A 56,318-nucleotide genomic window follows, 5' to 3' on the forward strand; every position below is an offset into this window, starting at 1 on the left:
AAGCTGCAAGCTGCAAGCTGCAAGCGAATCAGCGTGCGGGCTGGCGCCGAAAGCCCGCCAAGCTTTTTCTTACGGCTTGAGGCTTGTCGCTTGAAGCTGCTTTCCCCGCTTTTTTCTTCCAGCTTCAGGCTTCCGGCTTCAAGCTGCCCTTAATGCAATATCTGGCTGAGGAACAGCTTGGTCCTGTCGTTGACCGGGTTGGTGAAGAACACCTCCGGCTCGGCCTGTTCGACGATCTCGCCCTTGTCCATGAAGATCACCCGGTCGGCCACCGTGCGCGCGAAGCCCATCTCGTGGGTCACGCAGAGCATGGTCATGCCGCTCTCGGCCAGGCCGATCATGGTGTCGAGCACTTCCTTGACCATTTCCGGGTCGAGCGCCGAGGTGGGCTCGTCGAACAGCATGATCTTCGGCTTCATGCACAGGGCGCGGGCAATCGCCACGCGCTGCTGCTGGCCACCGGAGAGCTGCCCGGGAAACTTGTCGGCCTGTTCCGGGATGCGCACCCGCTCGAGGTAGTGCATGGCGATTTCCTCGGCCTGGCGCCGCGGCAGCTTGCGCACCCACATCGGTGCCAGCATGCAGTTCTGCATCACCGTCAGGTGGGGGAACAGGTTGAAGTGCTGGAACACCATGCCGACCTCGCTGCGGATCGCCTCGATCTGCTTGAGATCGTTGGTCAGCTCCACGCCGTGGATGACGATGCGCCCCTGCTGATGCTCCTCCAGCCGATTGAGACAGCGGATGGTGGTGGACTTGCCGGAGCCGGACGGCCCGCAGAGCACGATCCGCTCGCCCTGGCGTACGCTCAGGTTGATGTCCTTGAGCACGTGGAACTGGCCGAACCACTTGTGCACGCCCTGCATCTGGATGACCGGCTCGCTCGACTGCTCGGGCTGCCTGCTTGATTCGTTCATATGAAGCTCCTAACGCTTGTGGCCGGTGTCCAGCCTGCGCTCCAGGCGCATCGAATAGCGGGACATGCTGAAACAGAACATCCAGTACACCAGCGCGGCGAACACGTAGCCCTCGGTGGACATGCCCAGCCAGGCCGGGTCCGCGGTGGCGCGCTTGATGCTGTTGAGGAAGTCGAACAGGCCGATGATGATCACCAGGCTGGTGTCCTTGAACAGGGCGATGAAGGTGTTGACGATGCCCGGAATCACCAGCTTGAGCGCCTGCGGCAGGATCACCAGCAGCGTGCTGCGCCAGTAGCCCAACCCCATCGCCGCGGCGGCCTCGTACTGCCCCTTGGGGATCGCCTGCAAGCCGCCGCGCACCACCTCGGCGATATAGGCGGCCTCGAAGAACACCACCATCAGCATCGCCCGCAGCAGCTTGTCCAGGTTCATGCCTTCGGGCAGGAACAGCGGCAGCATCACCGAAGACATGAACAGCACGGTGATCAGCGGCACGCCGCGCCAGAACTCGATGAAGGTCACGCAGAGCACGCGAATCGCCGGCATGTCCGAACGCCGCCCCAATGCCAGCAGGATGCCCAGCGGCAACGCACCGGCAATGCCCACCGCGGCGATCACCACCGTCAGCATCAACCCGCCCCACTGGCTGGTCGGCACCGTTTGCAACCCGAGGAACCCGCCATGCAGCAGCCAGTAGGCCAGCAGCGGGTAGACCGCCAGGTAGCCCAGGCCATAGCGCAGCTTGTGCGGCATCTGCCGCAGCAGCAGCGGAGCTGCGCCGATGATCGCCAACCACGCCGCGGCATCCACGCGCCAACGCAGCTCGGTGGGGTAGAAGCCGTACATGAACTGGCCGAAGCGGACCTGCACGAATACCCAGCAGGCACCCTCGCGACTGCAGTCGGAACGGCTGTCGCCTATCCAGTCGGCCTTGAAAATCGCCCATTCCAGGACTGGCGGCACGACCAGCCAGACCAGGTAGAGCCCCAGCAGCGTCAGCAGGGTGTTGAGCCAGCTGGAGAACAGATTGGCCCGCAGCCAGCCGAGCGCGCCGATGCTGATCGTCGGCGGCGGCAGGTCGGGCTTGAAGGTATGGGTGGTCATGCGCTCACCGTTCGATCAGCGCTATGCGCTTGTTGTACCAGTTCATCAGCAGCGAGATGCTGATGCTGATGGCCAGATAGACGCTCATGGTGATGGCCATGGTCTCGATGGCCTGCCCGGTCTGGTTGAGCACCGTGCCGGCGAACAGCGACACCATGTCCGGATAACCGATGGCGGCAGCGAGGGACGAGTTCTTCGCCAGGTTGAGGTACTGGCTGGTCAGTGGCGGCACGATCACCCGCAGGGCCTGCGGCACGATCACCAGCCGCAGTACCTGGCCGGGACGCAGCCCGAGGGAGGCTGCCGCTTCGGTCTGGCCATGGCTGACCGACTGGATGCCCGAGCGCACGGTTTCGCCGATGAACGCGGCGGTATACAGCGACAGCGCCACGACGATCGACACCAGTTCGGGAATCACCACCCAGCCGCCACGGATGTTGAAGCGCTGCAGCTCCGGCACTTCCCAGTGGAAGGGCGCGCCGGCGATCAGCGTGGCCAGCCAGGGAATCACGATGAACAGGCCGAGGCTGCTCCAGAACACCGGGAACATCTGCCCGCTGGCATGGCGGCGGGCACGCGCCCAGCGGCTGAGCGCAACCACCCCCAGCAACGCGACGAACAGGGCCAGCCAGAATGGCCAGAAGCCTTCGCCGGCATTGGGTGCCGGCATCTGCACGCCACGGTTGTTGATGAAGATCGCGTCCAGCAGGCTCAGGCTGTTGCGCGGCCCCGGCAGCGGGCTGAGCACTGCGAAATAGACGAAGAAGATCAGCAGCAGCGGCGGGATATTGCGAAATATCTCGATATAGAGCGTCGCCAGCTGGCGGATCAGCCAGTTGCTCGACAGCCGCCCGACACCGAGGATGAAGCCCATGACGGTGGCGAGGACGATGCCGATCACGCTGACCAGCAGGGTATTGAGCAGCCCGACCCAGAATACCCGGCCGTACGTATCGCTCTCGCTATAGTCGATCAGGTGCTGGGAAATGCCGAAACCGGCGGCATTGTTCAGGAAGCCGAACCCGGAGGTGATGCCGCGATGGGCAAGGTTGGTCTGGGTGTTGTGGAACAGGTACCAGCCGAATGCCACGACGGCGATGACGGCGATGATCTGGAACAGCCATGCCCGCACCTTTGGATCGTTCAGTAGCGATCCGCCGGCCGGCCTGGGATTGTCGATGGTTCGCATCGAAAGTCCTCATACGGCGCCGCCGGCGCGTTGTGCGCACCGGCGACGCTTCTCCCCTTGGAAACGGGGCCGGTGCAGCCGTTATGTTGTTCAAATAAGCGTCGGACATCGCAGCTCCCCTCTCCCTTGGCGGGAGAGGGATTCACATGCCCAACCGACAGTTAAGTGAACAGCACTACGGTGTAGCCGACCCCGTTCGATCAACGTACCGGCGGGGCGTATTGCACGCCGCCGTCGTTCCAGAGGGCATTGAGGCCGCGCTCGATCTTCAGCTCGCTGCCGGCACCGACGTTGCGATCGAAGATCTCGCCATAGTTGCCGACCTGCTTGACGATCTGCACCGCCCAGTCCTTCGGCAGCTTCAGGTCCTTGCCGTATTCCCCCTCGGCGCCCAGCAGGCGGGCCACGTCGGGATTCTTGGTGCTCTTGGCCATGTCCTCTACGTTGGCCGAGGTGACGCCCAGCTCTTCGGCATTGAGCATGGCGAACAGGGTCCAGCGGACGATGTCGAACCACTCCTCGTCGCCCTGGCGAACCGCCGGGCCGAGCGGCTCCTTGGAGATCACTTCCGGCAGCACCACGTAGTCATCGGGCTTGGCCAGCTTGATGCGCTGGGCATACAGCTGCGACTGGTCGGACGTCAACACGTCGCACCGGCCGGACTCCAGCGACTTGGCGCTCTCGTCGGAGGTGTCGTAAGTGATGGGGGTGTATTTCAGATTGTTGGCGCGGAAATAGTCGGAGAGATTCAGCTCGGTGGTGGTCCCGGCCTGAATACAGACGGTGGCACCATCCAGTTCCTTGGCGCTGCTGACGCCGAGCTCCTTGTTCACCAGAAAGCCCTGCCCGTCGTAATAGGTCACGCCGGTGAAGTTCAGCCCCATGGCCGCGTCCCGCGAGCTGGTCCAGGTGGTGTTGCGCGAGAGCATGTCGACCTCGCCGGACTGCAAGGCGGTGAAGCGCTCCTTGGCCGTCAGCGGGCTGTACTTGACCTTGCTGGCGTCGCCGAAGACCGCGGCCGCCACCGCACGGCAGACATCCACGTCGATCCCCAGATACTGCCCCTTCGCATCGGCGAAGGAAAAGCCCGGAAGGCCGTCGCTGATACCGCACTGCACGAATCCTTTCTTCTGCACCGCATCGAGAGTCGCCCCCGCCTGTGCCAGCCCGCTGAGCCCTAGCATCGTCGCGGCGCTCAGCACGGCCAGTGTGGATTTCACCCTAATCATCGAAACCTCCAGTTTGCTTTCTTATTCTCGGGTCTGGGTCGTGCCATTCTCCGGCGCCATCGCGATCCGATACGCACCCAAAAAGAGCAGAATCCAACCTGAGTCTAGTCGCCCGTGGATGATCGGCAATTTTCCGATGCACGATCCCTGCGGTTCTTCGAACCGGGCCGGGACCAGGGACCGACAGGTCAAAGCAAGCGGCGTACCAGCTCGCGGCGAAATGCGGCCCAGGGCTGCTGGCGCGGGTTCTATCACCGCCCGGGAACGGGTAATCTCGCGCAACTTCCTCGGTTGTGGTGAACGTCATGCCCCAAGACGAGGCAACCCGCCCCCTACTGGAGCCGAACCATGAGCGAACCGCTGATCATCGAGCCCACCGACGTAGCCGACGCCTGCGTCATCTGGCTGCACGGCCTGGGCGCCGATCGCTATGACTTCCTGCCGGTCGCCGAGGCGCTGCAGCAGCGCCTGCACAGCACCCGCTTCGTCCTGCCACAGGCGCCGACGCGCCCGGTGACCATCAATGGCGGCTGGAGCATGCCGAGCTGGTACGACATTCTCGCCATGAGCCCGGCCCGGGCGATCGACAGCGAACAGCTGGAAGCCTCGGCGCAACAGCTGATCGCGCTGGCCGAGGCGCAACGTGACGCCGGCATCGATCCGGCGCGCATCGTCCTCGCCGGCTTCTCCCAGGGCGGCGCCGTGGTGCTGCATACCGCCTTTTTCCGCTGGCAAGGGCCGCTGGGTGGCGTCATCGCCCTTTCCACCTACGCGCCGACTTTCGGCGAGCACCCCACCTTCTCTGCCGATGCCCTGCGCTATCCGGTGCTGTGCCTGCACGGCAGCCGCGACGACGTGGTGCCGCCGGCGATGGGCCGCGCGGCGTACCAGTGCCTGCAACAGGCAGGCGTGAAGGCCACCTGGCGCGAATACCCGATGAGCCACGAAGTGCTGCCGGAGGAAATCCGCGACATCGGCGACTGGCTGGTGGCGCTGCAAAAGTCCTGACGCGCAGCCGCTGACCCGGCCATTTGCGGCTACGCTTGTTTGCGAATGCCGCGCCGGGGCTGCGCTTGCACAGGCGATTCGGTGCCTGCTTTCGCGACGATGAGGATGGCTTGCGATGACGACGCCCGCTGCGCCTCATCGAAGCCAGCGACTGCGTGGGCGAAGTCAGCTTCTGCCGATTGTCACTCGCCATCCGCCTCTCTGGTCGCCCACCAGCCCAGCCAGTTGCACCCGCACAGCCGAGCGGACCAGGCGCTGCACCAGGTCCAGGAACAAGGCCGCAACTGCTTCTGCGGTTGGGCATCCGGACGGCGAACGGGCAAGGCTTCGCCCTGCATGCATCTTGCATTACACTGACGCGCGACTCTTTCCTATCTGACGACGAGAAGACCGTGCTCAAAGCACTCAAGAAAATCTTCGGCAAGGCCCCGGGCGAACAGCCCGCCGTGCCGGCCAGCAGCACCCGGAACCACGACGAGGCGCCACGGCGCACCAAGCCCGCCCCACAGAAGCCGGCGGAAAAAACCGACAGCGCGGCGCAGCAGGCGCCGACCGAGCGCACAGCCGACAAGCCACGACGTCAGCGCAGCAGCAAACCCGCCAAACCGGCCGCTCCGGCCTGGAAACCGGAAGACTTCGTGGTCGAGCCGGCCGAAGGCAAGACCCGCTTCCATGATTTCAAGCTCGCCCCCGAGCTGATGCACGCGATCCACGACCTGGGCTTCCCCTATTGCACGCCGATCCAGGCGCAGGTCCTCGGCTACACCCTCAAGGGCCAGGACGCCATCGGCCGCGCGCAGACCGGCACCGGCAAGACGGCGGCCTTCCTCATTTCCACCATCACCCAGTTGCTCGAAACGCCGCCGCCGAAGGATCGCTACATGGGCGAGCCGCGCGCGCTGATCATCGCGCCGACCCGCGAACTGGTGGTGCAGATCGCCAACGACGCCCTGGACCTGACCAAGTACACCAACCTCAACGTGATGAGCTTCGTCGGCGGCATGGACTTCGACAAGCAGCTCAAGGCGCTGGAATCGAAGTACTGCGACATCCTGGTCGCCACGCCCGGCCGTCTGCTGGATTTCAACCAGCGCGGCGAAGTGCACCTGGACATGGTCGAGGTGATGGTGCTGGACGAAGCCGACCGCATGCTCGACATGGGTTTCATCCCCCAGGTGCGCCAGATCATCCGCCAGACGCCGCCCAAGAGCGAACGCCAGACCCTGCTGTTCTCCGCCACCTTCACCGATGACGTGATGAACCTGGCCCGGCAATGGACCATCAACCCGGCCGTGGTCGAGATCGAGCCGGAGAACGTCGCCAGCGACACCGTCGAACAACACGTCTATGCCGTCGCCGGCAGCGACAAGTACAGGCTGCTGTACAACCTGATCACGCAGAACGACTGGACGCGAGTGATGGTCTTCGCCAACCGCAAGGATGAAGTGCGGCGAATCGAGGAGCGCCTGACCAAGGATGGCATCAGTGCCGCGCAGATGTCCGGCGACGTGCCGCAGCACAAGCGCATCAGGACCCTGGAAGGCTTCCGCGAAGGCAAGATCCGCGTCCTGGTGGCCACCGACGTCGCCGGCCGCGGCATCCACGTCGACGGCATCAGCCACGTGATCAACTTCACCCTGCCGGAAGATCCGGACGACTACGTGCACCGCATCGGCCGTACCGGCCGCGCGGGCACCAGTGGCACCTCGATCAGCTTCGCCGGCGAGGACGACGCCTTCGCCCTGCCTCCGATCGAAGCGCTGATCGGCCGCAAGATCCAGTGCGAGATGCCGCCCGCCGAACTGCTCGCGCCGGTCCCACGCACGCAGCGCTGATCGGCCAGGCTTGTCGTTCAGCCTCGCCCGCGGGGCTGATACAGGTCATTACGCCTGGTTCCGAAAGGACTAAATTGACAGCATTTCCCGCAGAGAACGGAGTTCGTCCATGCAGCATATCGACTGGCTGATCATCCTGATCGGAACGGGCTTCGTCCTGCTGGGCTTCGGCTACAACTTTCGCGACCGGGGCTGGGGCATCGGCATGATCGCGGCCGGCATGCTGACGATGTTCTCCACCATCGCCTTCAAGGTATACATCACCTTTAGCTAGTGTTTCTGTCCCAGCGACAGGCGAATAACATCGATGCAGTTTCTCGAGCATCCCATCTGCGCTGGCGATCCAGCGCAAGGGCTGACAGTTGCCGCAGCATGAAGCGACGAAGGTGCTCGATACCGGCAAACCAATGTGCGCACCTCCGTCTGGCGGGGGGCTAGCGCCACGACTGGGCGCGGGCCGGCCCCCATACCCCGCCGTCGATGCCCTCGCGATTGAGCGGGCTCACGCCTTCCAGCGGTCGGCGGCGGTCTGGTCGCTATCGCGGCCGTCCACCCAGCGTGGGCCCTCGGGCGTCGTTTCTTTCTTCCAGAACGGCGCCCGCGTCTTCAGATAGTCCATGACGAAACGGCACGCGTCGAACGCCGCATCGCGATGCGCACTGGCGGCGCCGACGAAGACGATCGGCTCGCCGGGCTCCAGCGTGCCGACGCGATGCAGCACGTCCAGGCGCAGCAGCGGCCAGCGCTGTTCGGCCTCCTCGACGATCTTCGCCAGGGCCTTCTCGGTCATGCCCGGCGCATGCTCGAGGAACATGCCGGCAACCTCCTGCCCGTCGTTGAAATCCCGCACGTAACCGACGAACCCGGCCACCGCGCCGATGCCCAGGTTGGCCGCATGCAGCGCATTGAGTTCGACGCCGGGGTCGAACGGTGCCTGTTGTACGCGAACGCTCATGCTCAGCCTCCGGTCACGGTCGGAAAGAAGGCCACCTCGTCGCCGTCGGCCACGGCCTCGTCGAGGCCGCAGAGTTCCTGGTTGCGCGCGCACATCAGGTTCTGCTCGCCAAGTACCCGCCACTCGCCACCGCGCGCCAGCAGACGCTGACGCACGTCGTCCACGCAGGCCAGCGAGGCATCCCATTCGAGACGCTCGCCATCGATGCCGAGGGCTTCCCGGTAACGGGCGAAATATTGAATCGAGATCATGCCTGCACCTGCCAGTGGCCGCTCTTGCCTCCCAGTTTTTCCAGCAGGCGCACGCCTTCGATGACCATGCCGCGGTCCACCGCCTTGCACATGTCGTAGATGGTCAGCGCAGCCACGCTGGCGGCAGTCAGCGCCTCCATCTCCACGCCGGTCTGCCCGGCCAGTTTGCAGGTGGCGCGAATCCGCACGCCGTCCTCGCCGTCCGCCTCCAGTTCGACCTTGATGCTGGTGAGCAGCAGCGGATGGCAGAGCGGGATCAGTTCATGGGTCTTCTTCGCCGCCTGGATACCGGCGATTCGCGCCACGGCGAAGACGTCGCCCTTGGGATGACCGCCCTGCTGGATCATCTGCAGCGTCTGCGGCAGCATCCGCACGCGCGCCTCGGCCACCGCCTCACGCGTGGTGACGGCCTTGTCGGTGACGTCGACCATGCTGGCACGGCCCTGGAAGTCGAGATGGGTGAGCATGGGGAATCCTGCTGAAACTATAAGGAACGGCAGTTTAGCTCAGCTGCAAGCTGCAAGCTGCAAGCTGCAAGCTGCAAGCTAGCGTAGGGTGGATGTCGCTTTTTACATCCACCGTGACTCCGCTCGTCGGGTCAGTGAAGCGTGACCCGACCTCAGCTGCAAGCAAATTCAGCGTGCGGGCTGGCACCAAACACCTGCCAAGACTTTTTGCTGGCGTTTGGTGGGCTGAAACGGATCGCCGCCCGACCCACCCTACCGAAGCGGAACGCTGCCCGACTCACACTGCGCACTGCCGCCGCTTTTGCGCTTTTTCTTGCAGCTTATGGCTTGCAGCTTGCCGCTGCTTTTTACATATGCGCTTCGGCATATTCCGCAAGCACCGAGCGCGGCACGCCCTGCAGGGTGATATGCACGCCGTGGGGGAAGTCCTTGAAGCGCTCGGTCAGGTAGGTCAGCCCGGAGCTGGTCGCCGAGAGATAAGGCGTGTCGATCTGCGCCAGGTTGCCCAGGCAGACCACCTTGGAGCCATTGCCGGCGCGGGTGATGATGGTTTTCATCTGGTGCGGCGTGAGGTTCTGGCACTCGTCGATCAGGATCAGGCTCTGCTGGAAGCTGCGGCCGCGGATGTAGTTCAGCGATTTGAACTGCAGGGGCACCTTCTGCAGGATGTAGTCGATGCTGCCGTGGGTGTTCTCGTCGTCCATGTGAAGGGCTTCGAGGTTATCGGTGATGGCACCCAGCCAGGGCTCCATCTTCTCCGCTTCGGTACCGGGCAGGAAGCCGATGTCCTCGTCCAGGCCCTGTACGCTGCGGGTGGCGATGATGCGTCGATAGCGCTTGCTCACCACCGTCTGCTCGATGGCGGCGGCCAGCGCCAGGATGGTCTTGCCCGATCCCGCCGCGCCGGAAAGATTGACCAGGTGGATATCCGGATCGAGCAGGGTGAACAGCGCCAGCGCCTGATGGATGTCGCGCGGCCGCAGCCCCCAGGCTTCCTGATGCAGCAGCGGCTCCTGATGCAGGTCGAGCAGCAGCAGTTCGCCGCCCTTGATGCCCTTGATCCAGCCGACGAAGCCCTGCTCGTCGATGATGAATTCGTTGATATGCACGGCCGGCAGGTTGTCGGTCAGCTGTACGCGATGCCAGGTGCGCCCATGGCCCTGATGGGTCTCCACCTTGCTCACGCGATCCCAGAACGAACCGCTGACGCTGTGATAGCCCGGGGACAACTGGCCCACGTCGTCGACCAGCTGGTCGGTGTGGTAATCCTCCGCCGCCACGCCGCAGGCACGCGCCTTCAGACGCATGTTGATGTCCTTGGTGACCAGCACCACCGGCACGCCGGGCCGTTCCTTGCTGAGCTCGACGACCTGATTGATGATCTTGTTGTCGTTCAGGTCTTCCGGTAACGCGTTGGTCTCGGCGCGCTTGCTCATGAGAATCGAAAGGCTGCCACGGGGTCCGCTCTTGCCGCGCTGGATCGGCACACCCACCTCGACCTCTTCCGGCGTGGCGTCGCCCAGCAGCTTGTCGATCAGGCGGATCGCCTGACGGCACTCGGCCGCCACGCTGTGCTTGCCGGTCTTGAGCTGATCGAGCTCCTCGAGCACGGTCATGGGAATCGCGACCTGGTGTTCCTGGAAATTCAATAACGCGTTGGGATCGTGGATCAGGACATTCGTGTCGAGGACGTAGAGCGTGGGCTGGGTAGCACGAGATCTGCCAAAGTCATCCATACCGATCACCTTCTTCTAGGGCCAGAAACGAAGTGCCAATGGCACTGCGCCGCAGGGAAACCGCCATGCAGAGAGGTGAGCGGACGAGGGAAGCCGGTGGATTCGGGGCTGCCCAGGAGCCGCCACCTGTGTCGCAGGGTTCGGCGGTCTGAACTCGGTAATACCGTAAAACTTATGACAGACAAAAGACTTTTCTGTTGGATGCGAATTATTTTCGCAAATCGACAGAACGGCCTTGGCATGCACCTTTCGCGCGAGCTACAGTCCGCGTTCGCGGTGTGCGCTTTCGTCGCAGCGGTTCACTTCGACGGTGACGTGCACCAGCTGTGGGAAGCTCTGCAGCGCAGTCTTGTAATGGTCTGCGGTATAAGCCTGATGCGTCACCACGCTCAGGATGCAGCCGTACTGCGCGCGGCCTACGCGCCACAGATGCAGATCCGCGATTTCGGTATCAGGCACGCCTTCCAGCTTCTCCCGTACCCTGCGCACCAGCGGATCGTCCATTTCCCGATCCAGCAGCGCCTTGGCCGTATCCCGTAGCAGGCCCTGGGCCCAGACGAGGATGACCACGGCGCCGACGATCCCCATCGCCGGGTCCAGCCAGCTCCAGCCGAAGAACTTGCCGCCCAGCAGAGCGACGATCGCCGCAACCGACGTCAGGGCGTCGGTCAGCACGTGGATGAATGCCGCGTGCCGGTTCAGGTCCCGTCCCCCGGCAGCATGCGGGTGCTCGTGCCCGTCATGACCGTGGTCGTGGTTGTGACCATGGCTATGGCCGTGATCATGCTGATCGCGCAACAGCCAGGCGGAGACCAGGTTCACCATCAGGCCGAGCACGGCGACCATCAGCGCCTCGTCGAATCCGATCACCGCCGGCGACCAGAAACGCAGCAGGGACTCGCCGATCATCGCCAGCGCCACGATGACCAGCAGCAGTGCGCTGGCGAACCCCGCCAGCACCTCGATCTTCCAGGTGCCGAAGGCGAAGCGCCGGTCCGCCGCATAGCGTCGCGCCAGTAGATAGGCCAGGGCGGCGAGGCCGATGGCGACCATGTGCGAGGCCATGTGCCAGCCGTCCGCCAGCAAGGCCATCGAGTTGAACCAGTAGCCGGCGACGATCTCCACCAGCATCGTCAGGCCCGTCAGGATCGCCACCACCCAGGTCTGGCGCTCCGCGCCATGCTCGAGGGGCCGATAATCGTGGGGCGGCTGCCACTGCGCATGGTTGCAGTCGGACATATGAACTCCTTCGTCGATGAAAACAGCTTGTGCCCCGTCCCGCGGGCAAGGTCAACACCCGCGATCAATCGCTCCCATAGCTGGAGCCGGGTCGTGGATGACGCCTACAATCGCGCCATCACAAAGGAGACCAGCACATGCTGATGGTGATTTCCCCCGCCAAGACCCTCGATTACGACACCCCGCCGATTACCCAGCGCTTCACCCAGCCGCAATACCTCGAACATTCGCAGCTGCTGATCGAACAGTTGCGCACCTTCTCGCCGGCGCAGATCAGCGAACTGATGCACCTGTCGGACAAGCTGGCGGCGCTCAACGTCGCCCGCTATGGCAGCTGGACGGCCGAGTTCACCCCGCAGAACGCCAAGCAGGCCCTGCTCGCCTTCAAGGGCGACGTCTATACCGGCCTCGCCGCCGAGGACTTCTCCGAGGACGATCTGGATTTCGCCCAGCGGCACCTGCGCATGCTTTCCGGACTCTACGGGGTGCTGCGCCCGCTCGACCTGATGCAACCCTACCGCCTGGAGATGGGCACCAAGCTGGCCAATCCGCGCGGCAAGGATCTCTATGCCTTCTGGGGAACACGCATCAGCGACTGGCTGAACCAGGCGCTCGCCGAACAGGGCGACCAGATGCTGCTCAACCTCGCGTCCAACGAATATTTCGGTGCCGTGCAGCGCAAAGCGCTGAACGCCCAGGTCATCGACGTCGACTTCAAGGATTGGAAGAACGGGCAGTACAAGATCATCAGCTTCTATGCGAAGAAAGCCCGGGGCCTGATGGCGCGCTGGGTCATCAAGGAACGCATTGAAAATCCCGATCGACTGCCGGCCTTCGACCATGAAGGTTATCGCTACAGCCCCGACGACTCCTCGGCGCAGCGCCTGGTCTTCCTGCGCGACAGCGCCGACAGCTGACCCGCGCGACGGTCGCGGAGCCCGCCGGGGGCTCCGCCGCCGATCCAGCCAATCGACTCTGCGCCACATCTGATCGCTCCCATCCAGACCTTTGTTCCCCCTACCCGACGCCCGGATCGACCCAACACTGCGCCTCGTCGGCCCCTGTTTGCCTTTCGAGAAAACTCGTCGATCAACGGCAGCCATCATGGGAACTATCGAGCAACCCTGGCAATCATAAGCGCGTACCGACAATTCCAGCTGGAAAGGGACGTCGCACATGAACGTGCATTCGAAGGACGTTGCAAACCACTCCGCTCCCTGCCGGGAAGCAGCCACAGGGCCATCGCAACCTCGGGCGACGACACTGCAGGGCCGGCGGCCAACAGCCGAGGCGTCAGCCACAACCCGCACGGCACGCGGTCCCACGACCGAGACCGCGCAAGGCACGAACGGAGGGTTCCGGCCATGCGAACGCACCGCCCCTACCCAGCGCGAGACGTACGCGAAGCACATCGCGCATGGGCCGCGAAGACGGAGCGAGGCGCCGCCAAGCAGCCGGTCGAGCGCAGCAGCCGTACGGCCGCAACCGGCGGCACGCATCGAGCATAGCGCCGAACGAGCCATGCACACGTAAGCAATGCCTGTACCTGACAGCAGTTTTCGCTCTCGAGGTTCCGCCTCGAGAGGGAGCGGATTTTCGTTGCGGCCATCCAGCGATGATTGCGCGCCGAACAAGGCAAATCGAGGCGCAGCCCGGCGCTGGCACCTACAGACAAGCAGAACGACCTTAGAAACGATTCAGGAGAACCAACATGATCCCGGTTATTCTTTCAGGTGGTAGCGGCTCCCGGCTATGGCCCCTGTCCCGCAAGTTGTTTCCCAAGCAATTCCTTGCACTCACGGGCGAGCAGACCCTGTTCCAACAGACCATCGAACGCCTGGCTTTCGAAGGTATGCAACAGCCGTTGCTGGTGTGCAACAAGGAACATCGCTTCATCGTCAAAGAGCAACTGGCTGCGCGCAAACTCGCCGTGCAGAGCCTTCTCCTCGAGCCCTTCGGTCGCAACACCGCACCGGCCATCGCCATCGCCGCCATGAAGCTCGTCGACGAAGGTCGCGACGAATTGTTGCTGGTCCTGCCGGCCGACCATGTGATCGAAGACCAAAAGGCATTCCAGCGTTCCTTGGCGCTGGCGACCAATGCTGCCGAAAACGGCGAAATGGTGCTTTTCGGCGTTCCCCCGACCCGCCCCGAAACCGGATATGGTTACATCAAATGCGACCTCGCCAGTGAAGGCGACCTGCCGGAAGGCATCAAGCGCGTGGCACAGTTCGTCGAGAAGCCGGATGAGGCGCGCGCGCAGAGCTACGTCGAATCGGGTGATTACTACTGGAACAGCGGCATGTTCCTGTTCCGTGCCAGCGTGTTCCTGGATGAATTGAAGAAGCACGATCCGGATATCTACGACACCTGCTGGCTCGCGCTCGAGCGCAGCGTGAAAAATGGCGAGGAAGTGCTCATCGATCCGGCTACCTTCGCCTGCTGCCCGGACAACTCCATCGACTACGCGGTCATGGAAAAGACCCAGTTGGCCTGCGTGGTGCCGATGTCGGCCGGCTGGAGCGATGTCGGCTCCTGGGCTTCGATCTGGGACGTGCACCAGAAAGACCAGAACGGCAACGTCCTCAAGGGCGATGTGATCGCCGAAGACTCGCGCAACTGCCTGGTGCATGGCAACGGCAAGCTGGTCACCGTGCTCGGCCTGGAAAATATCGTCGTGGTGGAAACCAAGGACGCCATGATGGTGGCGCACAGGGACAAGGTCCAGGACGTCAAGAAGCTGGTCAACCAGCTCGACGCACAAGACCGTAGCGAGACCAAGAACCATTGCGCCGTGTATCGCCCCTGGGGCTGGTACGACTCGGTGGACGTGGGCGGTCGCTTCCAGGTCAAGCGCATCTGCGTGAAGCCGGGCGCCAGCCTCTCGCTGCAGATGCATCACCATCGCGCGGAACACTGGATCGTGGTTTCCGGCACGGCACAGGTCACCTGCAACGACAAGACCTTCCTGCTCACCGAAAACCAGTCGACCTATATTCCGATCACATCGGTACACCGTCTGGCCAACCCCGGCAAGATCCCGCTGGAAATCATCGAAGTGCAGTCCGGCAGCTATCTGGGCGAAGATGATATCGAGCGGTTCGACGATGTTTACGGCCGCGCCGAGCATGGCAACGAGGCCAATATCGCCCGCTGAGCCAGCCAACGATAAAAGAACCCGCGCCTGTCGCGGGTTTCTTTTTCTCTGAGCCTTTGCCCTGCACAGCCAGAGGGCGCATACTTGCAAAACCTGTTGCAATGACGCTGTCATTGCTGCAATGCCCAAGTTCCGCTTGCCCGCACAAGCTGAAATACGCAGCGCTAACCCCCGCGTTTTTTGAACTACTGCACGTTTGCGCACGCTTTTGCAGCTTGCGCCGGCCATGCGTAAACCTTTTCAATTCAACAGCGTCGTATAGCTATAAAGCTTCTGCCGAGCCGGCAAACTTCGGTTACAGCTGCTTGTGCTCGCCCACATTTCAAGATGCATTGTCAACGCATCCATATAGGTCAATTACGTGACAAAAGACGAACTGCGCGCCGAACTTGAGCGTCAGGCGCAGCGCTTTACCGACGTTTATGGCGGAGAAGTAACGACTTACGCCGCCGAACGCGAGCCCGAACGCAAGCCATGGCGTAAAAAACCCTCCGTTCTGGATCAGGTGTTCCAGCAGGAACTGCAGAAGATGGAAAAGGAACGCTCCGATCTGGAAAACGTTTCCCACGGGCAAGCCTGAACACCGCCCTCTTCAGGAGCGGCCTGTAATCCCCCCGGCTAGTGGACTGTCTTGGAAGTTCGTTTATCCACGCGTTGCCGCGACTCGGGATAAGCGCAAGAGCCTTTCGAACGTCGGCCTCTAGTCCTTGCTGGCGATCCCGACCAGCATTGCCGATGATCGCCAGCAAGCTGGCTCCTGCAACATAATGCCCGGTGAATTAGCAAACTAACCGGACAGGGCACTTGCGCTCGTTGACGGCGCATTACAATGGCGCAAACCACGGCAGGCATGATGCCGCGTATTAACGGTAGTTGAGGTAGCGTCAGCCTTACCCTGCCGGACTGATCAGCGTTTGCTGCCGAGCAGTGAACCCAGCAAGCCCCTGGCCAACTGCCGCCCCAGTTGACTGGCCGCCTGGCTCAGCGCACTTTTCACCGCCCGCTCGGCCAGATCTCCCAGACCGCCATCGCTCCTGCCCCGACTGCTCCGGGCTTTTTCGGGCACCTCGGGGCTGCGCGTTGCGGCTTGCCGTGCCCTGGCACTGAGCATTTCGTAAGCCGACTCGCGATCGATGGGCTTGTCGTAGCGCCCGCGCAAAGCCGATCGGGCGATGAGACCTGCACGCTCGTCTTCGCTCAGCGGCCCCACGCGCGACTGCGGCGGCGCAATCGACACTCGCTGAACCATCGCCGGCGTACCTTTTTCGTCCAGCCCGCCGACCAGCGCCTCGCCGATCCCCAATTCGGTCAGCACCTCGAGGGTGGAAAATGCCGGATTGGCGCGCAAGCCATCGGCCACCGAGCGCAGCGCTTTCTGTTCCTTGACCGTATAAGCCCGCAGGCCATGCTGGATACGCAGCCCGAGCTGCGCCAGGACCTGATCCGGCAGATCGCTCGGCGACTGGGTCACGAAGTAGACGCCCACGCCCTTCGAGCGGATCAGCCGTACCACCTGTACCAGCCGCTCCTGCAGTGCCTTGGGCGTATCGCCAAACAGCAGGTGCGCCTCATCGAAGAACAGCGCCAGCAAGGGCCTGTCGGCATCGCCGCGCTCCGGAAGCTGCTCGAACAGTTCGGCCAGCAACCACAACAGGAACGTGGCATAGACCTTCGGCGCCTCGTGCACCAGTACGCGGGCGTCGAGCAGATGGATACGGCCTCTGCCGTCACGATCCGGATGCAACAGATCCTCGAGCTGCAGCGCCGGCTCGCCGAACAACGCCTCCGCTCCCTGCTGCTCCAGCGTCGCCAGGCGCCGCAACAATGCCTGGGCCGAGGCGCCGGTGAACAGCGCGCTCTCCTCGCCCAGCATCTGCGGATCGGCCTTGAGGTGGTTGAGCAGCGCCTTCAGATCCTTCAGGTCGAGCAGCAGCAGGCCTTCCCGGTCCGCCACCATGAACGCGGCATAGAGCGCCGCCTGCTGGCTATCGCTCAGGTCGAGCAGATTGCCCAGCAGCAACGGCCCCATCTCGCTCAGGGTGGTGCGCAAGGGATGACCGCTGCGACCATGCACGTCCCACAGGGTCACCGGGTAGGCCTGTGGCTGGTGGCCCAGCCAGGGCATGCCGGCGATGCGCTCGGCGATCTTGCCTTGCGGCGCACCCGCGGCACCCAGGCCGCACAGATCACCCTTGATGTCGGCGGCGAACACCGCGACCCCGGCATCGCTGAACTGCTCGACCAGGCGCTGCAGGGTCACCGTCTTGCCGGTCCCCGTGGCGCCGGCGATCAGCCCGTGCCGATTGGCCAGACGCAGAGACTGGCCGTTGGGTTCGCCACTGGCATCGGCGCCGAGCACCAGGCGGTCGATCAATGCCTTCATCGGCCCATCTCCCTATCATGCAGCGTCTGTGAGGATGTCCTGTCAGCGTTCCCGTCCATCCGCATCATCATCATGCCCGTCCGGCAGCGCAGGTTCGGCCTTTTCCTGTTCCTGCAGCCGGGCCCAGAGCGCCGCGGCCTCGGCGAACTCGGCGCCATGCTCGGGCGTCAGCGCCTCGGGATCGTAACGCCGGGTACAGCCGCTCCCGATGATCGGCAGCGCCTTCGAAGCGGCTCGCTCGAGGGGATCGCCCATGACGGCTCCTGACTCAGTTGAACACCAGCGTCTTGTTGCTGTGCACCAGCACGCGGTCCTGCAAGTGATAGCGCAGGCCACGGGAAAGCACCATCTTCTCCACGTCCTTGCCGAGACGGACCATGTCCTCGATGCTGTCGCGATGGCTGACACGGACCACGTCCTGCTCGATGATCGGCCCGGCGTCCAGCTCTTCGGTGACGTAGTGACAGGTCGCGCCGACCAGCTTCACGCCACGCAGCGAGGCCTGATGGTAGGGCTTGGCGCCGATGAAAGAAGGCAGGAAGCTGTGATGGATATTGATGACGCGCTGGGCGAACTCGGCGCACAGCTCCGAAGGCAGGATCTGCATGTAGCGCGCCAGTACGATCACGTCCGCCCGCTGCTCACGCACCAGGCGGGTCACCTCGGCGAAGGCCTCCTGCTTTTTCCCGGGCTCGACCGGGACGTGGAAATACGGAATGCCGTGCCACTCGACCATGCTGCGCAGGTCGTCATGGTTGGAAATCACGCAAGGAATATCGCAATCCAACTCGCCGCTGTGCCAGCGGTGCAACAGATCGGCCAGACAGTGCGACTCGCGGCTGGCCATCAGCACCACCCGCTTGCGTTGCTCGGAGTCGGTGATGCGCCACTCCATGGAAAACTCGCGGGCGATAGGCGCGAAGGCCTGGCGGAACCCCTCCAGATCGAAGGGCAGCGAATCCGCGCGAATCTCGTGGCGCATGAAGAACCAACCGCTCTGATGATCGGAATGGTGGTTGGCTTCAGTGATCCAGCCATTGTAGGTAGCAAGGAAATTACTGACCTTGGCGACAATGCCAACGCCATCGGGACAGGCAATGACCAGCCTGAAAGTGCGCATTTAAAGGGTTACTCCGGCTCAAAAAAAGTAGGACGCCGCATTCTAGCCCAGCAAGCAAAAGCACAGCCATCGAGTTAAGCACAGCCGCGGCAGCCTTCGTCAGCCAACTAAAAGGCGAAGACAGTCGCTGGACGAGCCCGCACCGACGGCGGCAGCGCTTAAAACCATCGTCTCATGTGGCGGTTAAGGCTCACGCTAAAACTTGTCCAATAAACCAGAATATTGCGCCGAGTATTAGTTGAGGCTCGCCAGCCGGCGTAACGCACCTCTCCAGACTCGAAATATTTCCTGCAAATACTTGCCATGGTTTTTTAGCACTCTATATTTACTTGCGCATTACGCAGGCCTATCATTGCTGTCACTTGCGTTCAAACCTATCCCAAGGAAGTCATATGTCACTGATCAATGAATATCGCGCCACTGAAGAGGCCATCAAGGAACTTCAGGAGCGGCTGAAGTCACTCTCGGAAGATGACAAGCTGAAAAAGGAACTCGAGTTCGAAGGCAAGCTGCGCGAACTCATGGGCGAATACCAGAAGTCGCTGCGTGACATCATTGCCCTGCTCGATCCGGATGCCGCGCGCACCAGCAAAGCCCCGCGTTCTGCCAAAGCCCCGGTCGCCAGCAAGCGCGCGCGCCGCGTCAAGCAGTACAAGAACCCGCACACCGGCGAAGTGATTGAAACCAAAGGTGGTAATCACAAGACACTGAAAGAATGGAAAGCCCAGTGGGGCTCCGAAACCGTTGAAAGCTGGGCCACCCTGCTCGGCTAAGCAAAGCGGTTCTTTATAACGAAACGCCGTTTCTCGACGCGTATGCGCGTGTCGAGAAACGGCGTTTTTTCGTATGGAACTCAGGCCCGCCGAAGAGTCCGTCGAGCGAAGGTCGGACAAGCCGATATTCAATGCAGCATGAGCGCGCGGAGTCCTTGCGTTAGAACGTGTGCTGTCAGGCGAGCATCGCGGCGAGCCATGACAACAGCACTGGGGCGAGAAGTGGCAACGCCGCCTGACGGCAAAGGGCGCCGCCAGAATCGAACAGGCAACTTCTGAGTCAGCACAGATAACGCTCCCGCAAGCGCTGCCCGTAGTGATGCCACAGTTGCAGGAGTTCCTGTTGCGCCGGCGTGGCGCTGGCCAGGAATGACTGCATGTCCTGCTCGAACTGCGCCAGGGTATTGGGCGCGCCCCATGCGGGTTCACTCAACCGACGCCGGCAGAACTGCTGCCATTGCAACTGCTCTTGCGTGGACAAGGCGTCCGGAAAATTGCGGGCGCGGTAGCGAAACAGCAATTCCGCAAGGCGGGAATCATCGAACGACCATGTCTGCCTGGCCAGCTCCGCCGGCGACAGGCTTCGGACTTGCTCGCATAAGTGCCGGTCCCGCTCACGGAGAAAGCCGTCATATAACTGTTGCTCGGGGTCCTCACTCGCGGCAAAGCCCTCCTCTCGGTAGATCTCGTCCAGCTTGCCGCTCCAGCCTTGGCGGTTTTCACGCAACGCGGCGGCGCGCGACTGGCAACCGTGCACGTCCAGCCCCAGGCGCTGGACGTCGGCCTCGCGCAGCACCTTGAGCGGTGCCAGGACCGGACAGCGATTGACGTACACCAGCTTCAGGGGCACCGGCAGCGCACCCTCGGCGAGCGCTTCGCGACGCGTATAAAGACGCTGGCGCAAGGTCTCGGCCGGCTCCTGCCACAGCGGACCGGGGTCGGCCTGCAGATCGCAGACGATCAGCGCGTTGCGATTGCGCGGATGCCACGCCAGCGGCAGGACAATGGAGAGGAAATGCCGGGCCGCCGAAAAGCGCCCGGACACATGGACCAGCGGCTTGAGCAGCTCGATCTGCTCGAGCACCGCATGCTTGCGTCGCAGGTTGTAGAGATAGTCGTACAGCCGTGGCTGGCGACTGCGAATGAGCTTCGCCAGGGCAATGGTGGCGCGCACATCGGACAACGCATCGTGCGCCTGCAGATGCTCCAGCCCGTTGGCGGCGCTCAGGCGTTCGAGCTTGAGCGTCACTCGCCCGTCCTCTTCCGGCCAGACCAGCCCTTCGGGACGCAGCGCATAGGCGGTGCGCACCAGATCGATCAGGTCCCAGCGACTGTTGCCACCCTGCCATTCCCTTGCGTAGGGATCGAAGAAGTTGCGGTACAGGCTGTAGCGGGTCACCTCGTCATCGAAACGCAGGCTGTTGTAACCGGCGCCGCAGGTCCCGGGCGCGGCCAGTTCCCGATGCAGGCGCTGGACGAACTCGGCTTCGCAAAGCCCCTTCTGCTGCAGTATTGCCGGGGTGATGCCGGTGACCAGGCAGGCGGCCGGGTGGGGCAGAATATCGTCCGCGGGGCGGCAATAGATATTCAGCGGCTCACCTATCTCCTCGAGCGCCTCGTTGGTGCGAATGCCGGCAACCTGCAAGGGGCGATCGCGGCTCGGGGAGATGCCGGTGGTCTCGAAGTCATACCAGAAAATGCTCGGAGTCACGTAAAGATCCTTCTCGATCAGCGGCAGCCAGTCTAGGGTCTGTTGAGATTTCGCCACAAGCCGCGTTGCAGCGCCGCACAGCACGGCGCCCCGAACGCCCTCTTTGCGGCCGACGTCCCGCAACGACACCGGCATTCGGCCATAATCACACGCCGACCCGCCATGCCGACGCTTGCCCCGGCGCATTGCTCCAGGCACCGTTGGCGCATAGCATCGGCCTTTGCTCGAACCCAGACGACATCACCCTTGCCCTCAGCTCTCGATCACCAGCCACCGCTGGACAACTGCCACAGGGTGGAAACCCCAGAAGGCATCGACCTGCTCCTGCGCCCGGCCGGGCTCGTGCCGCGCGCCCTCGCCTTTACCCTGGACCTGGTCATTCGCGCGGCGATCCTGCTCGCCCTGTTCATCGGCCTCGGACTGCTGGGCACGTTCGGCATGGGGCTCGCCGCCCTGCTGCTGTTTCTCGTGCAGTGGTGGTACATGGTGCTGTTCGAGGTGTTGAACCAGGGCCGTACACCGGGCAAGCAATGGCTGGGGCTGCGCGTGGTACATGACGATGGCACACCGGTCGGTTGGACCTCGTCGCTGACCCGCAACCTGCTGCGCTTCGTCGACATGCTGCCGTTCGGCTATTTCCTCGGCGCGCTCAGTTGCCTGGGCCACCCGGTCTTCAAACGCCTGGGCGACCTTGCCGCCGGCACCCTGGTGATCTACCAGGAGAAGCCGCAGGCGCGCCCGGAACTGCCACCAGCCGAAGCCCAGCAGCCACCGTTCAGCCTCACCCTGGACGATCAGCGCGCGCTGATCGGCTTTGCCGAGCGCCAGTCGAGCCTGTCCGCCGAACGTCGCCTCGAGCTGGCTGCAATCCTCGCCGAGCCGCTGCGAACCACCCGTGAGGAGGCCGAAACCAGAATCCATGGCATCGCCCGCGGGCTGCTGGGGCCGCAATGAAACAGGCCGCCTTCGAACGCCGGTATCAACCCGCATGGCTCGCCTTCGCCGCCCAGCTGGATGCGCTCGAGCGCGGCAAACCGCCCCCGATGCAGGCCGATGCCTTCCCGGCCGCCTATCGGCAGATCTGCCAGCAACTGGCCCTGTCCGAAGCGCGCGGCTACAGCAGCCACCTGATCGAACAGTTGCAGCAACTGGCGCTGCGCGGCCATCAGCAGTTCTATCGCCATCGCAGCCCGTTGCTCGGGCGGTTGCTGGGCTTCGTCCTGGGCGGTTTCGCCCGCTCGGTACGGGCCCAGTGGCGCTATGTGCTGGCCGCCAGCCTGCTGTTCTATGGCAGCCTGATCAGCATGGGAATGCTGGTCCATGCCTTTCCCGAGCTGGTCTACAGCCTGCTGCCAGCGGACCAGGTGGCGCAGATGGAGCGGATGTACGATCCGGACGCCAGCCGCCTCGGCCGCTTCGCCGAACGCGGTTCCGGCGACGATTGGCTGATGTTCGGCTATTACGTGATGAACAACATCGGCATCGCCTTCCAGACCTTCGCCAGCGGCCTGCTGTTCGGCCTCGGCAGCCTGTTCTTTCTCCTGTTCAATGGCCTGACGATCGGTGCCGTGGCCGGTCATCTCACTGAGATCGGCTATCACCAGCCGTTCTGGTCGTTCGTCATCGGCCACGGCGCCTTCGAACTGACGGCCATCACCCTGGCCGGCGCGGCCGGCCTGAGGCTCGGCAGCGCGCTGGTCGCGCCGGGGCGACTGACGCGTGGCGCGGCACTGCGCCAGGCCGCCGCGCTCGGCATCCGCCTGGTCTGCGGCGCCATCGGGCTCCTGCTGATCGCAGCTTTCGTCGAGGCGTACTGGTCGTCCATGACGGTGGTCTCGCCGACGACCAAGTATGTCGTCGGCGCGTTGCTCTGGCTGCTGGTAGCCAGCTATTTCGCTTTCGCCGGCCGGAGTCGCCATGCAGCTGACTGACGCCAGCGTCTCGATTCGCCCGCGCAGCGCCTGGGAGGCGCTGGATCTCGGCACCCTGCTCGCCCGACGCCACGCCGGCCTGCTGATGGCGAGCTGGGCGGCCGTCACCCTGCCGGTGTTCGGCGCCCTCAGCCTGCTGCTCTGGGAGCAGCCGAGCCTGGCGCTGCTGCTGTTCTGGTGGCTCAAGCCACTTTATGAACGATTGCCGCTGCATATCCTCTCGCGAGCGCTGTTCGGCGATATCCCCACCTTTAGCGAAAGTCTGAAGGCCCTGCCCGGCCTGTTGCGCCCGCAGTGGTTGGCCAGCCTCACCTGGCGCCGGCTGAGCACCACGCGCAGTTTCGACCTGCCGGTGCAACAGCTCGAAGGGCTCGGCGGCACGAAGCGCCGTGAGCGCCTGGTGACGCTCGGCCTGCGCAGCGGCCGCGCCGCCAGTTGGCTGACCGTGGTCGGCGTGCATCTGGAAGGCGCACTCTGGCTCGGCCTGCTCGGCTTGCTGTACTTCCTGCTGCCGGCGCAGCTGGTGCAGAGCTGGAGCTGGCAAGATCTGCTCGGGCTCGGCAGCGAATGGCTCTGGCTGGAACACCTGTCCAACCTGCTCTATGCGCTGGTGCTGATCGTCTGGGAACCGGTCTACGTCGCCTGCGGCTTCAGCCTCTATCTCAACCGGCGCACCCAGCTGGAGGCCTGGGATATCGAACTGGCTTTCCGCCGTCTGCGCCAGCGCCTGCTGGGCGCATTGCCCATTCTGCTGCTCGCCTGCAGCCTGCTGCTGTGGCCGGCGGACAAGGCGGCCTGGGCGGCTCCCGCGCCACCGCCAGACGCAACGCAGGCCGGACCGGAGGCCGAGCGCTTGCGCAATCAGCCGCTGACCGGCGAAGCGGCACGCCAACGCATCGGCGAGCTGCTGGACCAGCCGCCGTTTCAACAGCGCGAGACGGTCACCCGCTGGCGCTTCGGCGACACCACCGACGAACAGCAGCCCGGTGCGCTGGCGCGCCTGCTGGAAACCCTGCTGCAGGGCGGCAAACTCTGGCAAGGCCTGGAAAAGCTGGCGCAGCTGCTGGAAATACTGCTGTGGACGGCACTCGCACTGGTGATCGCCCTGCTGCTATGGCGCTACCGTGAATGGCTGCGAACCTTCGGCGTCCGTCTGCGCCGGCCGGCCAGTCAACTACCGCCACTACCGAAGCGGCTGTTCGGCCTGGACGTCACGCCCGAGCACCTGCCCGCCGATATCGCCGCCGAGGCCGAGCGGCTCTGGCAGGAGCATCCGCGCGAAGCGCTCGGCCTGCTCTACCGCGGGCTGCTCAGCCGGCTGCTGCATGATTTCCGACTGCCGCTGAAGGCGGCGCATACCGAGGGGGAAATCCTGCAGCTGGTGCGCCAGCTCGAACGTGCCGAGCTCAGCCGCTTCGCACAAACGCTGACCCGCCATTGGCAGGACCAGGCCTACGGCCACCGGAACGCGCCCGCGGCGACGCGCGACGAGCTATGCGCCGGCTGGCGCGCGCTGTTCGCACAGGAGGGTCGCGCGTGACTCGGCATCGTTCGCAGCTGCTCGCGGCCCTCGGCGTTCTGCTGCTCGCGGGCCTGGCCATCTGGCTGCTCGGCAAGCTCGAGCCCTACGAGGAGACCATCGAACAGGGCCCCGCGCCGGAGGCACGGGCCAACCCCTACCTGGCCGCGGAGTTGTTTCTGCGCGGGCTCGGCCTGCAGGTGACCCACCATGAAGGCGTCGCCGGGCTGCAAGCGCTGCCTGGCCATGGCCAGACCCTGCTGCTGCTCGGCGATCGCCGCCAGCTGACACCGCGCCAGAGCGATCGACTGCTGCAATGGGCCGCCGCGGGTGGCCATCTGGTGTTCGTCGCCGAGCGACTGTGGGACGAACAGGCCGGCAAGAGCGGCGACCTGTTGCTCGATCGCCTGAACCTGCAGCAGTACATGACCGATGAGCTGGATCGCGGGGCCGCCGGGGCGACAGCGGCGTCGGCCGAGCAGCATCCGCAACTGACCAGGCTCTACCTGGAGAATGAAAGCGCGCCGGCCTATCTGGCCTTCGATACCGCCTTTCACCTCTACGACGCCGGCAACCGCGCCCATGCCTGGGCGAACAGCGCCGGCGCCACCCACATGCTGCAACTGCGGCACGGCGACGGCCTGATCACCGCACTGACCGACGCCTGGATCTGGCAGAACCCGCACATCGGTGCCTACGACCATGCCTGGCTGCTCTGGTACCTGACCCAGGACAGCGTCGTGACCCTGGTGCACCGCAGCGAACAGCAAGGGTTGTTCGAACTGCTGCGGGCCTATTTCCCGGAAGCGCTGACCGCGCTGGGCCTGTTGATTCTGCTCGCGATCTGGCATGTCGGGCAGCGCCTCGGCCCCCTGCAGGAACCCGCCAGCCCGGCGCGACGCCAGTTGCAGGAACACCTGCGCGGCTCGGCGGAATTCCTCCTGCGCCATGGCGGCCAGCGCGGCCTGCTGCAGCGCCTGCAGCAGGACATCCGGCACCGCGCCAGCCATCGCCATCCCGGCTTCGAACAACTGCCGGCCGATGCGCAGCTGCGGATACTCGCCCAGCTCGCCCGCCTGCCGGCGGCGAGCATCGATCAGGCCATGAGAGCCTTGCCGCAACGGCGCATCTCCGCCACCGAATTCACCCGCCAGGTAGCCCACCTGCAAAGCCTCAGGAACGCCCTATGAGCGAACAGACCCCGGAACCGAACCCCGCGGCGACCGGCAATCCGGCGAGCCAGCGCCAGCGCGCCAGCCAACTGGCCCAGGCGTTGCGCGACGAACTGCACAAGGCCGTGATCGGCCAGGACGAAGTCATCGACGGCGTGCTGGTCGCGCTGATCGGCGGCGGCCACGTGCTGGTCGAAGGCGTGCCCGGACTCGGCAAGACACTGCTGGTACGTGCCCTGGCGCGCTGCTTTGCCGGGGAGTTCTCGCGCATCCAGTTCACCCCCGACCTGATGCCCAGCGACGTCACCGGCCACGCGGTATACGACCTGCAGAGCGAGCAGTTCAAGCTGCGCAAGGGGCCGGTGTTCACCAACCTGCTGCTGGCCGACGAGATCAACCGCGCGCCGGCCAAGACCCAGGCGGCGCTGCTGGAAGTCATGCAGGAGCGCCAGGTCACGCTCGAAGGGCGCGCCCTGCCGGTGCCGCAGCCGTTCCTGGTGATGGCCACGCAAAACCCCATCGAACAGGAAGGCACCTATCCGTTGCCGGAGGCCGAGCTCGACCGTTTCATGCTGATGCTGCGCATGGACTATCCACAGGCCGACGAGGAACTGGCGCTGGTGCGCCAGGTGACCCGCTCGGCCCGCGCCGACATGCTCGACGTCAGCGCCCTGCGCCAGTTGATCCAGGCCAAGGACGTGCTGGCCCTGCAGAAGATCGCCAGCGACCTGCCGCTGGACGAGCAGGTGCTGGACTACGCCGTGCGGCTGGCGCGCGCCACGCGCGACTGGCCGGGCCTGGCGCTGGGCGCCGGGCCGCGGGCGTCGATCGCCCTGGTCCGCGGCGGGCGCGCCCGGGCGCTGCTGCGCGGCGGCGAATTCGTCACGCCGGACGACATCAAGTCCTGTGCGCTCTCGGTGCTGCGACATCGGGTACGGCTGTCGCCGGAGCTGGATATCGAAGGGTTGTCGGTCGACCAGGTGCTGCGGCAACTGCTCGATCAGATCGCGGCGCCGCGCCTGTGACGAGTGCAGGCACGCCCACCGGAGCGGCGCGCGGATGACGCCGTCCTCCCGCCTGATCGTTGCGCTGGCCGCGCTCTTGCTACTGGCCTTGCCGCTCGGCGTGCTCGCCACGCTCGGCCAGACGGACCGCTGGCAACCCGTCTGGTGGGGGCTGCTGCTGGCCCTCGGCGTGCTGGCGCTGCTCGACGTGCTCTGGCTGCAGCGGCTGCCTTCGCCGAGCCTGCAGCGCAGTCTTTTCGGCAACCTGCCATTGGGCCGCTGGAGCCACGTGCAACTGCTCGCGCGCAACGGCGATACGCGTCCCATGGAGCTGGACATCTTCGACCACGTGCCGGCCGGCATGGCCTTCGAGCAATTGCCGCAGCGCATCCGTTTGCGACCGGGCGAACACTGCGAATTCGCGTACCGCCTGCGGCCGACCCGACGCGGCCATTTCACCTTCGCCCGCTGCGAGATCCGCCTGACCAGCCCCCTGGGCCTCTGGCGCAGCCGGCGACAGCAGGCGCTGTGCGACGAAACCCGGGTCTACCCCGATTTCACCCAGCTGCATGGCGCCGGCCTGCAGGCGGTCGACCACTGGCTCAGCCGCCTCGGCGTGCGCCAGCGGCCGCGCCGCGGGCTGGGGCTGGAATTCCATCAGCTGCGCGAATTCCGTGAAGGCGACACCCTGCGGCAGATCGACTGGAAGGCCACGTCCCGCGCGCACATGCCCATCGCCCGCGAATACCAGGACGAACGCGACCAGCAGATCCTGCTGATGCTCGACTGCGGCCGACGCATGCGCAGCCAGGACGGCGAGCTCGCGCATTTCGACCATGCGCTCGACGCCAGCCTGCTGCTCGCCTACGCCGCGCTGCGCCAGGGCGATGCGGTCGGACTCTGTACCTTCGCCGGCGACTCGCCGCGCTACCTGGCGCCGGCCAAGGGCCAGCGGCAGCTGAGCGTGCTGCTGAACACTCTGTACGACCTGCAGACCACCCGGCGCCCCGCCGACTACGCGGCGGCGATCGAACGGCTGCTCGGTCGCCAGCAGCGCCGGGCACTGGTCATCCTGCTGAGCAACCTGCGTGACGAGGACGATGCCGAACTGCAGGCAGCCCTTGCGCGCCTTTCCCGCCGGCATCGGGTACTGCTGGTGAGTCTGCGCGAAGAAGTGCTGGACCAGTTGCGCCAGCAGCCGGTGGAAAGCCTCGACGATGCCCTCGGCTATTGTGGCGCACTGGACTACCTGAGCGCCCGCGACGAGCTGCACCGACGCCTGGCCGCCAGCGGCGTGCCGATACTCGATGCACGACCGCGCGAATTGGGCCCCGAACTGGTGGGGCGCTACCTGGCCTGGAAGAAATCCGGGACGCTCTGAGCGCCGCTCACAGGCCGTGACAACAATCCTTGTCGGTGAACCTGTCCGGCGCCGCGCCGGGATAAGGCGCCGTTACCGCGGGGAGGTGCTGTATCGGCTGGAAACTGAAATAGTGATGCAGCGCCGCGATCATTTCCTTGATGTCGCCCGGTGGTTCGATCAGCGAGAAGCCGGTATCGAAACTGCCGGGCGTGACATCCTCGCGCGACCACAGACTGAGCGCGCTGAAGTCCACATGCCGCACCTGGCCGACCTGTCCGGGGATTTTCAGACGCATTTCGAAACGCACCCCGAGCATCATCGGATACGGGCTGATCAACATCAGTCCACCCGCGGACAGGTTGCCGATGAAACCCAGCGGTTTGTCGGTAAACCGATTGAAGACGTTGAGATAGTACGGCAGTTGGTGCCGCTGGATACGACGCTGGTTCGCCATGTTCATTTCGATGAGCCTTTAGGCTGCTTTGCGAGTCCGTTCAGCTCAGTTGCACGCCTGGTCAATATGTGTAGCCAGTTGCTGTCGAGCTGCCGCTATTTCGCTTTCACTGTAGTAGACACGTTCTGCGGCTGCATCGCTGCGAAAGAAACGCCCACCCTGCTTCAGCTGCGCGAGACGGCTGCGCAGGCTCCGGCACTCCTGCTCGCGCTTGGCATGCCGCTCGCTGGCCTGCCGGTCGGCGGCCTGCTGCTCCTGCCGGCGCGCCTCGAAAAAACGCTCGCTGCGAGCCTCGCGCTCGCGGGTCGACGCGTCGCGCTCCATCACCTGCGGGCGCACCTCGATCCGCTCGGCGCCAGCTGGCGGACGCTGAGCGAAATGCACGCGGCCCTGGGCGTCGGTCCAGCGATAGATCTGCGCCGATGCCAGCATCGGCAGCAGCGCGAAAACCACAAGCAGGGCACGCATGATTTCCCTCCTGGAGGTCATGCCGAACGAAACCGTGCTCAGAAAGCGCTCAGCGCTTGGCCGGCAGGCTCACCACGCCCGGCGCGTCCGGCTGATAGTGCCCCAACTGTCGCAAGGTCTCCAGCCGTGCGCGGGCGCGGTAGGCGTATTCGCTGGCCGGATGACGCTCGATGATGAAGCGATAGGTCTCGCTGGCATCGACGAACAGGCCCTGGCGCTCCAGGCACTGCCCGCGCAGCAGGGAGATCTCCGGCTGCAGCTGGCTGTGTGGCCTGCTGCGCCGCTCCGCCTGGGAAAGGGACAGCATGACCCGCTCGCAGTTGTCCGCCTCGTACTGCTGATAGGCGGCATCCAGGTGACGGTCGAGAGCGTGCCGGCTGCTGCAGCCGACGGTGAGAAACGTCAGAAATACTAGGGTCAGGGTGCGCATGGGATCCTCCGGATGCCCCCTGTATCGACCGCTGAGGGGAATTCTGCAGACAGTTTTGTCACACCACTGGAAAGGGTAGTGGCCTCCGGGCGATGACTACAGCGGACGAGCATAGTAGCCTCGGGCACAGCCAGAAAAAGGAGCAAGTAATGATTCCGCGTCGCACCAAGATCGTCGCAACCCTGGGCCCAGCCAGCAGCTCGCCCGACGTGCTGGAGAAAATGATCATCGCCGGGCTGGACGTCGCTCGGCTCAACTTCTCCCATGGCACCCCGGACGAACACCGTGCGCGGGCCGAGCTGGTGCGCGAAATCGCCGCCCGCCACGGCCGCTTCGTCGCGCTGCTCGGCGACCTGCAGGGGCCGAAGATCCGCATCGCCAAATTCGCCAGCAAGCGCATCGAACTGAAGGAAGGCGACAGCTTCCGTTTCTCCGTCACCCACCCGCGGGACGCCGGCACCCAGGACGTGGTCGGCATCGACTACCCGGACCTGGTCAAGGATTGCAGCGTCGGCGACGAACTGCTGCTGGATGACGGCCGCGTGGTCATGCGCGTCGATGCCGCCACGGCCGACGAACTGCACTGCACCGTGCTGATCGGCGGCCCGCTGTCGGACAACAAGGGCATCAACCGCCGTGGCGGCGGCCTGACCGCACCGGCGCTCACCGCCAAGGACAAGGCCGACATCAAGCTGGCCGCGGACCTGCAACTGGACTACCTGGCCGTCTCCTTCCCGCGCGATGCGGCGGACATGGAGCTGGCGCGTCGGCTGCGCGACGAAGCCGGCTCCAGCGCCTGGCTGATCGCCAAGATCGAACGCGCCGAAGCGGTCGCCGATGACGAGGCGCTCGATGGTCTGATCCGCGCCAGCGACGGCGTGATGGTGGCCCGTGGCGATCTCGGCGTGGAAATCGGCGATGCCGAGCTGGTCGGCATCCAGAAGAAGATCATTCTGCATTCGCGCCGCCACAACAAGGTGGTGATCACCGCGACCCAGATGATGGAGTCGATGATCCACAGCCCGATGCCGACCCGCGCGGAAGTCTCCGATGTAGCCAACGCCGTGCTCGACTACACCGATGCGGTGATGCTCTCGGCCGAAAGCGCCGCCGGCGAGTACCCGGTCGAAGCGATCAAGGCCATGGCGCGCGTCTGCGTCGGCGCCGAAAAGCACCCGACCAGCACCAAGTCCGGCCACCGCCTCGGCCAGCGCTTCGAGCGCTGCGACGAAAGCGCCGCGCTGGCGGCGATGTACACCGCCAACCACTTCCCGGGCGTCAAGGCGATCATCGCCCTGACCGAAAGCGGCTACACACCGCTGATCATGTCGCGTATCCGCTCCTCGGTACCGATCTTCGCCTTCTCGCCCCACCGCGAGACCCAGGCGCGCGTCGCCCTGTTCCGCGGCGTGCAGACGGTGCCGTTCGACCCGGCCGCGCTGCCGGCGGACAAGGTCAGCCAGATCGCCGTGGAAGAGCTGCTCAAGCGCAACATGGTGCAGCCCGGCGACTGGGTGATCCTGACCAAGGGCGACAGCTACCACGACAGTACCGGCGGCACCAACACGATGAAGATCCTGCGCGTCGGCGATCAGTAATCGAACGCGTCGGGAACGGTCCGGCGGTGCACGATACGCGCCGCCAGGCCCCGATGGACGACGCACCTTGTAGACGTGAGCCCTGCGCGCGAACAGGCATCGCGGGCATGCCCGCGCCTATGGCCCTCGCCTAAGGCGGCGTGCCCGCCCCCTCCCGCTCGACGAAGGCGTCGCTGAACACCTGCCCACGCGGCAGGCCCGCCATGAACAGGCGCTTGGCGCAGGCTTCGACGAATGCCGGACGCCCGCAGATCAAGGCGATCGCCTGGCGCGATGCCGGGTGTAACGCCTGCAGGCAGCCTGCCCGCTGATCCTCTCCCACCCATTCCAGTTGCAGGTTTTCGCAGCGGCTGGCCAGTTCCGTCAGCGGCCCGGCCAGATAGTGGTCGCCACGGGCGAAATGCAGCAGCCTGATCGGCCCTCGATGTCCCTGACGCAGGGCCTCGCGCAGCACGCTCCAGAGCGGCGCCATACCCGTGCCGGCGGCCAGCAGCAGCAACGGCCGCTCGGACCAGTCCGGGTCGTAATGCAGCGCCCCACCGTGCAGCTCGCCAAGCCGCAGGCCGTCGCCCGTGCGCAACCGCCGTGCCGCATCGCAGAATGCCCCTGGCCGGGAGCAATCCAGGTGGAACTCCAGCCATGGCTCCTCGCCCGGCAAACTGGCCAGCGAATACGGCCGGGCGTCGCCCTCGGCATTCCAGAGCAGCACGTGCTGCCCCGCGCGATAACGCAACGCGCGCTCCGGCAGCAGCCGCAGGCGCAGCACCCCGTCAGCCATCCAGGCCAGGTCCTGGACACGTGCCGCAAAGCCGTCACGTCGCGGGTCGAAGACGTCCACACGCAGGTCCTGTTCGACTCGACACTGGCAGGCCAGGCGCCAGCCTCGACCATGTTGTTCCCTGCTCAGCGCCTCGGGTTGCAGATCCACTGGCTCGCCGCTGACGCAACGCACCAGGCAGGCATGACAGCTACCGGCACGGCAGCTATACGGCACCCGCAGCCCGGCGCGATTCAGCGCATCGAGCAGATTCTCGCCGGCCTGCACCGTCCAGCTCGCCCCGGCGCAACTCAGTTCAGGCATTGCGAGCGTCCCGTGTTAGAGGTTCAAGAAATTTGGCGAGTGGATTCTGCCCTCGGACAAGGTGCCGTGACGAGTCATAGCGGAGCGATGGCGAGGAGAAAAACCGGACGATCAGTTCAAAGTCAGGCCACTAGTGGCCTGTGCGGTTGGTTGGTTGACTCAAGTTCGGATGCATGAGGCTCTGAGGCAAGGCGCCGCGACGACTCATAGTGGGGCTATGGGCAGGAGTGGCAACGCCGTATCGGGGCCTCAGGCGCCGAAATTGGCCAACTGAATTAACCAAACAGGCCACTAGGGTTCCAGGCCGGCTCGCAGCGATTGCGCCCGCCGCGCTTGGCGCGGTAGAGCGCCTCGTCGGCCCGTTGCAGCGATTCGTCCAGATCGTCGCCGGCATTGAGCAACGTCAAGCCGATCGACAGGCTCAGGTGCCCGGCCTCGATGCTGGCGTCCAGCGGCCGCGCATTGGCGAAGGCCTCGCGCAGGCGCTCGCAGCAGGCACTGAACTGCTCGGCATCGGTGTTCGGCAGCAACAGCACGAACTCCTCGCCACCGTAGCGGGCGAGCACGTCGTCGTCGCGCAGGCAGGAACGCGCCACGGCGGCGAAGGTCTGCAGGACGCGGTCGCCGGTGGCGTGGCCGTGAATGTCGTTGATCCGCTTGAAGTGATCCAGATCGATCAGCGCCAGCCCCGACTGATGGCCCTTGCGCAGGCGGCTCAGCTCGGCTTCGGCCATGCGCAGGAAGCGCCGCCGGTTGTACAGCCCGGTGAGCTCGTCGGTGGACGCCAGGTCCTCGAGCTGGCGCATCATGCCGCGCAGCGTTTCCTGGTGAGCCTGCAGGGCGAAACGTCGCTGGCGCATGCGCTGTCGCAAACGGTAGACATGGCCGACGAACAGACACATCCAGATGAGCGTCACCAGCAGTACGCTGGCCTCGAGCAGAAAGAAGGCCGGATCCACCGAACGTTGCAGGAAGTAATCCAGCGCGCTGACGACGACGAAGCTGAGGAACGCCAGGGCGGCGTAGCGGATGAATCGCTTGGGCGGCAGGAAAACGGCGAACATCAGCACCAGTACGTAGAGCACCAGCAACGAGCCGCGCGCGCTGCCCACGTTGAACAGGAAATAACTCAGCCATACCAGCGCCACCAGCACCTGGGGTTCGGTCAGGCTGGGGTCTTTGCAGCGCAGGTTGATGCCGCGGTAAAAGATCCAGAAGAACACCAGTTGGCTGAGCACGATCAGTGCGGAACCGATCACTGCGCTGGCGATCGAGGATTCGTAGAATCCACCGACGACGGCGACCCAGGTCAGCGGCAAAGCCAGGCCATAGGTGAGCGCCGCCATCGCGAACCGCTTCGTGACCAGTTGCTGCAAAGCCCGCTGGTCGGTCTCGTCACGCATCGCACTCATAGGGATCCATCCCACTGTGGCAATTTGCCGCACTCTACGCCTACCCAAATCAAAAACCTAGCCGGCATGCCCATCACTCCTGGTCCATCCGTGTACCCGGCAGCCCGACGCGTTATACTGCCGCGCATTTTTTTACCGCGGCACGCCGGCTGCCATGCTCGACGCGCCACTTCCCGCCCGCCATGAGGACGCGCTGCATGACCGTGATCAAGCAAGACGACCTGATTCAAAGCGTAGCCGACGCTTTGCAGTTCATTTCTTACTACCATCCCGTCGATTTCATTCAGGCGATGCACGAAGCCTACCTGCGTGAAGAATCTCCGGCCGCGCGTGATTCCATGGCGCAGATTCTGATCAACTCGCGCATGTGCGCCACTGGTCACCGCCCGATCTGCCAGGACACCGGCATCGTCACCGTATTCGTCCGGGTCGGTATGGACGTGCGCTGGGATGGCGCCACCATGAGCCTGGACGACATGATCAACGAGGGCGTGCGCCGCGCCTACAACCTGCCGGAAAACGTCCTGCGTGCTTCGATCCTGGCCGACCCGGCAGGTTCCCGCAAGAACACCAAGGACAATACGCCAGCCGTCATCCACTATTCCATCGTTCCCGGTGACAAGGTGGAAGTGGACGTCGCGGCCAAGGGCGGCGGTTCCGAGAACAAGTCGAAGATGGCCATGCTCAACCCGTCCGATTCCATCGTCGACTGGGTACTCAAGACCGTCCCGACCATGGGCGCCGGCTGGTGCCCGCCGGGCATGCTCGGTATCGGCATCGGCGGTACCGCCGAGAAGGCCGCGGTGATGGCCAAGGAAGTGTTGATGGACCCGATCGACATCCACGAGCTCAAGGCCCGCGGCCCGCAGAACCGCATCGAGGAACTGCGCCTGGAGCTGTTCGACAAGGTCAACCAGCTGGGCATCGGCGCCCAGGGCCTCGGCGGCCTGACCACCGTGCTCGACGTGAAGATCATGGACTACCCGACCCACGCCGCCTCGCTGCCGGTGTGCATGATCCCCAACTGCGCCGCCACCCGTCACGCCCACTTCGTGCTCGACGGCTCCGGCCCTGCCGAGCTCACACCGCCGCCGCTGGACGCCTACCCGGAGATCGTCTGGGAAGCCGGCCCGAGCGCGCGTCGCGTCGACCTCGACAGCATCACCCCGGAAGAGGTGCAGAGCTGGAAGCCGGGCGAAACCGTCCTGCTCAACGGCAAGATGCTCACCGGCCGCGACGCCGCGCACAAGCGCATGGTCGACATGCTGAACAAGGGCGAAGAGCTGCCGGTCGACCTCAAGGGCCGCTTCATCTACTACGTCGGCCCGGTCGATCCGGTCGGTGACGAAGTGGTGGGCCCGGCCGGCCCGACCACCGCGACGCGGATGGACAAGTTCACCCGGCAGATCCTCGAAAGCACAGGCCTCTTGGGCATGATCGGCAAGTCCGAGCGCGGCCCGATCGCCATCGACGCGATCAAGGACAACAAGGCGGTCTACCTGATGGCCGTCGGCGGCGCCGCCTACCTGGTCGCCCAGGCGATCAAGAAGTCCAAGGTACTGGCCTTTGCCGAACTGGGCATGGAAGCGATCTACGAGTTCGAAGTGAAGGACATGCCGGTCACCGTAGCCGTAGACACCAAGGGCGAGTCGGTGCACATCACGGGACCTGCGATCTGGCAGCAGAAGATCGCCGAGAGCCTGGCCGTGGAAGTGCAGTGATCGCCTCCTCGTGCTGAAAACGGAAAGCCCGGCCTTGCGCCGGGCTTTCCGCTTTCTGGCCCGGCGCTTCAGCCTCGACCGTCGCGCAGCCTGACGAACAGCGTCTCGACCTTTTCCCGCGCCCAGGGCGTGCGGCGCAGGAAGGTCAGGCTCGATTTGATGCTCGGCTCGCTCTTGAAGCAACGAATGTCGATTCGCTCAGCCAACCCTTCCCAGCCATAGTGAGCTTGTAATTCGGTCAGCATGGCAGCCAATGTGATGCCGTGCAGAGGATCTTTTGCCTGGGTCATGGTGCTCCGGCTGAAATGTGTAGATAAGTGCTTTCGTAGGAGTCGGCTTGCCGGCGATGGCCGTACGGGATNGCCGGCTCCTACATTGCCAGGCATCGAAGCTGACGAGCGCAGCGGCATCTTACAGGGTGATACGCGTACCTAGCACCTGCACAAAGGCAGCGAGCCAGGCCGGATGCGCCGGCCACGCCGGGGCGCTGACCAGATTGCCGTCGGTATGCGCCTGGTCCACCGCGATATCCACATAGTCGCCACCGGCCAGCTTCACCTCCGGGGCGCAGGCCGGATAGGCACTGCATGCGCGCCCTTTCAAGACGCCGGCGGCCGCGAGCAGTTGCGCACCATGGCAGACCGCGGCGATCGGCTTGTTCGCCTCGTCGAAGGCACGGACCAGCGCCAGCACCTGCTCGTTCAGGCGCAGATATTCCGGCGCGCGGCCGCCGGGGATCACCAGCGCGTCGTAGTCCTCGGCGCGCACCGCGGCGAAGTCGAAGTTCAGCGCGAAATTGTGCCCCGGCTTCTCGCTGTAGGTCTGGTCGCCCTCGAAATCGTGGATCGCCGTGCGCACGGTGTCGCCGGCCTTCTTCTCGGGGCACACCGCATGCACGCGATGGCCAACCATCTGCAGCGCCTGGAATGGCACCATGGTCTCGTAGTCTTCGGCGTAGTCGCCGACCAGCATCAGAATATTCTTCGCCGCCATGATCGCTCTCCTTCTCGACTGTGGAGCATCGCTCCGGGCGCGATGGCTTCAAGGCCGCGCCCGTTTCGCCGCACACCGCGAACGAACCGGAGACGACTTCTAGCCACCACGATTGAAAATGTTCACTAGCAGCCGGTCGAGCCAGCCCCACATGCGCTGATACAGCCGCAGATGGAGCGGCCGTGCATACCACCGCTGCAGATCGATCTCGACGCTCTGCTCGAAGTCCCGCTCGAAACTCTGCCGCACCTGCGCACTCAAGGAAGCATCGATCGCTTCGAGATTCGCTTCGAGATTCCAGCGTAGATTCCAGTGGTCGAAGTTGCACGAGCCGATGCTGACCCAATCGTCCACCAGCACCATTTTCAGGTGGGAGAAGTGTGGCTGATATTCGTGAATGCGCACGCCGGCGCGCAACAGCCGCGGGTAGAAACGCTGCCCGGCATAGCGTACCGGTGGATGGTCGGTATTGCGGCTGGTCAGCAGCAGGCGCACCTCCACGCCGCGCCGCGCCGCGCGGATCAGCGCCCGGCGTACCTTGCCGGTGGGTAGAAAGTAAGGCGTCGCCAGCCAGATGCGCTTTTGCGCGTAGCGCAGATTGCGCAGCAGGCTGTGCAGAATGTCGCGATGCTGGCGTGCCGCGGCGTAGGCGACACGACCCAGGCCGGTGCCCGCGGGCAGCAGCGGAATGCGCGGCGCCCGCTGTGGCAATGGCAACTGCCAGATGCGCCGCTTGAGGCAGTGCACCCACTGGCTGTCGAACAGGGCCTGCCAGTCCTGCAGCAGCGGACCGGACATCTCGACCATCGCTTCGTGCCAGTGCCCGTCGGCTTTACCGGGATTCCAGAATTCGTCGGTCGCGCCCGCCCCGCCGACATATCCCGTGCAGCCATCGACCAGCAGGATCTTGCGATGATCGCGGTGCAGGTTGCGCAACCTGAGCCGTAGCGACAGCGGGTTGTACAGGCGCAGTTCGATTCCCCCCTCGGCCATCCGCTCGCGGTTGGCCTGGCTCATCTTCAGGCAGCCGAATCCGTCGAACAGGCAGCGCACCCGCACGCCGCGCGCGGCGGCTTGCAGCAAGGACTCGAGCAAGCGATCGAGACACTGCCCGTCCTCTACCAGATAGAGTTCGAGATCGACACGCCGCTCGGCCCGCCCGATGGCCTCGAGCATGGACGGAAAGAACTGCGGGCCGTCGATGAGCAGCCGAAAGCGGTTTTCGCTGCGCCAGGGAAATACGGCCCCGGCCAGCATCATCGGGCGACACCCATGGCGTACGACGAACAGCGAAGCGAAGGTTCAGCTAGACAGCGCAATGAGAAATCCTTTTTCCGTTGGCATCCCGAGCCGCAGCGGGACCCTGGCATCGCCCGCCCGGCTCGCCAGCGAAGGCGACGTGGATGATCGGAGGTAGCTTACCCAGTCTCCTCGGCAAGACAAGGCGACCGGGCACTCGCGACCCACTTCGACCATCCAGGCTGCCCTACCCCGAACCGCAAAGTGGGACGCCAGCGCCTCGGACCAGACCTGGGAGCCGTCCGATATAGGTCAGCGCCGCCGGGCAGAGTTCCCCAGCCGCTGGCGTTTGCCGCAATGGCATCCAGGCCGGTCCGGCGGGCGCACCCAGTCCCTGCGCGTTCCTCCCCATCGACCCGCGGATCGGGCGGGACAGTCATTCAAGCATCATCGATTCGTCACAGCGGCGACATGCCTCGCCCCTAGCCTGAGCCGGCAACCAGATAACCGGGCGCAACCATAACAACCAGGTGCTCGCGTTGCATTTGCCAACCCGCCACTGCCACGGCGGAACAGGAGACAGAGCATGAATGCTATTGCCGATCCACGCAGCACGCGTCAACTGCAAGCCGAACGCCTGGATGGCGAACAGGCCCTGCGCGAAGCCCAGGCCCTGCGCTATCGGGTATTCAGCGGTGAATTCGATGCCCGCCTGCAGGGCGCGGAGCTGGGCCTGGATATGGACGATTTCGACATTCACTGCCGCCATATCGGCGTACGCGACCTCATGACCGGCGAACTGGTCGCCACCACCCGCCTGCTGGATCACCTCACCGCGCGCCGGCTGGGCCGCTTCTACAGCGAAGAGGAATTCGCCCTGCACGGGCTGGCCGAGCTCGACGCGCCGGTGCTGGAGATCGGCCGCACCTGCGTCGATCCGGCCTACCGCAATGGCGCCACCATCGCGGTGCTCTGGAGCGAGCTGGCGGAGGTGCTCAACCAGGGCGGCTATCGCTACCTGATGGGCTGCGCCAGCATCCCGATGCGCGACGGCGGCATCCAGGCCCGGGCGATCATGCATCGCCTGCGCGAGGCGCACCTGAGTACCGAGCTGCTGCACGCGGAGCCCAGGATGCCCCTGCCCGAGCTGGAACTCGCGGATAACGTCACCGCCCAGTTGCCGCCCCTGCTCAAGGCCTACATGCGCCTCGGCGCGAAGATTTGCGGCGAGCCCTGCTGGGACCCCGACTTCCAGGTGGCGGACGTCTTCATCCTGCTCAAGCGCGAGGAGCTTTGCCCGCGCTACGCCCGCCACTTCAAGGCCGCGGTATAGATGGCGCGGCTACGCCTTTACGGGCGCCTGCTGCGCGTCGCCGCAGTGGTCCTGCTGGGGTTGCTGCTGGCCGCCGGCCTTGGCCTCGGCGCATATTGCGGGGTGCGGGCTTCGCCGTTGCGCAAACAACGGCTGACCCGCTGGCTCCTGGCCCGCCTGGCCGATGCCCTGCCCTTTCGTGTACGCGTCATCGGCGAACGGCCGTCGCAACCGATGCTCTGGGTCGCCAACCATGTTTCCTGGTGCGACATCCCGTTGCTGGGGATGCTGCTGCCGATCTCGTTCCTCGCCAAATACGAGGTTCGCGCCTGGCCCGCGCTCGGCTGGCTCGCCCAACAGGCCGGTACGCTCTTTATCCGCCGCGGCGCGGGCGATGCGCCGCAGATCAACCGGGAACTGGCGATGCACCTCGAACAGGGTCGGCACCTGCTGATCTTCCCGGAAGGCACCTCGACCGACGGCACCCGGCTGCGCAGATTCCATGCGCGCTTGTTCGCCTGCGTGATAGAGGCCGGTTGTGCGGTCCAGCCCGTCGCCATTCGCTATCTGCGCAACGGCGAGATAGACCCCGTCGCACCCTTCGTTGGAGACGACGAATTGCCGTCGCATCTGCGAAAGCTACTGGCCAGCGAAGTGGCACAGGTGGAAATTCGCCTGTTGCCCCCCATCCACCTTACGGCGCCTGGCCGCAACGCCCTTGCCGAGCAGGCGCATCGTGCGATCGAGGGCGCGCTGTTCGCCGACCGGCACGAACCCGAAAAAGCCGCCGCCTGATTCCGCAGCAGAGGCGCCTGAACCCGGCTGCTGGGTTAAGCTCGACGCATGAACTATCTCGCACACCTCCACCTGGGCGGCCCACGCCCCGCCGACATGCTTGGCAGCCTCTACGGCGATTTCGTCAAAGGGCCGCTGCAAGGCCGCTGGCCTGCCGATATCGAGGCCGGCATTCGCTTGCACCGGCAAATCGACGCATTTACCGACAGCCATCCGCTGGTGCTGCAGGCCAAGGCGCGCTTTGCCGCGCAGCGGCGGCGCTATGCCGGCATCCTGCTGGATCTGTTCTTCGATCACTGCCTGGCGGCCAACTGGTCGGACTATTCCCCCGAGCCGCTGGATCGGTTCACCCAGCGAGCCTACCGGGTACTCGCGAACGAACCCGAACTGCCCGGCAAGCTCGCCGTGATCGCGCCGCGCATGGCCGCCCAGGACTGGCTGGGCAGCTACCGCGACTTCGCGGTGCTGGACAGGGTGCTGAGCAACATGAGCCGCCGCCTTTCCCGTCCGGAGGGCCTGGCGGGCGGCCTGGTGGAGCTGGAGCGGCTGTACGCGCCGCTCCTCGATGATTTCCGTCTTTTCTATCCGCAGCTGCAGCGGTTCGCCAGCGACGCGGCGTAACGCGGCCCCCGTGGGGCCTGTCGAAATCCACCGCTAAATGTCGGCGACCGTAGGAGGCGCCTGCGCGTCTTCGATGCAGCGCTGTCGGGCAGCAAACAGGTGCAGCCCCGAGAAAGCCGCATGTGCACACCGCGCCCGTAGGAGCCCGGGGGGACGCCGAGTCCTTGCCGGCGATCGGCGCTCACGAACAGCGTCGCCAGCAGGCTGGCTCCAACAAGCGTGCGTTCCCGCTCAGCCGCGCAGGGCCGTGGCGAAGGCGTCCAGCCAGGGCTCGGCGTCGCTTTCCGGGGTGACCGTTTCGCTGGCGTCCAGGCGCAGCATCTCCTGCACTTCACGCACGCCGAGTTCGGCGAACAGTTCACGAATCAGTTCGCCGCCCCCGCAGAAGGTGTCGCCGTAGCTGGCGTCGCCGAGGGCGATGACGCCGCCGGGCAGTCCGCTCCAGGCCGGGAACCGGTCACGGATGGCCGAGTACAGGGGTATGAAGTTGTCCGGCAGCTCGCCCATGCCAGTGGTCGAGGTCACGACCAGCAGCGCCTCGGGCGCGAACTCGAGGATCTGCGGCAACGCTGCGCGGGGATCATGCCAGGCATCGAAACCGGCGGCCTTGAGCTTGCTTTCGGCGTGACGGGCGACGTCTTCGGCGGTGCCGTAGACGGTGCCGGAAAGAATGGCGACTTTCATGGTGCGGCTCCGAGGCGGATCAAAGCCGCACATTATGCCGCAATCGCCGCCCCTCGGCGCCCGGACGAGCGGCCGGCCCGACGGTGACCGCCCCCCGCGTCGTTCGGCGGCGCCCCCGGCGCGGCGGAACTAAACGCTCGGCAGCCGGTCACAGCGCCGACAGCCCCCTGCAGCCAACCGGCCGCAGCGCTACCAATGAAGGGCACCGTCCTTCCGAGGGTATCCGCATGGCGGACCAGACGATCCTGAGCAAAGACGAGCTCACCTTCATCAACAAGCTGATGCAGCGCAATGGCAACGGCACTGCCGAACGCGCGACGGGTTTTCGCCTCGATGGCGGTCCGCAGTCCAACGAGCTGCTGATGCAACTGGCCGCCCACGCCGAGCTCTCGCTACAGGCCGAGTTCGATGATTTCCGCATGACCTTCCCCCTGCAGCTCAAGGAAGACGAACTGCACAGCCTGGACCTTCAGCTCGCGCCGCCGGCGATCTACGAGCGCGGGCCGGTGACCCGCGCCTGGCGCCTGCATCTGGAGCAGCCGCTGCCCCTGCTGGAAACCGACGGCGGCAAGAGCTCGCTCAGCGTGCATGAACTGTCCTCACACGGCGTGCTGGTGGATGCCGGCAAGCGCCGCAAGCCGCCCAAGCACTTCCACCTGCGCCTGGCCCTGCCGGACGACACGCCCTTGGAAATCGACGCCCATCGGGTCCGCGAGCTGGACGACGGCCTGGCCGCCTATGAAGTCGAATTCAGGCAGGAAAAGGACGCCGAACGCATCCGCTCGTTCCTCTATCGACAACACCAGCGGCTGCACCCGGAACTGCAGCCTGAGTTGCCCGTCGATCTGGTGTAAGCTGTCGGGTCCGCGGCGCGAAGCGTAGCAGGCCGTTGAAAACGTAGGCGAGGCAGCCAGCGCCAGCGAATCAAACAGGCGAAAAACGCAGTTTACGAGTTGTAAATGAGCATTCTGATCGGACTCGCGCCCGAGCCTGTTTTTAACGCCGCGATGGCAACGCAGGCAGTTTTCAACGGCCTGCTAGCGCTCGCCGCCCATTCACAAACGACAAAAGCCCATGACCCAGGCCCCGATCCTCATCACCGGAGCCGGCCAGCGGATCGGACTGCATTGCGCCGAACGCCTGCTGGACGACGGCCACACGGTAATCGTCAGCTACCGCCGCGAGCGTGACGGCGTCGCCCGCCTGCGCGAGCGCGGAGCCATCGTCCTGCAGGCCGACTTCGCCGACGAGGCCGGCATCATGGCCTTCATCGCGGCACTCAAGGAGCGGACCGGGCAACTGCGGGCGATCGTTCACAACGCCTCGGAATGGCGCTCCGACGCCCCGGGGCAGGAAGCCGAGGCCTTTCGCCAGCTGTTCCAGGTGCACATGCTGGCGCCCTACCTGATCAACCTGCATTGCGCCGACCTGCTGCGCCACGGCGGCCCGGCGGATATCGTCCATATCGGCGACGATGTCACCCGCAAGGGCAGCAGCAAGCACATCGCCTATGCCGCGAGCAAGGCCGGCCTGGACAACCTGACCCTGTCCTTCGCCGCCAGCCTGGCGCCGGCGATCAAGGTCAACGGCATCGCCCCGGCGCTGATCCAGTTCAACCCGGACGACGATGCCGCCTACCGCAGCAAGGCATTGGCCAAGTCGGCGCTGGGCATCGAACCCGGCGCCGAGGTGATCTACCAAAGCCTGCGCTACCTGTTCGACAATCCTTACGTCACCGGCACCACACTGACCGTGAACGGCGGCCGCCACCTGATCTGAACGACAACAAGGAGACGACATGCCCCGACTGGAACCCGCAATGGCACGCATCCGCGTCAAGGACCTGCGGCTGCGCACCTACATCGGCATCAAGGAAGAAGAGATCCTCAACAGGCAGGATGTGCTGATCAACCTGACCATGCTCTACCCCGCCGCCGCCGCGGTGCGCGGCAACGACATCGAGCAGGCGCTGAACTACCGCACCATCACCAAGGCGATCATCCAGCACGTCGAGGACAATCGCTTCGCCCTGCTCGAACGGCTGACCCAGGAGATCCTCGACCTGGTCATGCAGTACCCGCAGGTGCGCTATGCCGAAGTCGAGGTCGACAAGCCCCATGCCCTGCGTTTCGCCGAGTCCGTCTCCATCACCCTGGCAGCGCATCGGGATTGACGCTGCGCAGGCTGGCCCGTCCAACGGCGCGAGGTTATGATCCCGCCGACTCAGCCAAACGCCGAGACCCTACAGATGAACGACCAAGAACGCACCGAACTCGAAGCCGCCGCCTTCCGCCGCCTGGTCCAGCACCTGCGCACCCGTCCCGACGTGCAGAACATCGAACTGATGAACCTGGCCGGTTTCTGCCGCAACTGCCTGTCGAAATGGTACAAGGCCGCCGCGGACGACCTGGAAATCGAGCTCAGCGCCGACCAGGCCCGCGAAGAGGTGTACGGCATGCCCTACAGCGAGTGGAAGAAACGCTACCAGAAGGAAGCCACGGCCGAGCAACAGGCCGTGTTCGACAAGGCACAGAAAGAATGAAAGACCTGAAGGATTTTCGCGCGAGCCTGCGCAACCGCAACCAGCCGTTCAGCGAAACGCTGGCGTTCATCGAAAGCGCCTACGAATACCAGCCCAGCCGTTTCGTCAATGGCAGCCTGGAAAACGCCGCCGGCGAGAACGAAGGTTCCTGCAAGACGCTGGGCATGGCACTGCTGGAAGGTTTCACCACCGAAGAAGCCCTGCTCGCCTTCGGCGAACACTACCAGGCCGTGCTGGCCAACCCGAGCGGCAGTGATCACCGCAATATCCGCGCGCTGATGGAAACCGGCCTGCCGGGCGTACGCTTCGACACGCCCCCGCTCGAACGAAAATAAGCGGACCGGCTGGCCTGTGCCCGTACGGGGCGGGTAGGTTGGGTTGAGCCTGCGAAGCCCAACGGACGGACTATCGGGCCGGCGCTTGAGCGACAGGGCGCGTGTGAGCGTCGCCCGCCTCATCGACCAACGAACAGCCCCTGCCGGGGATTCGCTCGGCACCGAAGCTGCGAATAAAAAGGGATCACCCCAGACACTTTAGGGGAAGGCTGAAGGAGCGGATGACCCCGGAAACCATTGATGCGTACCTTACGCCGCCATGGTCCGCGGGGGAAATTCAGAGCCTGCATGCCCATCATAGGCATTGCCTATTCATCGGCCTCCTGCCCAGCAGAACATTTTCAATCTGGAGTCGCTCATGCCCGTATCCGCCCTTTCCGGCCCGCAGTACCTGCGCGAAGGCCTGCGGCTGGTGCTCAGCCCAGGGTTGCGGCTGTTCGTGATCCTGCCGCTGACGGTCAATGTACTGCTGTTCTTCGGCCTCGTCTGGCTCGCCATCCGCCAGTTCGGCATCTGGGTCGATGCGCTCATGCCCAGCCTGCCGGACTGGCTGGCCTTCCTCGAATACGTGCTCTGGCCGCTGTTCGTGGCACTGGTGCTACTGATGGTGTTCTTCACCTTCACCCTGCTCGCCAACATCATCGCCGCGCCGTTCAACGGCTTTCTGGCGGAAAAGGTCGAGGTCGTGGTACGTGGCGACGATGCCTCCCCGCCATTCAGCTGGGCCGAATTGCTGGCCATGCTGCCACGCACCATCGGCCGCGAACTGCGCAAGCTCGCCTACTTCGCGCCGCGCGCCCTGGCGCTGCTGGTGCTGTCTTTCATTCCGGTGCTGAACCTCGCCGCCGCACCCTTGTGGCTGCTGTTCGGCGTGTGGATGATGGCGGTGCAGTACATCGACTATCCGGCGGACAACAACAAGATGAGCTGGGCCGAGATGATGGCCTGGCTGCGCCAGCGTCGCTGGCAGAGCCTGAGCTTGGGCGCGGTGACCTATGCCGCGTTGCTGGTGCCGGTGCTGAACCTGCTGATCATGCCGGCGGCGGTGGCCGCGGCCACGCTGTTCTGGGTACGCGAGGGCGGGCCGAATCGGCAGCTCGATCGGCAACAAGGGTGAGCCTTGCCTGGCGGCATGCGTCGTTGCCGGACGTGAGCTTTGATGCCGGACTGGCAAGATTGGATGGTGGTGCCATTTGGTTTGGACTTGGACCTCGGCGATCAGGGCGCTTACCGAGTGTGCTGATAGTCTTGGTTTTCGGCCCCCCGGGCCGAGTCACTTTCTCTTTGCTCCGGATCGCCGGCCGGCGCGAAAGAGAAAGCGCGCCCGGCATCCGGGTCTGTCCGCTATGCGGCCAGACTTCCCTCGTTCCGGTGCCGCTCCGGGGGTCGTCACGATGGGACGTCCCTGTCCCATCGCTCCTCGCTCGGCGTCCTGCCTCGCGTTCCCCTGCGCGACACCTCCACTCGGCCTCCTGGCGGGAACGGGGTCCGAGTTGCCTGGAAGATCGTTGACGTTTGCTTTGGCTTGGCTTTTTCTTTCTGCACGAACCATCAGGCGACACCCAACGCCCCTTCAGGAGGGTGAACGGAATCGTTGCGTAGGGGGTTGAGCCGCAGGGATGCGGCGAAAGGACTCGGCGTCCCCGCTTATAGGGCCAGGGATGGCCCTTGTAAGCCGACCCCTGGAGCGGCGATGGAGCGAACGAACCCCGGCGCAGCCGGGGCCGTATGCAGGGGCAAGCGTTTTTGCTTACTTTTTTCGCGACTGAAAAAAGTGAGTCGCCCAGCAGGGCTAAACCAATCTCTCAAGCAGCTCGCTAAACGCCCCATGAAAGCAAAACTTTCATTCGATACACACTAACTTGCCAGTCTGGTATCAAGCCAACCTCGCGAAGGGGCAGGACGAGAAGCCAGGGTCTGGCGCAGAACAGCCTCTGCTGCCTCACACCCATCACGCCAGCGTCTTCAACGCCTCGCGACTGAACGGCAGGATATCCTCCATCCGCCCTTCCCGGACTTTCACTGCCCAGTCGGGATCGACCAGCAGCGCCCTTCCCACGGCCACCAGGTCGAACTCCGCCCGGTTCAATCGCGCCAGCAAGCCCTCGATATTGGCTGGCTGGGCCACCTTGTCGGTCTTGACCATGAACTGCAGGAACTCATCGTCCAGGCCGACGCTACCGACGGTGATGGTCGGCTTGCCGGTCAAGCGGCGGGTCCAGCCCGCCAGGTTGAGCTCGGAACCTTCGAACTCCGGCTCCCAGAAACGCCGTGTCGAGCAATGGAAGATATCCACCCCGGCCGCCGACAGCGGCCCGAGGAATTCACCCAGTTCCTCGGGCGTCCGCACCAGCCGCGCGCTGTAGTCCTGCTGCTTCCACTGCGAGAAGCGGAAGATGATCGGGAACCCCGGCCCTACCGCGGCACGCACCGCCTGGACCAACTCGATGGCCAAGCGCGAGCGATCGGCCAGGCTGCCGCCGTATTCATCAGTACGCTGGTTACTGCCTTCCCAGAAGAACTGGTCGATCAGATAGCCGTGGGCGCCATGGATCTCCACGCCGTCCATACCGATCGCCTTGGCATCGCGCGCGGCCTGGGCGAAGGCGCCGATCACATCCTGGATGTCCTGCCGGGTCATGCCATGGACGATGACCTGGCCATCCTTGCGCTTTTCCATCGGCCCGTAGCCCGGCACCTCGGGCTGCGGTTCGGTGCCCTTGCGCCGCACGTTGCCGACGTGCCAGAGCTGCGGGACGATCTTGCCGCCAGCCGTATGCACCGCCTCGACCACCGCCTTCCAGCCGGCCAGCGCATCACCGCCGTAGAAGCGCGGCACATGCGGATAACCGTTGGCCGCGGCATGGCCGACCGTGGTGCCCTCGGTGATGATCAGGCCGACACCGGAAGCGGCGCGGCGACGGTAATACTCGACCACCTCGGCGGTCGGCACGCCATTGGGCGAGAACGAGCGGGTCATCGGCGCCATGACCACGCGGGTCGGCAATCGCAGGGCGCCCAGTTCGAAGGGCTGGAACAGGGCTTGTACGCTGGCGGTCATCTATCGGCTCCTGGGCAATTGATCGAGGCGGCCGGGCGCATGCCGTCCGGCGAACAAGCGGATGCCTCTGGCTGCTCGGGCTGGCTTCCGAGTGCCTGGCAGGCTTGCAGGGTGCTCACTCAGCGAGCATATGGCCGCTCGTCTCGCCCGCCCAGCATCATCCATGCGGCTTATCGTGCGGCAACCAGCGGGACGATGGCCTGGCTTCGGCGGTATCTGCGGAGAAATGCGACGGGCATGGCCCGGGCTGGCCGGCCGGCGAGGGGAACGACAGGGCGACTGCCAGGAGCAGCCGCTGCTGTCGCGCGGCCAGGGATCAGCTCAGTGCGTTCTCGATGGCCTGGATCAGGGCTGGGTCATCCGGCGTGGTGCGCGGCGAGAAACGCGCCAGCACGCGGCCGTCCTTGCCGACCAGGAATTTCTCGAAATTCCAGGTGATGTCGCCGGGGAAGTCGGCGCCCTCGCCGGCCAGCAGACGATACAGCGGATGCCGTTGCGGCCCGTTGACCTCGAGCTTGCCGGTCAGTGGAAAGCTGACCCCATAGTTGAGGCTGCAGAACGCGCGAATCTCGTCGTCGTTGCCCGGCTCCTGCCCGGCGAACTGGTTGCAGGGCACGCCGAGCACGCTGAATCCCCGCCCCTGGTACTGCTGGTGCAGTTGCTCCAGGCCCGCGTACTGGGGCGTCAGCCCGCACTGCGAGGCGACGTTGACCACCAACGTGATCCGCTCGCCGAACTCCGCCAACGGCAGTTCCCCACCGCCCAGACCTGGCAGAACCAACTGGTGGAATGCGCTCATGACATCTCTCCTAACAAAAAACTTCCCGGAGAAGTTTTCGACGCCGCGTAGCGACGGCCCGAAGAGTGACCGCCAGCGATGGCAGGCCACAAAAAAACGCCCCGGCAACGGCCGGAGCGCTCTTCCTGACGGTCAGCACGGCGACCTCTCGAGCCGCCGTGAATCCGGACGCCGACATCAGTGGTGGTGGCCACCCTCGCCGTGAACGTGACCATGGGCCACTTCTTCTTCGCTGGCGTCACGCACGTTGACGACCTTGACGTCGAAGTTCAGGCGCTGGCCGGCCAGCGGATGGTTGCCGTCGACGATCACGTCGTCGCCTTCCACATCGCGAATGGTGACGATCTGCATGCCGCCATCAGGGCCGGAGGCGTGGAACTGCATGCCGACTTCCAGCTCGTCGACGCCTTCGAACATGGCGCGGTTCAGCGTCGCGACGAGCTCCGCGCTGTACTCGCCGTAGGCATCCTGAGGCTCGATGGTGACCTGGATCTGGTCGCCGCCCTGCTTGCCTTCGAGGGCTTTTTCCAGACCGGAAATGATGTTGCCTGCACCGTGCAGGTAGACCAGCGGCGCGCCGCCGGCCGAACTGTCGATCACCTCACCGGCGTCGTTGGTGAGGGTGTAGTCGATGGAGACAGCCTTGTTAGCGGCAATCAGCATGGGGCAAAACCTTTGCTTGAGAGGATGGATGCCAAAGTTTAACCGCCCATAGCGACGAATGCGAACCGAGGCCGGATAAACGGGGCGCTCTCGCCACTTGACAGCCCCCGCATGTAGTGTCTTGGAGAGCCGGACTACAACCTTTGGATGGCATCCCTTTCGCGGCGTATGTGCAAGAATCCGCGCAGATTTCTTTGGCAGCCCATTTCAATAACATTCAGCAAACCAAGGAGCACCGATGTCGGCTCGTAACATCCTGGTGATTAACTGCGGCAGCTCGTCGATCAAGTTCGCACTGGTCAACGAAGCGCAAGCGACTTTCCCCCTGCAAGGCCTGGCCGAATGCATCGGCAGCCCGGAGGCTGTCATCCACTTCGAGAGCGCCGCCGGCAAGGAAAGCGTCAAGGTGCCGAATGCCGATCACCAGGCTGCCCTCGCCCAGATCCTGCCACGCGTGGAAGATGCCGCCGGCGGCCACCTGGACGGCATCGGTCACCGCGTGGTGCATGGTGGTGAAAAGTTCTTCGCCTCGTCGCTGCTGAACGACGAAACCCTGGCCGGCATCGAAGCCAACATTCAACTGGCTCCGCTGCACAACCCGGCCAACCTCAGCGGCATCCACGCCGCCATCAACCTGTTCCCGAAACTGCCTCAGGTCGGCGTGTTCGACACCGCCTTCCACCAGAGCATGCCGGAGCACGCCTACCGCTACGCCGTGCCTGACGTGCTTTACAAGGAACATGGCGTGCGCCGCTACGGTTTTCACGGCACCAGCCATCGCTATGTCAGCAAACGCGCCGCCGAACTGGTCGGCGTGCCGGTGGAGAACAGCAGCTGGCTGGTCGCCCACCTGGGCAATGGCTGTTCCACCTGCGCCGTGGTCAACGGCGAGAGCCGCGACACCAGCATGGGCCTGACGCCGCTCGAAGGCCTGGTGATGGGTACTCGCAGCGGTGACGTCGACCCGAGCCTGCACAACTTCCTCTACAAGACCCTGGGCTGGGACCTGACCAAGATCGACAACATGCTCAACAAGGAAAGCGGCCTGAAGGGTCTGTCCGGCCTGTCCAACGACATGCGCACCCTGGCCGAAGCTCGCCAGGCGGGCCATCCGGGCGCCGTGCTGGCCTTCGAGGTGTTCTGCTACCGCCTGGCCAAGTCGCTGGCGGCCATGTCCTGCGCCCTGCCGCAACTGGACGGGCTGCTGTTCACCGGCGGCATCGGCGAGAACTCCGCAGCGGTGCGCGAGCGCACGCTGGAACACCTCAAGCTGTTCGGCTTCAAGCTCGATGCCGAAGCCAACGCCCGCTGCACCCGCGGCGTCGCTGGCGAGATCCAGGCCGAGGGCAGTCCGCGCGTGATGGTGGTACCGACCAACGAGGAGCGTCAGATCGCCCTCGACACGCTGGCCCTGCTGGACGCCTGAGCGCGCCAGGCGCGCCAGGCGCGCTGCGATGATCGCGACCCGACCGCGCAAGCCGTCGGGTCTCTGTCCATACGGGCCGCGGCAAACAGGCAGTTTCCGGATGCGCGCCATTCGCCTAGCCTGGCCGGCGCCCCAGCCCCGTTACCACGAGCACCTGCTTCTCATGGAGATGCCATGCACACACTCTTCCTCGCCCCTAGCGGTTTCGGCGGCGGCCTCAACTCCATCAGCCTCGGCCTGATTCGCGCCCTCGAGCGCGCGGGCCTGAAGGTCGGCTTCTTCAAACCGATCGCCCAGCCCTTCCCCGTCGACCAGGGCCGCGAGCGTTCCTGCATCCTGGTCGAACGCACGCTGCAGCTGTCCTCGCCCGAGCCGCTGCCGCTGGAGCAGGTCGAACGGCAACTGGCCGACGGTGAACTCGATCTGCTGCTCGAAGACGTGGTGAGCCGCTACCAGCAGGTCGCGGCCGGCAAGGACGTGGTCATCGTCGAAGGCATGGTGCCGACCCGCGAATCCAACTACACCCAGCGCATCAACACCCACCTCGCCAAGAGCCTGGATGCCGAAGTCATCCTGATCGCCGCCCAGGGCAACGACAGCCTCAAGCGCCTGGCCGAACGCATCGAGATCCAGGCGCAGCTGTACGGCGGCGCCAAGGACCCCAAGGTGCTCGGCGTGATCCTCAACAAGGTCAAGAGCGAGGAAGGCGTCCCGGCGTTCGTCGACAGCCTCAAGCAGCACCTGCCGCTGCTGGGTGGCGCGGACTTCCAGTTGCTCGGCGCGATCCCCTTCGCCGAAGAACTCAACGCCCTGCGCACCCGCGACATCGCCGAACTGCTCGGCGCCCAGGTGCTCAATGCCGGCGAAGCCGAACAGCGCCGCGTCAACAAGATCGTGCTCTGCGCCCGTGCGGTGCCGAACACCGTGCAGTTGCTGCGCTCCGGCGTGCTGGTGGTGACTCCGGGCGATCGCGACGACATCATCCTCGCCGCCAGCCTGGCCTCGCTCAACGGCGAGAAGCTCGCCGGCCTGCTGCTGTGCAGCGACTTCGCGCCGGACCCGCGCATCCTCGAGCTGTGCAAGGCGGCGCTGGACGGCGGCCTGCCGCTGATGACCGTCGAAACCAACTCCTACGACACGGCCAACAACCTGTTCGGCCTGAACAAGGAAACCCCGTCGGACGACATCGAGCGCGCCACCCGGGTGACCGAATTCATCGCCCAGCACCTGCGCCCCGAATTTCTTCACACCCGCTGCAGCGTGCCGCGCGGCGAACCGCGCATGTCGCCGGCGGCGTTCCGCTACCAGTTGGTCAAGCGCGCCCAGGACGCCGACAAGCGCATCGTCCTGCCGGAAGGCAACGAGCCGCGCACCATCCGCGCCGCCGCCATCAGCCAGGAGCGCGGCATCGCCCGCTGCGTACTGCTGGCCAGGCCGGAGGAGGTTCAGCAGGTCGCCCGCGAGCAGGGCATCACGCTGCCGGCGAGCCTGGAAATCCTCGACCCGGACGCCATCGCCAACCGCTACGTCGAGCCGATGTGCGAGATGCGCAAGGCCAAGGGCCTGACGCCCGATGACGCCCGCGAGCAGCTGAAGGACACCGTGGTGCTGGGCACCATGATGCTCGCCCTGGACGAAGTGGACGGCCTGGTTTCCGGCGCCGTGCACACCACCGCCAACACCATTCGCCCCGCCCTGCAGCTGATCAAGACCGCGCCGGGCTACAGCCTGGTGTCCTCGGTGTTCTTCATGCTGCTGCCGGACCAGGTGCTGGTCTACGGCGATTGCGCGGTGAACCCCAACCCGAACGCCACCGAGCTGGCCGAGATCGCCCTGCAGAGCGCCGAGTCCGCCGTGGCCCTGGGCGTCAATCCGCGCGTGGCGATGATCAGCTATTCCACCGGCAGCTCCGGCAGCGGCGCGGAAGTCGAGAAAGTGGCCGAAGCCACGCGCATCGCCCAGGAACGCGCCCCCGACCTGCCGATCGACGGCCCACTGCAGTACGACGCCGCCTCAGTGCTCAGCGTCGGCCGCCAGAAGGCGCCGAACAGCAAGGTCGCCGGCCAGGCCACGGTGTTCATCTTCCCCGACCTGAACACCGGCAACACCACCTACAAGGCAGTCCAGCGCAACGCCAACTGCCTCAGCGTCGGCCCGATGCTGCAGGGCCTGGCCAAGCCGGTCAACGACCTGTCCCGTGGTGCCCTGGTGGACGATATCGTCTTCACCATCGCCCTGACCGCGCTGCAGGCCGCCAACCAGAAGGGCTGATCGCAATCCTCGAAAAGAGCGTGAGCGAGCGGCAGGGACGCCGCGAATAGCGGGACGCGTCGCCTCAGGCAATCGGCATATCGACGCGGTTGAGGCGTGTGGCGCCGAAGCCCAACGCACAGCAGGGTGTCGCCTGTCGCACCGCCCGTTGGGCTTCGCTTCGCTCAACCCAACCTACGCCCTCCCATAGGCACGGGGTGCACACGTAGGTTGCGGTTGAGGCGCGTAGCGCCGAAGCCCAACACACGCCGATGCGTCGCCGGTCACATCGCCCGTTGGGCTTCGCTCCGCTCAACCCGACCTGCCTGGCGAGCCGTTGCGCTCGACAGTTGCAGTTCGGCGCGCAATCGCTACCCTTGGCGCCTCGAATCAGCCGTATCGACGAGACGACCCATGCTGAACTTCCTTCCCTCGCCCCTGCGAGGCACCCTCGCCGCGCTGATCCTGGCGCTCAACACGCTGTTCTGGTGCTGGCCGCTGTTCGCGCTTTCGCTGCTCAAGCTGTTGTTGCCCGTTCCCGCGATACAACGCACCCTGCGTTTCGGCATGCACTGGATCGCCGAGTCCTGGATGGCGGTCAACAGTTTCTGGATGGACCTGGTGCAGCCCATCCGCTGGGACGTGCGGGGCCTCGAACAGGTCGACATGCGGCATTCCTACCTGGTCACCAGCAACCACCAGAGCTGGGCGGACATTCTGGTGCTGCAGTATCAGCTCAACCGGCGCATGCCGATCCTCAAGTTCTTCCTCAAGCAGGAACTGATCTGGGTCCCAGTGATCGGCCTGTGCTGGTGGGCGCTGGAGTTTCCCTTCATGAAGCGCTTCAGCAAGGAATACCTGGCCAAGCACCCGGAGAAACGCGGCCAGGACCTGATCACCACACGCAAGGCCTGCGAACGTTACCGGACCAATCCGGTATCGGTGTTCAACTTCCTCGAAGGCACGCGCTTCACGCCGACCAAGCACGATCAGCAGCAGTCGCCGTTCACCCACCTGCTCAAGCCCAGGGCCGGCGGCATCGCCTTCGTCATCGATGCCATGGGCGAGCAACTGACCGCGCTGATCAATGTCACCATCCACTACCCCGACGGCCGTCCGAGCTTCTGGGACCTGCTCGCCGGGCACATCCGCCAGGTGGTGCTGCGGATCGAGTCACAGCCGATCCCCGCCGAGTTGCTCGGCAAGAACTACGATCAGGACGAGGCCTATCGGCTGGCCGTCCAGCAGTGGGTCAACCAGCTCTGGACCACCAAGGACGCGCAGCTGGAGCAGCTGCACCGGCAGTTCCCGGTAACACGCTGAGCGCTGAATGCTTCAGCGCCCGTCCCACTCCACCTGGGCGGGAAACGCGCTGGCCCGCTCCGCCGATACCGCCGGGGAGACGAGGAACCCCTGCATCACATCGCAGCCGTTGTCGACCAGCCAGTTGCGCTGCGCCAGGTTCTCCACGCCCTCGGCCACCACTTCCAGGCCGAGGTTGCGCCCCAGGTCGATGATGGTGCTGACCACGGCCGCATCGCGCGGCGAATCCAGCATGTTGGCGATGAACAGCCGGTCGATCTTCAGCGTATCCAGCTCGAAATGGCGCAGATAGGCCAGGGACGAATAGCCGGTACCGAAATCATCGATGGCCACCCGCACGCCCAGCTTGCGTAGCTGGCGGAGCTTGTCGCAACTCTGCTCGAGATCCTGCATCAGGGTCCCTTCGGTGACCTCCAGCTCCAGTTGTGCCGGATCGAGGCGGTACTCGTCGAGCAATCGCCGCAGCGAGTCGAGCAGCCCGGCACGGCTGAACTGCACCGGGCTGACGTTCAGGCTGAGGATCAGCTCGTTGCCGAAAGCCGGCAGCCACTGGCAGTGCTGGTTCATCCCCTCGCGCAGTACCCAGTCGCCCACCCGCTCGATCAGCCGGGTTTCCTCCAGCAGCGGAATGAACACGCCGGGCTGGTTCTGGCCGACTTCGCCGCGCGGCCAGCGCAGCAGGCCCTCGAACCCCCTGAGCTTGCCGCTGGCGAGCATGACCTGCGGCTGGTAGAGCAACTCGAAGTCATTGCGCTCGGTGGCGCTGCGCAGGTTCTCCTCCATCATCAGCCGGGCGTGCGCCCGCTCGTTCATGTCGCTGGAGAAGAAGCGGTACTGCCTGCGCCCGGCACGCTTGGCCTCGTACATCGCCATGTCCGCCGAGCGCAACAGCTGATCGACGCTCACACCGCAATCGGGGAAATGCGCGATGCCGATACTGGCGCCGAGCGTCACTTCGGTGCCATCGACCTTGTGCCGGACCGAGATCAGCTCGATGAGCTTCTCCGCCACCCGCGCGGCGTCTTCCGGCTGGTCCAGGGAATCCAGCAGCGCGGTGAACTCGTCGCCACCCATGCGCGCGATGATGTCGTAGGGGCGCATGCAGGTTTCCAGCAGACGGGCCACCTTGCAGAGGATCTCGTCACCGGCGTCGTGGCCGAGCGAATCGTTGATGCGCTTGAAGCCGTCGAGGTCGATGTAGAGGATCGCCATGCGCTTGCCGTTGCGGTCGACCCGCGCCAGCGACGATTCAAGTGCCTGGTGAAAGCCACGCCGGTTCAGCAGGCCGGTCAGCGAATCGGTGACCGCCTGGGTTTCCAGCTGGACGTGCAGGTTGCGTACCACCGACATGTCCAGCGCGATCACCACCATCGAGCGCTGCTGGCGCGGCAGCGGCGAGCTGGACAGCGCCACGGGCAGCGTCGCGCCGTTGGCCGTGTGCAACTGCGCTTCGTGCAGGCGATAGGTCGAGCCGCTGCACCAGTACTGGTAGAAGTCCGACTCGCGCCAGTTGCTCGGCATCTCCGGCGTCGCCAGGTGCGACAGCAGCGGCGTGCCCTGCAGGTCGTCGACGCGCGTGTGCAGCATGCCGGCGATGGCCGGATTGGCGAAGCTGATGTAGCCGTCCTCGCCGACCACCAGAATGCCTTCGGCGGCATTGCTGAGCACCGAGGCATTGAACGCGCGGGCACTGTCCAGTTGCTGAGTGAGCAGTTGCAGATCGCGGCGATTGTGCTCATGGGCCAGCAGGGTGTTGATCTTGTGCTTGAGCACCTGCGGATCGAACGGCTTGAGGATGAAGTCCACCGCGCCGGTGGCGTAGCCGCGCAGCACCGAATCGCGGGTGTGCGCGATGGCCGAGACGAAGATGATCGGCGTGTAGCGCGTGTGCGGGCTGCCGCGCATCAGGCGCGCCACCTCGAAGCCGTCCATGCCGGGCATCTGCACGTCCAGCAGCACCAGCTCGACGTCCAGTTCGAGCAGCGCCTTGAGCGCCGCTTCGCCGGAATTGACGCTGTGCACCTGCCAATCACCATCGCCGAGCAGCGCTTCCATGGCCACCAGGTTCGCCTCGCGGTCGTCGACCACCAGCAGCGTGCGGCTGCGCGGCTTCGACTTAAGCTGCGTCTGTGCCATGAGCGGCCTCCCTGTGAGCTGTACCGGACTGGCAACCAGCGCGCCTCATGGCCGGCGTGCCCCCGGCAGGTGGCTGGCTGATCGTTGCTCTGCGTCCGGGATATTCGACGTATGCCAACTCGCTACTCCTCTTCAGCATCGGCCGAATCCGCTTCCAGCCCCAGCCAGTGCCGCAACATCTCGCGCAGCGCCGCGGCCTCGACCGGCTTGACCAGCACCTCGTCGGCCCCGGCGGCGGCACAGCGTTCGCGCTCCTCGGCGCCGGCTTCGGTCGCCAGCGCAATGATCGGTGCCTGCAGGCCGTACTCGTGCCTGAGTCGCCGGGCCAACTCCGGACCTTCCACACCGGGCCGGCTCATGTCCAGCAGTACCAGATCGAAGGCATCCTCCTCGAAGCGTTGCCGGGCGTCGCCGGCATTGGTCACCGGCACCACCTGCAGCCCCAGTTCGTCGAGCTGGGCGGTCAGCGAATAGATCAGCCGCATGTCCTCGGCCACCAGCAGGACCCGCTGCCCCGGCAATGACAGCTGCAGCGCCGCGGCCGGCCCCGGCATCTCGGCGGCTGGCTCCGGGCGCAACAGGGCGCCCATGCGTTCCAGCCCGTCCTGATCGGACAACGCCACCCCCGAATGGCGGCGCAGGCGTTGCAGATCCACCTCCGACAACGGCTCGCGGCTGCTGAGGATCACCGTCGCGCCCCGCAGCGGGCGCAGCCGTTCCAGGGCGTCGAGCAGATCCAGGCCGCTGTCGCCGGACAGCTCGTGGCCGACCACCAGCACACTGAACGGCTGTCCGGCATAGGCCAGGCGCGCCGCCTCGACGGTCGCGGCCAGGCTGACGCTGTAACCCAGGCGCTCGAAATAGTCGCGGACCTGCGCCCGCCGCCACGAATCGCTCTCCACCAGCAGC

At 65.0% G+C, this 56,318-nt stretch carries 54 protein-coding genes (1 of these 54 cut by a window edge); 27 read left to right on the top strand and 27 right to left on the bottom strand.

Annotated elements, in window-relative coordinates; translation table 11 throughout:
- Positions 1 to 149 precede the first annotated feature (149 nt).
- From IN820_RS15600 to IN820_RS15615, 4 genes are all read right to left on the bottom strand, one after another.
- The gene (locus IN820_RS15600) at positions 150 to 917 is read right to left on the bottom strand and encodes an amino acid ABC transporter ATP-binding protein (protein ID WP_193681838.1); all 768 of its coding nucleotides are present in this window, start codon (positions 915 to 917) and stop codon (positions 150 to 152) included.
- Between the two features lie 9 nt (positions 918 to 926).
- Positions 927 to 2,024 carry an amino acid ABC transporter permease gene (locus IN820_RS15605; protein ID WP_193681839.1) on the bottom strand — a complete coding sequence of 366 codons (1,098 nt, stop codon included), beginning with the start codon at positions 2,022 to 2,024 and terminating at the stop codon, positions 927 to 929.
- 4 nt (positions 2,025 to 2,028) lie between these two features.
- A complete protein-coding gene (locus tag IN820_RS15610; protein ID WP_193681840.1) occupies positions 2,029 to 3,213 on the bottom strand; it encodes an amino acid ABC transporter permease in 1,185 nt (394 codons plus the stop codon).
- 200 nt (positions 3,214 to 3,413) lie between these two features.
- Positions 3,414 to 4,442, bottom strand: a complete 1,029-nt coding sequence (locus tag IN820_RS15615; RefSeq protein ID WP_193681841.1) for an amino acid ABC transporter substrate-binding protein — start codon at positions 4,440 to 4,442, stop codon at positions 3,414 to 3,416.
- A 348-nt stretch (positions 4,443 to 4,790) separates the two neighbouring features.
- Between IN820_RS15615 and IN820_RS15620 the strand changes: the two genes are divergently transcribed.
- The 3 genes from IN820_RS15620 to IN820_RS15630 all read left to right on the top strand — a co-directional run bounded on the left by IN820_RS15620 (position 4,791) and on the right by IN820_RS15630 (position 7,559).
- Positions 4,791 to 5,450: an alpha/beta hydrolase gene (locus IN820_RS15620; RefSeq protein ID WP_193681842.1), complete on the top strand. Its 660-nt coding sequence runs from the start codon at positions 4,791 to 4,793 to the stop codon at positions 5,448 to 5,450.
- Positions 5,451 to 5,842: 392 nt separating this feature from the next.
- On the top strand, positions 5,843 to 7,285 hold the full coding sequence (rhlB, locus tag IN820_RS15625; RefSeq protein ID WP_193681843.1) for an ATP-dependent RNA helicase RhlB: 1,443 nt from the start codon (positions 5,843 to 5,845) through the stop codon (positions 7,283 to 7,285).
- Positions 7,286 to 7,394: 109 nt separating this feature from the next.
- Positions 7,395 to 7,559, top strand: coding sequence for a hypothetical protein (locus IN820_RS15630; RefSeq protein ID WP_193681844.1), 165 nt, complete (start codon positions 7,395 to 7,397; stop codon positions 7,557 to 7,559).
- Positions 7,560 to 7,787: 228 nt separating this feature from the next.
- On the opposite strand, the gene moaE is transcribed toward IN820_RS15630, so the two are convergent.
- The 5 genes from moaE to dmeF all read right to left on the bottom strand — a co-directional run bounded on the left by moaE (position 7,788) and on the right by dmeF (position 11,933).
- Positions 7,788 to 8,240 carry a molybdopterin synthase catalytic subunit MoaE gene (gene moaE / locus IN820_RS15635; RefSeq protein ID WP_193681845.1) on the bottom strand — a complete coding sequence of 151 codons (453 nt, stop codon included), beginning with the start codon at positions 8,238 to 8,240 and terminating at the stop codon, positions 7,788 to 7,790.
- Positions 8,241 to 8,242: 2 nt separating this feature from the next.
- On the bottom strand, positions 8,243 to 8,491 hold the full coding sequence (locus IN820_RS15640; protein WP_193681846.1) for a MoaD/ThiS family protein: 249 nt from the start codon (positions 8,489 to 8,491) through the stop codon (positions 8,243 to 8,245).
- Positions 8,488 to 8,958: a cyclic pyranopterin monophosphate synthase MoaC gene (gene moaC / locus IN820_RS15645; protein ID WP_193681847.1), complete on the bottom strand. Its 471-nt coding sequence runs from the start codon at positions 8,956 to 8,958 to the stop codon at positions 8,488 to 8,490. Before moaC ends, IN820_RS15640 begins: the two co-directional genes overlap by 4 nt.
- Before the next feature lie 347 nt (positions 8,959 to 9,305).
- Entirely contained in the window at positions 9,306 to 10,694 is a 1,389-nt protein-coding gene (locus IN820_RS15650) for a PhoH family protein (protein ID WP_193681848.1), read from the bottom strand.
- Between the two features lie 258 nt (positions 10,695 to 10,952).
- The gene (gene dmeF, locus IN820_RS15655; protein WP_193681849.1) at positions 10,953 to 11,933 is read right to left on the bottom strand and encodes a CDF family Co(II)/Ni(II) efflux transporter DmeF; all 981 of its coding nucleotides are present in this window, start codon (positions 11,931 to 11,933) and stop codon (positions 10,953 to 10,955) included.
- Between the two features lie 137 nt (positions 11,934 to 12,070).
- Here dmeF and yaaA point away from each other — a divergent pair, with 137 nt between their 5' ends.
- The 3 genes from yaaA to IN820_RS15670 all read left to right on the top strand — a co-directional run bounded on the left by yaaA (position 12,071) and on the right by IN820_RS15670 (position 15,670).
- Positions 12,071 to 12,850, top strand: coding sequence for a peroxide stress protein YaaA (yaaA, locus tag IN820_RS15660; protein ID WP_193681850.1), 780 nt, complete (start codon positions 12,071 to 12,073; stop codon positions 12,848 to 12,850).
- Positions 12,851 to 13,644: 794 nt separating this feature from the next.
- Positions 13,645 to 15,090, top strand: coding sequence for a mannose-1-phosphate guanylyltransferase/mannose-6-phosphate isomerase (locus IN820_RS15665; RefSeq protein WP_193681851.1), 1,446 nt, complete (start codon positions 13,645 to 13,647; stop codon positions 15,088 to 15,090).
- A 361-nt stretch (positions 15,091 to 15,451) separates the two neighbouring features.
- Positions 15,452 to 15,670, top strand: a complete 219-nt coding sequence (locus IN820_RS15670) for a hypothetical protein (protein WP_193681852.1) — start codon at positions 15,452 to 15,454, stop codon at positions 15,668 to 15,670.
- A gap of 327 nt (positions 15,671 to 15,997) precedes the next feature.
- Here IN820_RS15670 and IN820_RS15675 read toward each other — a convergent pair whose 3' ends face one another.
- Genes IN820_RS15675 through purU form a run of 3 tightly spaced genes read right to left on the bottom strand, consistent with a single transcriptional unit; the run spans position 15,998 to position 18,593 of the window.
- Positions 15,998 to 17,473: a helicase HerA-like domain-containing protein gene (locus IN820_RS15675; protein WP_193681853.1), complete on the bottom strand. Its 1,476-nt coding sequence runs from the start codon at positions 17,471 to 17,473 to the stop codon at positions 15,998 to 16,000.
- Positions 17,474 to 17,515: 42 nt separating this feature from the next.
- The gene (locus IN820_RS15680) at positions 17,516 to 17,728 is read right to left on the bottom strand and encodes a hypothetical protein (RefSeq protein WP_193681854.1); all 213 of its coding nucleotides are present in this window, start codon (positions 17,726 to 17,728) and stop codon (positions 17,516 to 17,518) included.
- A 13-nt stretch (positions 17,729 to 17,741) separates the two neighbouring features.
- A complete protein-coding gene (gene purU, locus IN820_RS15685; protein ID WP_193681855.1) occupies positions 17,742 to 18,593 on the bottom strand; it encodes a formyltetrahydrofolate deformylase in 852 nt (283 codons plus the stop codon).
- A 392-nt stretch (positions 18,594 to 18,985) separates the two neighbouring features.
- Between purU and mvaT the strand changes: the two genes are divergently transcribed.
- Positions 18,986 to 19,366, top strand: a complete 381-nt coding sequence (mvaT, locus tag IN820_RS15690; protein ID WP_193681856.1) for a histone-like nucleoid-structuring protein MvaT — start codon at positions 18,986 to 18,988, stop codon at positions 19,364 to 19,366.
- A 280-nt stretch (positions 19,367 to 19,646) separates the two neighbouring features.
- Here the strand turns inward: mvaT and sbcB are convergent, their stop codons facing one another.
- The gene (sbcB, locus tag IN820_RS15695; RefSeq protein ID WP_193681857.1) at positions 19,647 to 21,077 is read right to left on the bottom strand and encodes an exodeoxyribonuclease I; all 1,431 of its coding nucleotides are present in this window, start codon (positions 21,075 to 21,077) and stop codon (positions 19,647 to 19,649) included.
- Between the two features lie 246 nt (positions 21,078 to 21,323).
- On the opposite strand from sbcB, the gene IN820_RS15700 reads away from it, so the two are divergent.
- Genes IN820_RS15700 through IN820_RS15725 form a run of 6 tightly spaced genes read left to right on the top strand, consistent with a single transcriptional unit; the run spans position 21,324 to position 28,084 of the window.
- A complete protein-coding gene (locus IN820_RS15700) occupies positions 21,324 to 22,031 on the top strand; it encodes an RDD family protein (RefSeq protein WP_193681858.1) in 708 nt (235 codons plus the stop codon).
- The gene (locus IN820_RS15705; protein WP_193681859.1) at positions 22,028 to 23,008 is read left to right on the top strand and encodes a stage II sporulation protein M; all 981 of its coding nucleotides are present in this window, start codon (positions 22,028 to 22,030) and stop codon (positions 23,006 to 23,008) included. The genes IN820_RS15700 and IN820_RS15705 overlap by 4 nt, the downstream gene beginning before the upstream one ends.
- Complete coding sequence (locus IN820_RS15710; RefSeq protein WP_193681860.1) at positions 22,995 to 24,548, top strand: DUF4129 domain-containing protein; 1,554 nt, start codon at positions 22,995 to 22,997, stop codon at positions 24,546 to 24,548. Before IN820_RS15705 ends, IN820_RS15710 begins: the two co-directional genes overlap by 14 nt.
- Entirely contained in the window at positions 24,545 to 25,717 is a 1,173-nt protein-coding gene (locus IN820_RS15715) for a DUF4350 domain-containing protein (protein WP_193681861.1), read from the top strand. Before IN820_RS15710 ends, IN820_RS15715 begins: the two co-directional genes overlap by 4 nt.
- Positions 25,714 to 26,724, top strand: coding sequence for an AAA family ATPase (locus IN820_RS15720; protein ID WP_193681862.1), 1,011 nt, complete (start codon positions 25,714 to 25,716; stop codon positions 26,722 to 26,724). Before IN820_RS15715 ends, IN820_RS15720 begins: the two co-directional genes overlap by 4 nt.
- A gap of 34 nt (positions 26,725 to 26,758) precedes the next feature.
- Positions 26,759 to 28,084: a DUF58 domain-containing protein gene (locus IN820_RS15725; protein WP_193681863.1), complete on the top strand. Its 1,326-nt coding sequence runs from the start codon at positions 26,759 to 26,761 to the stop codon at positions 28,082 to 28,084.
- Positions 28,085 to 28,091: 7 nt separating this feature from the next.
- Here the strand turns inward: IN820_RS15725 and IN820_RS15730 are convergent, their stop codons facing one another.
- From IN820_RS15730 to IN820_RS15740, 3 genes are read right to left on the bottom strand one after another with little or no spacing between them, the layout of a single operon-like run.
- Positions 28,092 to 28,526, bottom strand: a complete 435-nt coding sequence (locus IN820_RS15730; RefSeq protein WP_193681864.1) for a PilZ domain-containing protein — start codon at positions 28,524 to 28,526, stop codon at positions 28,092 to 28,094.
- A 39-nt stretch (positions 28,527 to 28,565) separates the two neighbouring features.
- Complete coding sequence (locus IN820_RS15735) at positions 28,566 to 28,988, bottom strand: DUF4124 domain-containing protein (RefSeq protein ID WP_193681865.1); 423 nt, start codon at positions 28,986 to 28,988, stop codon at positions 28,566 to 28,568.
- 49 nt (positions 28,989 to 29,037) lie between these two features.
- On the bottom strand, positions 29,038 to 29,418 hold the full coding sequence (locus IN820_RS15740) for a tetratricopeptide repeat protein (RefSeq protein ID WP_193681866.1): 381 nt from the start codon (positions 29,416 to 29,418) through the stop codon (positions 29,038 to 29,040).
- Between the two features lie 149 nt (positions 29,419 to 29,567).
- Between IN820_RS15740 and pyk the strand changes: the two genes are divergently transcribed.
- Positions 29,568 to 31,016 carry a pyruvate kinase gene (pyk, locus tag IN820_RS15745; RefSeq protein WP_193681867.1) on the top strand — a complete coding sequence of 483 codons (1,449 nt, stop codon included), beginning with the start codon at positions 29,568 to 29,570 and terminating at the stop codon, positions 31,014 to 31,016.
- Between the two features lie 130 nt (positions 31,017 to 31,146).
- On the opposite strand, the gene IN820_RS15750 is transcribed toward pyk, so the two are convergent.
- Positions 31,147 to 32,097, bottom strand: coding sequence for an iron-sulfur-binding ferredoxin reductase (locus IN820_RS15750; RefSeq protein WP_193681868.1), 951 nt, complete (start codon positions 32,095 to 32,097; stop codon positions 31,147 to 31,149).
- A gap of 275 nt (positions 32,098 to 32,372) precedes the next feature.
- Positions 32,373 to 33,509 carry a GGDEF domain-containing protein gene (locus IN820_RS15755; RefSeq protein ID WP_193681869.1) on the bottom strand — a complete coding sequence of 379 codons (1,137 nt, stop codon included), beginning with the start codon at positions 33,507 to 33,509 and terminating at the stop codon, positions 32,373 to 32,375.
- 197 nt (positions 33,510 to 33,706) lie between these two features.
- Here IN820_RS15755 and IN820_RS15760 point away from each other — a divergent pair, with 197 nt between their 5' ends.
- Positions 33,707 to 35,230 carry a fumarate hydratase gene (locus tag IN820_RS15760; RefSeq protein ID WP_193681870.1) on the top strand — a complete coding sequence of 508 codons (1,524 nt, stop codon included), beginning with the start codon at positions 33,707 to 33,709 and terminating at the stop codon, positions 35,228 to 35,230.
- Positions 35,231 to 35,298: 68 nt separating this feature from the next.
- On the opposite strand, the gene IN820_RS15765 is transcribed toward IN820_RS15760, so the two are convergent.
- The 3 genes from IN820_RS15765 to IN820_RS15775 form a co-directional block, all read right to left on the bottom strand.
- Complete coding sequence (locus IN820_RS15765; RefSeq protein WP_193681871.1) at positions 35,299 to 35,520, bottom strand: VF530 family protein; 222 nt, start codon at positions 35,518 to 35,520, stop codon at positions 35,299 to 35,301.
- Between the two features lie 121 nt (positions 35,521 to 35,641).
- Entirely contained in the window at positions 35,642 to 36,226 is a 585-nt protein-coding gene (locus IN820_RS15770) for a DJ-1/PfpI family protein (RefSeq protein ID WP_193682098.1), read from the bottom strand.
- A 96-nt stretch (positions 36,227 to 36,322) separates the two neighbouring features.
- On the bottom strand, positions 36,323 to 37,480 hold the full coding sequence (locus IN820_RS15775; protein ID WP_193682099.1) for a phospholipase D-like domain-containing protein: 1,158 nt from the start codon (positions 37,478 to 37,480) through the stop codon (positions 36,323 to 36,325).
- A 568-nt stretch (positions 37,481 to 38,048) separates the two neighbouring features.
- Here IN820_RS15775 and olsB point away from each other — a divergent pair.
- From olsB to IN820_RS15790, 3 genes are read left to right on the top strand one after another with little or no spacing between them, the layout of a single operon-like run.
- Positions 38,049 to 38,795 (top strand): L-ornithine N(alpha)-acyltransferase, encoded by a 747-nt coding sequence (olsB, locus tag IN820_RS15780; protein ID WP_193681872.1) that lies wholly within the window; start codon positions 38,049 to 38,051, stop codon positions 38,793 to 38,795.
- Positions 38,796 to 39,569, top strand: a complete 774-nt coding sequence (locus IN820_RS15785; protein WP_193681873.1) for a lysophospholipid acyltransferase family protein — start codon at positions 38,796 to 38,798, stop codon at positions 39,567 to 39,569.
- 48 nt (positions 39,570 to 39,617) lie between these two features.
- On the top strand, positions 39,618 to 40,190 hold the full coding sequence (locus IN820_RS15790) for an acyl carrier protein phosphodiesterase (protein ID WP_193681874.1): 573 nt from the start codon (positions 39,618 to 39,620) through the stop codon (positions 40,188 to 40,190).
- 231 nt (positions 40,191 to 40,421) lie between these two features.
- Here IN820_RS15790 and IN820_RS15795 read toward each other — a convergent pair whose 3' ends face one another.
- Entirely contained in the window at positions 40,422 to 40,874 is a 453-nt protein-coding gene (locus IN820_RS15795) for a flavodoxin (protein WP_193681875.1), read from the bottom strand.
- 227 nt (positions 40,875 to 41,101) lie between these two features.
- On the opposite strand from IN820_RS15795, the gene IN820_RS15800 reads away from it, so the two are divergent.
- From IN820_RS15800 to cysZ, 6 genes are all read left to right on the top strand, one after another.
- On the top strand, positions 41,102 to 41,728 hold the full coding sequence (locus tag IN820_RS15800; protein WP_193681876.1) for a PilZ domain-containing protein: 627 nt from the start codon (positions 41,102 to 41,104) through the stop codon (positions 41,726 to 41,728).
- A 220-nt stretch (positions 41,729 to 41,948) separates the two neighbouring features.
- Positions 41,949 to 42,653 carry a dihydromonapterin reductase gene (gene folM / locus IN820_RS15805; protein WP_193681877.1) on the top strand — a complete coding sequence of 235 codons (705 nt, stop codon included), beginning with the start codon at positions 41,949 to 41,951 and terminating at the stop codon, positions 42,651 to 42,653.
- 19 nt (positions 42,654 to 42,672) lie between these two features.
- Complete coding sequence (gene folX, locus IN820_RS15810; protein WP_193681878.1) at positions 42,673 to 43,047, top strand: dihydroneopterin triphosphate 2'-epimerase; 375 nt, start codon at positions 42,673 to 42,675, stop codon at positions 43,045 to 43,047.
- A 75-nt stretch (positions 43,048 to 43,122) separates the two neighbouring features.
- Positions 43,123 to 43,416, top strand: a complete 294-nt coding sequence (locus tag IN820_RS15815) for a DUF1244 domain-containing protein (protein ID WP_193681879.1) — start codon at positions 43,123 to 43,125, stop codon at positions 43,414 to 43,416.
- A complete protein-coding gene (locus tag IN820_RS15820) occupies positions 43,413 to 43,751 on the top strand; it encodes a HopJ type III effector protein (protein WP_193681880.1) in 339 nt (112 codons plus the stop codon). Before IN820_RS15815 ends, IN820_RS15820 begins: the two co-directional genes overlap by 4 nt.
- 358 nt (positions 43,752 to 44,109) lie before the next feature.
- On the top strand, positions 44,110 to 44,868 hold the full coding sequence (cysZ, locus tag IN820_RS15825) for a sulfate transporter CysZ (RefSeq protein WP_193681881.1): 759 nt from the start codon (positions 44,110 to 44,112) through the stop codon (positions 44,866 to 44,868).
- Positions 44,869 to 45,702: 834 nt separating this feature from the next.
- Here cysZ and IN820_RS15830 read toward each other — a convergent pair.
- The 3 genes from IN820_RS15830 to IN820_RS15840 form a co-directional block, all read right to left on the bottom strand.
- Positions 45,703 to 46,812 carry an NADH:flavin oxidoreductase gene (locus tag IN820_RS15830; protein WP_193681882.1) on the bottom strand — a complete coding sequence of 370 codons (1,110 nt, stop codon included), beginning with the start codon at positions 46,810 to 46,812 and terminating at the stop codon, positions 45,703 to 45,705.
- A 316-nt stretch (positions 46,813 to 47,128) separates the two neighbouring features.
- Complete coding sequence (locus IN820_RS15835) at positions 47,129 to 47,611, bottom strand: glutathione peroxidase (protein WP_193681883.1); 483 nt, start codon at positions 47,609 to 47,611, stop codon at positions 47,129 to 47,131.
- A 177-nt stretch (positions 47,612 to 47,788) separates the two neighbouring features.
- Entirely contained in the window at positions 47,789 to 48,274 is a 486-nt protein-coding gene (locus IN820_RS15840; RefSeq protein WP_193681884.1) for an FKBP-type peptidyl-prolyl cis-trans isomerase, read from the bottom strand.
- Positions 48,275 to 48,512: 238 nt separating this feature from the next.
- Here IN820_RS15840 and IN820_RS15845 point away from each other — a divergent pair, with 238 nt between their 5' ends.
- The 3 genes from IN820_RS15845 (at position 48,513) to IN820_RS15855 (ending at position 53,273) form a co-directional block, all read left to right on the top strand.
- Positions 48,513 to 49,700, top strand: coding sequence for an acetate kinase (locus IN820_RS15845; protein WP_193681885.1), 1,188 nt, complete (start codon positions 48,513 to 48,515; stop codon positions 49,698 to 49,700).
- Between the two features lie 174 nt (positions 49,701 to 49,874).
- Complete coding sequence (gene pta, locus IN820_RS15850) at positions 49,875 to 51,971, top strand: phosphate acetyltransferase (RefSeq protein ID WP_193681886.1); 2,097 nt, start codon at positions 49,875 to 49,877, stop codon at positions 51,969 to 51,971.
- Between the two features lie 393 nt (positions 51,972 to 52,364).
- Positions 52,365 to 53,273: an acyltransferase gene (locus IN820_RS15855; protein ID WP_193681887.1), complete on the top strand. Its 909-nt coding sequence runs from the start codon at positions 52,365 to 52,367 to the stop codon at positions 53,271 to 53,273.
- A gap of 12 nt (positions 53,274 to 53,285) precedes the next feature.
- On the opposite strand, the gene IN820_RS15860 is transcribed toward IN820_RS15855, so the two are convergent.
- Both IN820_RS15860 and IN820_RS15865 read right to left on the bottom strand, forming a co-directional pair.
- Entirely contained in the window at positions 53,286 to 55,409 is a 2,124-nt protein-coding gene (locus IN820_RS15860) for a two-component system response regulator (protein ID WP_193681888.1), read from the bottom strand.
- A gap of 122 nt (positions 55,410 to 55,531) precedes the next feature.
- Positions 55,532 to 56,318, bottom strand: partial view of a CHASE domain-containing protein gene (locus IN820_RS15865; protein ID WP_193681889.1) — the final stretch only. 2,930 nt of this gene lie beyond the right edge of the window; only the last 787 of its 3,717 coding nucleotides appear in the window; its start codon lies off the right edge, out of view — the gene reads right to left on this strand; its stop codon occupies positions 55,532 to 55,534.

The organism is Pseudomonas lopnurensis, assembly GCF_015070855.1.
Taxonomy (GTDB): Bacteria; Pseudomonadota; Gammaproteobacteria; order Pseudomonadales; family Pseudomonadaceae; genus Stutzerimonas; species Stutzerimonas lopnurensis.

Coding starts and splice junctions, on each gene's coding strand:
- IN820_RS15600 (WP_193681838.1), bottom strand. CDS start 917: ATGAACGAATCAAGCAGGCAGCCCGAGCAGTCGAGCGAGCCGGTCATC.
- IN820_RS15605 (WP_193681839.1), bottom strand. CDS start 2,024: ATGACCACCCATACCTTCAAGCCCGACCTGCCGCCGCCGACGATCAGC.
- IN820_RS15610 (WP_193681840.1), bottom strand. CDS start 3,213: ATGCGAACCATCGACAATCCCAGGCCGGCCGGCGGATCGCTACTGAAC.
- IN820_RS15615 (WP_193681841.1), bottom strand. CDS start 4,442: ATGATTAGGGTGAAATCCACACTGGCCGTGCTGAGCGCCGCGACGATG.
- IN820_RS15620 (WP_193681842.1), top strand. CDS start 4,791: ATGAGCGAACCGCTGATCATCGAGCCCACCGACGTAGCCGACGCCTGC.
- IN820_RS15630 (WP_193681844.1), top strand. CDS start 7,395: ATGCAGCATATCGACTGGCTGATCATCCTGATCGGAACGGGCTTCGTC.
- moaE (WP_193681845.1), bottom strand. CDS start 8,240: ATGAGCGTTCGCGTACAACAGGCACCGTTCGACCCCGGCGTCGAACTC.
- IN820_RS15640 (WP_193681846.1), bottom strand. CDS start 8,491: ATGATCTCGATTCAATATTTCGCCCGTTACCGGGAAGCCCTCGGCATC.
- moaC (WP_193681847.1), bottom strand. CDS start 8,958: ATGCTCACCCATCTCGACTTCCAGGGCCGTGCCAGCATGGTCGACGTC.
- IN820_RS15650 (WP_193681848.1), bottom strand. CDS start 10,694: ATGGATGACTTTGGCAGATCTCGTGCTACCCAGCCCACGCTCTACGTC.
- dmeF (WP_193681849.1), bottom strand. CDS start 11,933: ATGTCCGACTGCAACCATGCGCAGTGGCAGCCGCCCCACGATTATCGG.
- yaaA (WP_193681850.1), top strand. CDS start 12,071: ATGCTGATGGTGATTTCCCCCGCCAAGACCCTCGATTACGACACCCCG.
- IN820_RS15665 (WP_193681851.1), top strand. CDS start 13,645: ATGATCCCGGTTATTCTTTCAGGTGGTAGCGGCTCCCGGCTATGGCCC.
- IN820_RS15675 (WP_193681853.1), bottom strand. CDS start 17,473: ATGAAGGCATTGATCGACCGCCTGGTGCTCGGCGCCGATGCCAGTGGC.
- IN820_RS15680 (WP_193681854.1), bottom strand. CDS start 17,728: ATGGGCGATCCCCTCGAGCGAGCCGCTTCGAAGGCGCTGCCGATCATC.
- purU (WP_193681855.1), bottom strand. CDS start 18,593: ATGCGCACTTTCAGGCTGGTCATTGCCTGTCCCGATGGCGTTGGCATT.
- mvaT (WP_193681856.1), top strand. CDS start 18,986: ATGTCACTGATCAATGAATATCGCGCCACTGAAGAGGCCATCAAGGAA.
- IN820_RS15705 (WP_193681859.1), top strand. CDS start 22,028: ATGAAACAGGCCGCCTTCGAACGCCGGTATCAACCCGCATGGCTCGCC.
- IN820_RS15710 (WP_193681860.1), top strand. CDS start 22,995: ATGCAGCTGACTGACGCCAGCGTCTCGATTCGCCCGCGCAGCGCCTGG.
- IN820_RS15720 (WP_193681862.1), top strand. CDS start 25,714: ATGAGCGAACAGACCCCGGAACCGAACCCCGCGGCGACCGGCAATCCG.
- IN820_RS15725 (WP_193681863.1), top strand. CDS start 26,759: ATGACGCCGTCCTCCCGCCTGATCGTTGCGCTGGCCGCGCTCTTGCTA.
- IN820_RS15730 (WP_193681864.1), bottom strand. CDS start 28,526: ATGAACATGGCGAACCAGCGTCGTATCCAGCGGCACCAACTGCCGTAC.
- IN820_RS15735 (WP_193681865.1), bottom strand. CDS start 28,988: ATGCGTGCCCTGCTTGTGGTTTTCGCGCTGCTGCCGATGCTGGCATCG.
- IN820_RS15740 (WP_193681866.1), bottom strand. CDS start 29,418: ATGCGCACCCTGACCCTAGTATTTCTGACGTTTCTCACCGTCGGCTGC.
- pyk (WP_193681867.1), top strand. CDS start 29,568: ATGATTCCGCGTCGCACCAAGATCGTCGCAACCCTGGGCCCAGCCAGC.
- IN820_RS15750 (WP_193681868.1), bottom strand. CDS start 32,097: ATGCCTGAACTGAGTTGCGCCGGGGCGAGCTGGACGGTGCAGGCCGGC.
- IN820_RS15755 (WP_193681869.1), bottom strand. CDS start 33,509: ATGAGTGCGATGCGTGACGAGACCGACCAGCGGGCTTTGCAGCAACTG.
- IN820_RS15760 (WP_193681870.1), top strand. CDS start 33,707: ATGACCGTGATCAAGCAAGACGACCTGATTCAAAGCGTAGCCGACGCT.
- IN820_RS15765 (WP_193681871.1), bottom strand. CDS start 35,520: ATGACCCAGGCAAAAGATCCTCTGCACGGCATCACATTGGCTGCCATG.
- IN820_RS15775 (WP_193682099.1), bottom strand. CDS start 37,480: ATGCTGGCCGGGGCCGTATTTCCCTGGCGCAGCGAAAACCGCTTTCGG.
- olsB (WP_193681872.1), top strand. CDS start 38,049: ATGAATGCTATTGCCGATCCACGCAGCACGCGTCAACTGCAAGCCGAA.
- IN820_RS15785 (WP_193681873.1), top strand. CDS start 38,796: ATGGCGCGGCTACGCCTTTACGGGCGCCTGCTGCGCGTCGCCGCAGTG.
- IN820_RS15790 (WP_193681874.1), top strand. CDS start 39,618: ATGAACTATCTCGCACACCTCCACCTGGGCGGCCCACGCCCCGCCGAC.
- IN820_RS15795 (WP_193681875.1), bottom strand. CDS start 40,874: ATGAAAGTCGCCATTCTTTCCGGCACCGTCTACGGCACCGCCGAAGAC.
- IN820_RS15800 (WP_193681876.1), top strand. CDS start 41,102: ATGGCGGACCAGACGATCCTGAGCAAAGACGAGCTCACCTTCATCAAC.
- folM (WP_193681877.1), top strand. CDS start 41,949: ATGACCCAGGCCCCGATCCTCATCACCGGAGCCGGCCAGCGGATCGGA.
- folX (WP_193681878.1), top strand. CDS start 42,673: ATGCCCCGACTGGAACCCGCAATGGCACGCATCCGCGTCAAGGACCTG.
- IN820_RS15815 (WP_193681879.1), top strand. CDS start 43,123: ATGAACGACCAAGAACGCACCGAACTCGAAGCCGCCGCCTTCCGCCGC.
- IN820_RS15820 (WP_193681880.1), top strand. CDS start 43,413: ATGAAAGACCTGAAGGATTTTCGCGCGAGCCTGCGCAACCGCAACCAG.
- cysZ (WP_193681881.1), top strand. CDS start 44,110: ATGCCCGTATCCGCCCTTTCCGGCCCGCAGTACCTGCGCGAAGGCCTG.
- IN820_RS15830 (WP_193681882.1), bottom strand. CDS start 46,812: ATGACCGCCAGCGTACAAGCCCTGTTCCAGCCCTTCGAACTGGGCGCC.
- IN820_RS15835 (WP_193681883.1), bottom strand. CDS start 47,611: ATGAGCGCATTCCACCAGTTGGTTCTGCCAGGTCTGGGCGGTGGGGAA.
- IN820_RS15840 (WP_193681884.1), bottom strand. CDS start 48,274: ATGCTGATTGCCGCTAACAAGGCTGTCTCCATCGACTACACCCTCACC.
- IN820_RS15845 (WP_193681885.1), top strand. CDS start 48,513: ATGTCGGCTCGTAACATCCTGGTGATTAACTGCGGCAGCTCGTCGATC.
- pta (WP_193681886.1), top strand. CDS start 49,875: ATGCACACACTCTTCCTCGCCCCTAGCGGTTTCGGCGGCGGCCTCAAC.
- IN820_RS15855 (WP_193681887.1), top strand. CDS start 52,365: ATGCTGAACTTCCTTCCCTCGCCCCTGCGAGGCACCCTCGCCGCGCTG.
- IN820_RS15860 (WP_193681888.1), bottom strand. CDS start 55,409: ATGGCACAGACGCAGCTTAAGTCGAAGCCGCGCAGCCGCACGCTGCTG.